Source organism: Pseudoduganella sp. jia 9 (assembly GCF_055502615.1).
Window position 1 is genome coordinate 224,652 of the sequence record NZ_JBUPWE010000006.1, and the last position, 57,671, is coordinate 282,322.

General features: G+C 63.0%; 45 protein-coding genes and 1 tRNA gene (2 of these 46 cut by a window edge). 41 read left to right on the forward strand and 5 right to left on the reverse strand.

What is annotated here, in order from left to right; genetic code table 11:
- On the forward strand, positions 1-518 hold the 3' portion of the coding sequence (locus ACY34H_RS09130) for an SDR family oxidoreductase (RefSeq protein ID WP_464977176.1). 223 nt of this gene lie to the left of the window's left edge; the window shows 518 of its 741 coding nt (coding positions 224-741); the start codon falls outside the window, past its left edge; it ends in the stop codon at positions 516-518.
- Here ACY34H_RS09130 and mgrA read toward each other — a convergent pair whose 3' ends face one another.
- From mgrA to xseA, 4 genes are all read right to left on the reverse strand, one after another.
- Positions 519-1,562, reverse strand: coding sequence for an L-glyceraldehyde 3-phosphate reductase (gene mgrA, locus ACY34H_RS09135; RefSeq protein ID WP_464977177.1), 1,044 nt, complete (start codon positions 1,560-1,562; stop codon positions 519-521).
- A gap of 67 nt (positions 1,563-1,629) precedes the next feature.
- On the reverse strand, positions 1,630-2,208 hold the full coding sequence (gene sodB, locus ACY34H_RS09140) for a superoxide dismutase [Fe] (protein WP_464977178.1): 579 nt from the start codon (positions 2,206-2,208) through the stop codon (positions 1,630-1,632).
- Between the two features lie 143 nt (positions 2,209-2,351).
- Complete coding sequence (locus tag ACY34H_RS09145) at positions 2,352-3,356, reverse strand: LacI family DNA-binding transcriptional regulator (RefSeq protein WP_464977179.1); 1,005 nt, start codon at positions 3,354-3,356, stop codon at positions 2,352-2,354.
- An 85-nt stretch (positions 3,357-3,441) separates the two neighbouring features.
- Positions 3,442-4,800 carry an exodeoxyribonuclease VII large subunit gene (gene xseA / locus ACY34H_RS09150; protein ID WP_464977180.1) on the reverse strand — a complete coding sequence of 453 codons (1,359 nt, stop codon included), beginning with the start codon at positions 4,798-4,800 and terminating at the stop codon, positions 3,442-3,444.
- 994 nt (positions 4,801-5,794) lie between these two features.
- On the opposite strand from xseA, the gene ACY34H_RS09155 reads away from it, so the two are divergent.
- The 22 genes from ACY34H_RS09155 (at position 5,795) to ACY34H_RS09260 (ending at position 35,036) form a co-directional block, all read left to right on the forward strand.
- Positions 5,795-6,400 (forward strand): MotA/TolQ/ExbB proton channel family protein, encoded by a 606-nt coding sequence (locus ACY34H_RS09155; protein ID WP_464977181.1) that lies wholly within the window; start codon positions 5,795-5,797, stop codon positions 6,398-6,400.
- 9 nt (positions 6,401-6,409) lie between these two features.
- On the forward strand, positions 6,410-6,832 hold the full coding sequence (locus tag ACY34H_RS09160) for an ExbD/TolR family protein (RefSeq protein WP_464977182.1): 423 nt from the start codon (positions 6,410-6,412) through the stop codon (positions 6,830-6,832).
- 96 nt (positions 6,833-6,928) lie between these two features.
- Positions 6,929-7,954 (forward strand): tetraacyldisaccharide 4'-kinase, encoded by a 1,026-nt coding sequence (gene lpxK / locus ACY34H_RS09165; RefSeq protein WP_464977183.1) that lies wholly within the window; start codon positions 6,929-6,931, stop codon positions 7,952-7,954.
- Positions 7,935-8,111: a Trm112 family protein gene (locus ACY34H_RS09170; protein ID WP_137316625.1), complete on the forward strand. Its 177-nt coding sequence runs from the start codon at positions 7,935-7,937 to the stop codon at positions 8,109-8,111. Before lpxK ends, ACY34H_RS09170 begins: the two co-directional genes overlap by 20 nt.
- 64 nt (positions 8,112-8,175) lie before the next feature.
- Positions 8,176-8,925, forward strand: coding sequence for a 3-deoxy-manno-octulosonate cytidylyltransferase (kdsB, locus tag ACY34H_RS09175; RefSeq protein ID WP_464977184.1), 750 nt, complete (start codon positions 8,176-8,178; stop codon positions 8,923-8,925).
- Positions 8,926-9,048: 123 nt separating this feature from the next.
- The gene (adk, locus tag ACY34H_RS09180) at positions 9,049-9,705 is read left to right on the forward strand and encodes an adenylate kinase (protein ID WP_464977185.1); all 657 of its coding nucleotides are present in this window, start codon (positions 9,049-9,051) and stop codon (positions 9,703-9,705) included.
- 206 nt (positions 9,706-9,911) lie between these two features.
- Positions 9,912-12,065: a sodium-translocating pyrophosphatase gene (locus tag ACY34H_RS09185; protein ID WP_464977186.1), complete on the forward strand. Its 2,154-nt coding sequence runs from the start codon at positions 9,912-9,914 to the stop codon at positions 12,063-12,065.
- 141 nt (positions 12,066-12,206) lie between these two features.
- A complete protein-coding gene (locus tag ACY34H_RS09190; RefSeq protein ID WP_464977187.1) occupies positions 12,207-12,800 on the forward strand; it encodes a hypothetical protein in 594 nt (197 codons plus the stop codon).
- A gap of 76 nt (positions 12,801-12,876) precedes the next feature.
- Positions 12,877-13,650: a 3-hydroxyacyl-CoA dehydrogenase gene (locus tag ACY34H_RS09195; protein WP_464977188.1), complete on the forward strand. Its 774-nt coding sequence runs from the start codon at positions 12,877-12,879 to the stop codon at positions 13,648-13,650.
- Between the two features lie 69 nt (positions 13,651-13,719).
- Entirely contained in the window at positions 13,720-15,546 is a 1,827-nt protein-coding gene (ggt, locus tag ACY34H_RS09200; RefSeq protein ID WP_464977189.1) for a gamma-glutamyltransferase, read from the forward strand.
- A gap of 133 nt (positions 15,547-15,679) precedes the next feature.
- Positions 15,680-16,849, forward strand: coding sequence for a patatin-like phospholipase family protein (locus ACY34H_RS09205; RefSeq protein ID WP_464977190.1), 1,170 nt, complete (start codon positions 15,680-15,682; stop codon positions 16,847-16,849).
- A gap of 16 nt (positions 16,850-16,865) precedes the next feature.
- Positions 16,866-21,125: a hybrid sensor histidine kinase/response regulator gene (locus ACY34H_RS09210; RefSeq protein ID WP_464977191.1), complete on the forward strand. Its 4,260-nt coding sequence runs from the start codon at positions 16,866-16,868 to the stop codon at positions 21,123-21,125.
- Positions 21,126-21,196: 71 nt separating this feature from the next.
- Complete coding sequence (locus ACY34H_RS09215) at positions 21,197-21,898, forward strand: response regulator (protein WP_464977192.1); 702 nt, start codon at positions 21,197-21,199, stop codon at positions 21,896-21,898.
- Between the two features lie 104 nt (positions 21,899-22,002).
- Complete coding sequence (locus ACY34H_RS09220; RefSeq protein WP_464977193.1) at positions 22,003-23,634, forward strand: benzoate-CoA ligase family protein; 1,632 nt, start codon at positions 22,003-22,005, stop codon at positions 23,632-23,634.
- Positions 23,631-26,027: an oxidoreductase gene (locus ACY34H_RS09225; RefSeq protein ID WP_464977194.1), complete on the forward strand. Its 2,397-nt coding sequence runs from the start codon at positions 23,631-23,633 to the stop codon at positions 26,025-26,027. The genes ACY34H_RS09220 and ACY34H_RS09225 overlap by 4 nt, the downstream gene beginning before the upstream one ends.
- Before the next feature lie 56 nt (positions 26,028-26,083).
- Entirely contained in the window at positions 26,084-26,938 is an 855-nt protein-coding gene (locus ACY34H_RS09230; protein WP_464977195.1) for an enoyl-CoA hydratase family protein, read from the forward strand.
- 1 nt (position 26,939) lies between these two features.
- Positions 26,940-28,112: an acyl-CoA dehydrogenase family protein gene (locus ACY34H_RS09235; RefSeq protein WP_464977196.1), complete on the forward strand. Its 1,173-nt coding sequence runs from the start codon at positions 26,940-26,942 to the stop codon at positions 28,110-28,112.
- A gap of 2 nt (positions 28,113-28,114) precedes the next feature.
- Positions 28,115-28,507: a RidA family protein gene (locus tag ACY34H_RS09240; protein WP_464977197.1), complete on the forward strand. Its 393-nt coding sequence runs from the start codon at positions 28,115-28,117 to the stop codon at positions 28,505-28,507.
- Positions 28,508-29,136: 629 nt separating this feature from the next.
- Positions 29,137-30,282, forward strand: a complete 1,146-nt coding sequence (locus tag ACY34H_RS09245) for a glycosyltransferase family 4 protein (RefSeq protein WP_464977198.1) — start codon at positions 29,137-29,139, stop codon at positions 30,280-30,282.
- Between the two features lie 160 nt (positions 30,283-30,442).
- Entirely contained in the window at positions 30,443-31,684 is a 1,242-nt protein-coding gene (locus tag ACY34H_RS09250; RefSeq protein ID WP_464977199.1) for a glycosyltransferase family 4 protein, read from the forward strand.
- Positions 31,685-31,855: 171 nt separating this feature from the next.
- Positions 31,856-32,941, forward strand: coding sequence for a glycosyltransferase family 4 protein (locus ACY34H_RS09255; protein WP_464977200.1), 1,086 nt, complete (start codon positions 31,856-31,858; stop codon positions 32,939-32,941).
- Positions 32,942-33,056: 115 nt separating this feature from the next.
- Positions 33,057-35,036, forward strand: a complete 1,980-nt coding sequence (locus ACY34H_RS09260; protein WP_464977201.1) for a heparinase II/III family protein — start codon at positions 33,057-33,059, stop codon at positions 35,034-35,036.
- 121 nt (positions 35,037-35,157) lie between these two features.
- Here ACY34H_RS09260 and ACY34H_RS09265 read toward each other — a convergent pair.
- Positions 35,158-35,232 (reverse strand) — tRNA-Arg (locus ACY34H_RS09265).
- 99 nt (positions 35,233-35,331) lie between these two features.
- Here ACY34H_RS09265 and ACY34H_RS09270 point away from each other — a divergent pair.
- From ACY34H_RS09270 to ACY34H_RS09355, 18 genes are all read left to right on the forward strand, one after another.
- Positions 35,332-37,215, forward strand: coding sequence for an ATP-binding cassette domain-containing protein (locus ACY34H_RS09270; protein WP_464977202.1), 1,884 nt, complete (start codon positions 35,332-35,334; stop codon positions 37,213-37,215).
- A 123-nt stretch (positions 37,216-37,338) separates the two neighbouring features.
- Positions 37,339-38,082, forward strand: a complete 744-nt coding sequence (locus ACY34H_RS09275) for a CAAX prenyl protease-related protein (RefSeq protein WP_464977203.1) — start codon at positions 37,339-37,341, stop codon at positions 38,080-38,082.
- A gap of 36 nt (positions 38,083-38,118) precedes the next feature.
- Entirely contained in the window at positions 38,119-39,324 is a 1,206-nt protein-coding gene (epsL, locus tag ACY34H_RS09280) for an XrtB/PEP-CTERM-associated polysaccharide biosynthesis outer membrane protein EpsL (RefSeq protein WP_464977204.1), read from the forward strand.
- Between the two features lie 9 nt (positions 39,325-39,333).
- On the forward strand, positions 39,334-40,716 hold the full coding sequence (locus ACY34H_RS09285; RefSeq protein ID WP_464977205.1) for an undecaprenyl-phosphate glucose phosphotransferase: 1,383 nt from the start codon (positions 39,334-39,336) through the stop codon (positions 40,714-40,716).
- Positions 40,717-40,903: 187 nt separating this feature from the next.
- Complete coding sequence (locus ACY34H_RS09290; RefSeq protein WP_464977206.1) at positions 40,904-41,851, forward strand: EpsD family peptidyl-prolyl cis-trans isomerase; 948 nt, start codon at positions 40,904-40,906, stop codon at positions 41,849-41,851.
- 52 nt (positions 41,852-41,903) lie between these two features.
- Positions 41,904-42,695 (forward strand): polysaccharide export protein EpsE, encoded by a 792-nt coding sequence (epsE, locus tag ACY34H_RS09295; RefSeq protein WP_464977207.1) that lies wholly within the window; start codon positions 41,904-41,906, stop codon positions 42,693-42,695.
- A gap of 31 nt (positions 42,696-42,726) precedes the next feature.
- Positions 42,727-44,133 carry a chain length determinant protein EpsF gene (gene epsF, locus ACY34H_RS09300; RefSeq protein WP_464977208.1) on the forward strand — a complete coding sequence of 469 codons (1,407 nt, stop codon included), beginning with the start codon at positions 42,727-42,729 and terminating at the stop codon, positions 44,131-44,133.
- A 13-nt stretch (positions 44,134-44,146) separates the two neighbouring features.
- On the forward strand, positions 44,147-45,019 hold the full coding sequence (gene epsG, locus ACY34H_RS09305) for a chain length determinant protein tyrosine kinase EpsG (RefSeq protein ID WP_464977209.1): 873 nt from the start codon (positions 44,147-44,149) through the stop codon (positions 45,017-45,019).
- A complete protein-coding gene (gene xrtB / locus ACY34H_RS09310; RefSeq protein WP_464977210.1) occupies positions 45,019-45,924 on the forward strand; it encodes an exosortase B in 906 nt (301 codons plus the stop codon). The genes epsG and xrtB overlap by 1 nt, the downstream gene beginning before the upstream one ends.
- The gene (epsI, locus tag ACY34H_RS09315; protein ID WP_464977211.1) at positions 45,924-46,607 is read left to right on the forward strand and encodes an exosortase-associated protein EpsI, B-type; all 684 of its coding nucleotides are present in this window, start codon (positions 45,924-45,926) and stop codon (positions 46,605-46,607) included. The genes xrtB and epsI overlap by 1 nt, the downstream gene beginning before the upstream one ends.
- A 16-nt stretch (positions 46,608-46,623) precedes the next feature.
- Entirely contained in the window at positions 46,624-48,237 is a 1,614-nt protein-coding gene (locus ACY34H_RS09320) for a hypothetical protein (RefSeq protein ID WP_464977212.1), read from the forward strand.
- Positions 48,234-49,502 (forward strand): lipopolysaccharide biosynthesis protein, encoded by a 1,269-nt coding sequence (locus ACY34H_RS09325; RefSeq protein WP_464977213.1) that lies wholly within the window; start codon positions 48,234-48,236, stop codon positions 49,500-49,502. The genes ACY34H_RS09320 and ACY34H_RS09325 overlap by 4 nt, the downstream gene beginning before the upstream one ends.
- A 41-nt stretch (positions 49,503-49,543) precedes the next feature.
- Positions 49,544-50,221: a glycosyltransferase family 32 protein gene (locus tag ACY34H_RS09330; protein ID WP_464977214.1), complete on the forward strand. Its 678-nt coding sequence runs from the start codon at positions 49,544-49,546 to the stop codon at positions 50,219-50,221.
- A gap of 705 nt (positions 50,222-50,926) precedes the next feature.
- Entirely contained in the window at positions 50,927-53,110 is a 2,184-nt protein-coding gene (locus ACY34H_RS09335) for a heparinase II/III domain-containing protein (protein WP_464977215.1), read from the forward strand.
- Positions 53,111-53,218: 108 nt separating this feature from the next.
- The gene (locus tag ACY34H_RS09340; RefSeq protein ID WP_464977216.1) at positions 53,219-54,460 is read left to right on the forward strand and encodes a glycosyltransferase; all 1,242 of its coding nucleotides are present in this window, start codon (positions 53,219-53,221) and stop codon (positions 54,458-54,460) included.
- Positions 54,457-55,143: an acyltransferase gene (locus ACY34H_RS09345; RefSeq protein WP_464977217.1), complete on the forward strand. Its 687-nt coding sequence runs from the start codon at positions 54,457-54,459 to the stop codon at positions 55,141-55,143. Before ACY34H_RS09340 ends, ACY34H_RS09345 begins: the two co-directional genes overlap by 4 nt.
- A 360-nt stretch (positions 55,144-55,503) precedes the next feature.
- A complete protein-coding gene (gene asnB, locus ACY34H_RS09350; RefSeq protein WP_464977218.1) occupies positions 55,504-57,369 on the forward strand; it encodes an asparagine synthase (glutamine-hydrolyzing) in 1,866 nt (621 codons plus the stop codon).
- Positions 57,370-57,621: 252 nt separating this feature from the next.
- Positions 57,622-57,671, forward strand: the beginning of a protein-coding gene (locus ACY34H_RS09355; protein WP_464977219.1) for a nucleotide sugar dehydrogenase. Its footprint extends 1,261 nt past the window's final position; 50 of the gene's 1,311 nt are visible here — the first part of the coding sequence; the start codon lies at positions 57,622-57,624; the stop codon falls past the right edge of the window.

A 57,671-nucleotide genomic window follows, 5' to 3' on the forward strand; every position in this document is an offset into this window, starting at 1 on the left:
ACGCGGCGGTCGAGCATTTCGGGCACGTCGATGTGCTGGTCAACAATGCCGGCATCCTGCCGCCGGCGTTGCCGCACCTGGGCGACACCGACGATGCCACATTCGACCGCCTGTTCGCCGTCAACGTGAAGGGCACGTTCAACGCGCTGCGCGAAGCGGCCACGCGGTTGCGGCATGGCGGGCGCATCATCAATTTTTCGACCAGCGTGATCGGGCTGGCGCTGCCCGGCTACGCAATCTACGCTGCCACCAAGGCGGCCGTGGAAACGATGACCAACATCCTGGCCAAGGAGTTGCGCGGCAAGGAGATCAGCGTGAACGCGATCGCGCCCGGGCCGACCGCCACCGACCTGTTCCTGACCGGCAAAACCGATGAGCAGGTCGACCGGCTGGCGAAGATGGCGCCGCTGGAGCGGCTGGGCAGGCCCGAGGATATCGCCGAAGCGGTGGCCTTCCTGGCGCGGCCGGGCGGCTGGGTCAACGGGCAGACGCTGCGCGCCAACGGCGGCATCGTGTAGTCAGGCCTTGCTGCCCGACGATCCGGCCCACAGGTTGATGCCCCCTTCCTGGGCCAGCGCATCGATGGCGCGCAGTTCGTCATCGGAGAATGCCGTCTGGTCCAGCGCGGCGATGTTCTCGCGAATCTGTGCGCTGTTCGATGCGCCGATCAGCGTGGATGTGATGCGCGGATCGCGCAGCACCCAGGCCAGCGCCATCTGCGCCAGCGACTGGCCGCGTGCCCTGGCGATGTCGTTCAGGCCGCGCACCCGCCGCAGGTTGTCCTCCGACAGGTGGGACGCCAGCAGCGAGCCGCCGCCCGGGCGGTTCACGCGCGCATCCTGCGGGACGCCGTTCAGGTACTTGTCGGTCAGGATGCCCTGTGCCAGCGCGGTGAAGGTGATGCAGCCGATGCCCTGCCGGCCCAGCGTGTCCAGCAGGCCTTCGGTTTCAATCCACCGGTTCAGCATGTTGTACGAGGGCTGGTGGATCAGGCACGGCACTTTCCACTCGGCCAGCAGGCGCTGCGCTTCGGCGGTTTTCTCCGCGGAATAGGACGAGACGCCGACATACAGTGCCTTGCCCTGCTGTACCGCGTGCGCCAGCGCGCCCATGGTTTCTTCCAGCGGCGTATCCGGGTCGAAGCGGTGCGAATAAAAGATGTCCACATAGTCCAGGCCCATGCGCCTCAGACTCTGGTCCAGGCTGGCCAGCACGTACTTGCGCGAGCCGCCGCCCTGGCCGTACGGGCCCGGCCACATGTCCCAGCCAGCCTTGGTGGAGATGATCAGTTCGTCGCGGTAAGGCTGGAAATCGTCGCGGAACAGGCGGCCAAAATTGGTTTCGGCGCTGCCATAGGGCGGGCCATAGTTGTTGGCCAGGTCAAAGTGCGTGATGCCGTGGTCGAACGCGGTGCGCAGCATGTCGCGCTGTGTCGCGGTGCTGGTGGTGTCGCCGAAGTTGTGCCACAGGCCCAGCGACAGCACCGGCAACTTCAGGCCGCTGCGGCCGCACGTGCGGTATTGCATCGTTTCATAGCGGTGGCGGGAAGCGGTATAACTCATGCGTCTCTCCTCAATGAAAAAAGCCCGCCGCGCGGCGAGCTTTTCAGGAACCGGATTACCTGGTGATTCAGGCGAAGTTCTGGTTCACGAATTCCCAGTTGACCAGGTTCCACCACGATTCCACGAATTTCGGGCGGGCGTTGCGGTAGTCGATGTAGTACGCGTGTTCCCACACGTCCACGGTCAGCAGCGGCTTGTTGTCGGTGGTCAGCGGGGTGGCGGCGTTGGACGTGTTGACGATGTCCACCGAGCCGTCGGCCTTCTTCACCAGCCAGGTCCAGCCGGAACCGAAGTTGCCGACGGCCGATTTGCTGAACTCTTCCTTGAACTTGTCGAACGAACCCCACTTGGCGTTGATCGCTTCAGCCACCGGGCCGGTCGGCGCGCCGCCGGCGTTCGGTGCCATGCAGTGCCAGAAGAACGTGTGGTTCCACACCTGGGCGGAGTTGTTGAACACGCCGCCGGAGGATTTCTTGATGATCTCTTCCAGGGACAGGTTCTCGAACTCGGTGCCCTTGATCAGGTTGTTCAGGTTCGTGACGTAAGCCTGGTGGTGCTTGCCGTAGTGGTATTCCAGCGTTTCAGCCGAGATGTGCGGTTGCAGTGCGTCTTTTGCGTACGGCAGTGGCGGCAGGGTATGTTCCATGTGCATTTCCTTATGAAGGGACTAAAGAATCAACGTTTTCAAAACGCCCATCATTGTAATGCGTTGCCCGCGCCCCTGCCGAAATCCCCCGTAAATAGTGAGGCTACAGAAAAGCACATAGCCGCGCTTGATAGCCGCGCCTATTACTGCCGGGGCAGCGTGGTTTCCCGCACCACCAGCTCGACCGGCGGCACCCGCGTGGGCACGCGGTCGCCGCTGATCAGGCGCAGCAGCGCGGTGATCGCGGTCAGCCCGATGTCGTACAGCGGCTGGCGTACCGTGGTCAGCGGCGGCGTGGTGAAGGCGGAGCCGGGCAAGTCGTCGAAGCCGACCAGCGACACGTCTTCCGGCACGCGCACGCCCTTGCGGTACAGGGCCAGGCGCACCCCGTAGGCGCTCTGGTCGTTGGCGGCGAAGACGGCGGAAAACTCCTGGCGCGTCTCGAACAGGTGATTGATCGCGATGAGGCCGCTGTTTTCATGGAAGTTGCCCTCGACGACGAGTGCCGGGTCGACCGCGATGCCGGCCCCTTCGAGCGCCTTGCGGTAGCCGCGCAGGCGGCTCGATGCGTCGGCATGGCTGGGCGGACCGGAGACAAAGGCGATGCGCCGGTGGCCCAGTTCGATCAGGTGCTGCACGCCCAGGTAGGCGCCGTGCTCATTGTCCATCGTGAAGCCCAGCGCGTTGGGGGCATCGAGTGCGCGGCCGGTGACCACGATCGGGCGCTGGGTGGCGAAATGCAGCAATTCCTCGTCCGGCAGGTTGCCGGAGAGCAGGATGATGCCATCGACCTTGCGCGCCAGCAGCAGCCGGATCCGGTCCGCTTCCTCCAGCGCGCTCCAGTGGCCGGTGACGATCACGGATGCATAGCCGGTACCTTTCAGGCCATCGTCGACGCCGTGCAGCGTTTCGTCGAAGAACGGCGATGAAATATCCTGCACGATGATGCCGATCGTGTGCGTGCGGCCTTTCTTGAGGCCTTGCGCCATCAGGTTCGGCGCGAAATTGGTGCGCGCAATCGCCTTCATCACGGCTTGCCGCTTGTCGTCGGAAACGCGCGCGGTGCCGTTCAGGATGCGCGACACGGTCGAGGGCGAGACGCCTGCCTCGCGGGCGACGTCGAGCAGGGTCGAGGGCCCGGTTGCCACTGCTGGCGCTGTTGGCGCGGTTGGTTTACTCAATTGTTATCCCGTGGGTGTACCGACGGGCAAGATTAACATATAAAAACTGCCATTACAGCGTTGGCTGTACCCCGGACACGGTGAGGTCGGCGCTGCCTTCGGCCAGCCGCACGGTCAGTTTGCGGCGCGGCTGCAATTGGCTCGGGGAGCGCAGGATCGCTCCCTTGCTGTCGGTAATGATGGCGTAGCCCCGCTCCAGCGTACGTTGCGGATTCAGCAGTTCGAGTTGCGCCGCCAGCGCGCCCAGTGCTTCCCGTTCGCGCTGCACGCGCCCCGCCACGTTGACGGTGCAGCGGTGCTGCAACGCCGCCAGGTGGGCGCGCGCGGCGCGGGTGTCGGGCCGCTGCGCGCCCAGCCGGCCAGCCAGGCGCTCCAATGCATGCCGCGCGCCGTTCAGCGGTGCGCGATTGGCGTGCATCATGGCCGTGGACAGCGCCAGCAGGGCCAGGCGCTGCTGGCGGATCCTCGCCGTGGGACTGAGCAGGCGGCGGCTCTGGTGGTCGAGGGCCTGCCCGGCATCGTCCAGCGTGCGGCGCATGGCGCGGCGCAGGTCGGCCGCATCGGCGCGCAACGACGCCAGCCAGTCGCCGCGCGGCGTGGCAGCCAGTTCGGCGGCGGCGGTGGGCGTGGCGGCGCGCAGGTCGGCGGCGAAATCGGCGATCGTGAAATCGGTCTCGTGGCCCACGCCGGAAATCACCGGCATCGCGCATTCGGCGATCGCGTACGCCACCGCTTCGTCATTGAAGCACCACAGGTCCTCGATGCTGCCGCCGCCGCGGCAGACGATCAGCACGTCGCACTCGGCGCGCGCCGACGCGGTGCGGATCGCCTGCGCGATCTGCTCGGCGGCGAACTGGCCCTGTACCAGGGTGGGGTACAGCACGACGTTGACATGCGGCGCGCGGCGGCGCAGGGCAATCAGCACGTCGCGCAGCGCCGCCGCCTGCGGGCTGGTGACGATGCCGATGGTGCGGGCGAACAGGGGCAGGGCGCGCTTGCGGTCCTCGTCGAACAGGCCGGCCGCCGACAGCTTTTCCTTCAGGCGCATGAATGCTTCGAACAGCGCGCCGACGCCGGCGCGGCGGATCGCTTCCACATTGATCTGGTAATCGCCGCGCGGCCCGTACAGCGTGACCAGGGCGCGCACCTCGACCTTGTCGCCTTCGCGCGGCACGAAGCCGGCATATTGGGCACGGCCGCGGAACATCACGGCGCGCACCTGGGCGGCGTCATCCTTCAATGTGAAATACCAGTGACCGGAACTGGCACGTGTGAAATTCGAGATTTCCCCAGCGATCCAGGTCAGTGGAAAAGACCGCTCGAGCAGGCGCGATACGGCCTGGTTCAGGGCGCTGACGGTGATCACGGCGCTCTGGCCGGGGGCGGAATCGGGGCGGTCGAAGGTCGGCATCGGAAAGACTGTCCACAGAGTCATCAAGCGGTCATGCTTATGTCATATCTCGCCTAAAACAGCAAGGTGTATTTCCAAGCTACTGATTTTTAAAGAGAAAAACGCATGCTACATTCGTGAGCAGTGTAAGAAAATTCTTACAAATCAAGGACTTCACTGAAGCGCGGCATTCTTACGCACAAAGATATCCACAGAAATTGTGGGGAACGTGGACAAGCTGGAGCCGTGCTGCTGGAAATTTCCGCACAACAAGTTTATCGTTGCGAATCAGGGACTTGGCGAGTAGATATCACGCTTCCCCACAATTTTATCCACAGAAACTGTGCAGAAGCAGTGCACGTCCGAAGCCGGCATGCGGGAAGGCGCCGGCGTTGCGACATGGCGCGCAGACTGCCTGTTTTTTGTGCTTGAAGAGTTTTTCCTTATAAATCAAGGACATTCATCGGTCCCCCGGCCTTTGCGCACAATATTGTCCACAGTTTTTGTGCAGAAGGAGGCTGGCCGTCGCCAGGGAGCCAGCGGCCCCGCGCTTCCCCAGCGCTGCATACTTATTGAGCAGTCTTATTTTAACCTTATAAATCAAATACTTGTTTGCCAACGCGCCGCCTTGCCAACAATCTTATCAACAGTTACTGTGCAGAAGCCACTGGCCCGCAAAGGGCACGGTGAATGATGCTGCCCAATTCCTGTGCATGTCGATATTATCCTGAAGTATCAATGACTTGCAAAACGTCAGGGTCCGTTGCCAACAATTTTATCCACAGAAATTGTTGAGAATAAACCTGTGACAGGCTGGCTGTGTGCTGCCCAAAAAACAGGCTTTGAATAAATTTTGTTTAAGATCAAGGTGTTACGTCAATGATCGGGTATTGCACACAATCTTTTCCACAGAAATTGTGCAGAACATGCCAATTGACCGCTGCGCTTGTCCACACTTGCCGCCGGCACGGCAACACGCTACATTGCGCGTCTGCGCTATCTCAAGGAGTAAGTTTTGCTCGCCATCTTCCAAGCTGCCGGCTGGCCGATCTGGCTGCTGCTGATTGCATCCATCGTGGCCACCGCCTTGATCATCGAACGCCTGATGACGCTGCGGCGCGCGCGGATCCTTCCGCCGAACCTGCTCGACGAAGTGGTGCGGGTCTACCGCAGTGGCAATATCACGCCCGAGATCACCGGCAAGCTGGAAAGCAGTTCCCCGCTCGGCGCGGTACTGTCGGCCGCGCTGCGCAATGTCAATGCGCCACGCGAAGTGATGAAGGAATCGATCGAGGAGGCGGGCAACGGCGTGGCCCATACGCTGGAGCGCTTCCTGACCACCCTGGGCACGATCGCCACGCTGGCGCCGCTGATGGGGCTGTTCGGTACCGTGGTCGGCATGATCGAGATCTTCGGCGCGCAAAATCCCGCCGGCACCAATCCGGCGCAACTGGCGCACGGCATCTCGGTGGCGCTGTACAACACCGGTTTCGGCCTGGCGATCGCCATGCCCACGCTGGTGTTCTACCGTCACTTCCGCGCCCTGGTGGACGGTTTCGTGATCCAGATGGAGCAGCAGGCCGTGCGCTTCGTCGACATCGTCCATAACGAGCGAAAGTAAGGGCGGCGCATGAATTTCCGCAAGGGCCGGCGCCGGGAAGACCCGGAGATCAACCTGATCCCGTTCATCGACGTGCTGCTGGTGATCCTGATCTTCCTGATGGTGACGACCACCTACAGCAAGTTCACCGAACTGCAGATCACGCTGCCCACGGCGGACGCCCAGAAGGCCGTCGAGCAGCCGAACCAGATCGACGTGACCGTGGACGCCAAAGGCAACTACACGATCAACGGCGAGCCGGTTTCGTTCCGCGACGTGGCCGGGCTGGCCTCGGTGCTGAAGGCTGCCGCCAGGCCGGGCAGCGACCCGGTGGTGGTGGTCAATGCCGACCAGTTCGCTATGCACCAGATGGTGGTCAACGTGATGGAGGCGGCGCGGCTGGCCGGCTTCGGCAAGCTGACGTTCGCGGCGCAGACGGGCAGCGCAAAGTAAGCCGCCGCCCCGCCGACCGCCAAGCCGCCGTCCCGCCCTTTTCTCGTACTTTTCACATACTTTCTCGCCCTTTTCCGCACACTCCAGCATGCGCCGATGACCCTCGAATCCACGCTCACCCGCGCCTGGCTGGAACGTGGCCCGCTGGCCTGCGCGCTGTATCCCGTATCGCTGCTGTTCCGCGCGCTGGCCGGCCTGCGCGGCCTGCTGTACCGCGCCGGCGTGCTGAAGTCGAGCCGCTTGCCGGTGCCGGTGATTGTGGTCGGCAATATCTTCATCGGCGGCACCGGCAAGACACCGCTGACGATCTGGCTGGTCGAACAGTTGCGGGCGCACGGCCTGCGGCCGGGCGTGGTGTCGCGCGGCTTCGGCGGCAAGGGCGACGGGCCGCGTGCGGTCACGGCGCTGTCGACGCCGGCGCAGGCGGGCGATGAACCGGTCCTGATCGCCAGCCGGGCCGGGTGCCCGGTGTTCGTCTGCCGCGACCGCGCCGCGGCGGGCCGGGCGCTGCTGGCCGCGCATCCGGAAGTGGACGTGATCGTCGCCGACGACGGGCTGCAGCACTATGCCCTGCGGCGCGACGTGGAAGTGGTGCTGTTCGACGGCCGCGGCGTGGGCAACGGCTGGACGCTGCCGGCCGGGCCGCTGCGCGAACCGCCTTCGCGCCGGCGCGACGTCACCGTCGTCAATGCGCCGGTGCTGACGCCGCAACTGGCGGCCAGCGTGGGCGGCATGCCGTTCCGGATGACCCTTGCCGGCACCGTTGCCGAACGGCTGGCTGATCGCCGCGAGCGCGTGCCGCTGGGCGAGATGAGCGGCAAGGGCCGGCTGGCCGCGGCGGCCGGCATCGGCAATCCGCAGCGCTTTTTCCGCATGCTGGCCGATGCCGGCCTGGCGTTCGAGGAATTGCCGCTGCCCGATCATCACGATTTCCTCGACCGCCCCTTTGCGCGCGTGACGGCGGAGGCGATCTTGATGACCGAGAAGGATGCAGTAAAATGCGCGCATATCGAAGAACTGAGGACCGATCCGCGGCTGTGGGTCGTTCCCGTCAGCGCGCAGCTCGATGCCGCGCTGATCGCACACATTGTGGAGAAATGCCGTGGACGCACGTTTGCTTGACATCCTGGTTTGCCCCGTTTGCAAGGGCCCGCTCGAATACGACAAGAAAGCCCAGGAAATGATCTGCCGCGGCGACCGCCTGGCCTATCCGGTCCGCGACGGGATTCCGATCATGTGGGCCGACGAAGCCCGCACGCTGCAGGATACTGCAGACTAGATTCGCGCCCCCTGATGCCGATGCGCGCCGCCATGATGCGCGCCTACTATCCATAAGAGACACCGTGACCTTTACCGTCATCATTCCCGCGCGGCTGGCATCGACCCGGCTGCCGAACAAGCCGCTGGCCGACCTGGCCGGCAAGCCGATGGTCGTGCGCGTGGCCGAGCGTGCCGCCCTGTGCGGCGCCGGCCGCATCGTCGTCGCCACCGACCACCGGTCGATCCTGGAGGCCTGCGCCGCGCACGGCATCGAAGCGCTGATGACGCGCGACGATCATCCGTCCGGTACCGACCGCATCGCCGAAGTGGCGCGTGCGCTCGGCCTGCCGCCGGAGGCGGTGGTGGTCAACCTGCAGGGCGACGAGCCGCTGATCGACCCGGCATTGCTCGCTGCCTGCGCGGCGCGCATCGATGCCGGCGTAGTGATGGCCACCTGCGCGCATCCGCTTCACGATGCAGCCGATGCCTTCAATCCCAACGTGGTGAAAGTAGTGCTGGACAAGGCCGGCCGCGCGCTGTACTTCAGCCGCGCCACGATACCGTGGGCGCGCGATGCGTTCGCGCAGTCGAAGGATGTCCTTCCCGGCGGTTATGTCCCGCTGCGCCACATCGGCCTGTACGCCTACCGCAACGATTTCCTGCAGGCCTATCCGCAGCTGGAAGTGTCGCCGCTCGAGACCATCGAAGCGCTCGAACAGTTGCGCGTGCTGTGGCACGGCCATCCTATCGCCGTGCACGTCACCGACGCGGCACCGGCGCCCGGCGTCGACACTCCCGAAGACCTGGAACGGGTGCGCGCTCATTTCGGTTGAGCGTTTGGCGTTTTTGCACGTCGAACGGCCTCCCGAAGTGGCGTTCGGCCGGCGTTTTGTGGTAAGTTTCGTCACTAACTGCCTACCTACCATCAAATTATTAAAATCGTTTTAGGAATTTTCATGCGTCTCATTCTGTTAGGACCACCCGGCGCCGGCAAGGGCACCCAGGCCAACTTCATCAAGGAAAAGTACGGCATTCCCCAGATTTCGACCGGTGACATGCTGCGGGCCGCCATCAAGGCCGGTACCGAGATGGGGCTGGCAGCCAAGAAAGTGATGGATGCCGGACAACTGGTGTCCGACGACATCATCATCGGCCTGGTCAAGGATCGCCTGAAGGAAGCGGACTGCGCCAATGGCTACCTGTTCGACGGCTTCCCGCGCACGATCGCGCAGGCCGACGCCATGAAGGATGCCGGCGTGAAGATCGACTACGTGCTGGAAATCGACGTACCGGACGAACAGATCATCGAACGCATGGATGGCCGCCGCTGCCATCCCGGCTCCGGCCGCGTGTACCACGTCAAGTTCAACCCGCCCAAGGTGGATGGCCAGGACGACATCACCGGCGAGCCGCTGGTGCAGCGCGACGACGACAGGGCCGAAACCGTGAAGAAGCGCCTGGACGTCTACCACAACCAGACCGAAGTGCTGCTCGGCTATTACAACGAGTGGGCCAAATCGGGCGCCACGGAAGCTCCGAAATACCGCAAGATCGAAGGTGTCGGAGCCGTCGATCAGATCCGCGACCGCGCGTTCGCCGCGCTGGCGGAATAAGGAAACACGAAAACGGACCGGCACGGTCCGTTTTTTTTTGCCGGCCCCCTTTTGGCCGCACCGAATCAGATTCCACAAGATTCCGTTCGCATCGTTTCGTTTGCATCGTTTCGTTAAGCGCCCGCGCAGGCTCCAGGCCGTGCCGCGCGGCGTGATGAAGTCCGATTTGCTCCATTCGACAACGCTGGTTCACAAAGGGGGGACATATGGCAGCAGGTCTGTGGTTTGCGGTGGCATGCGGCGTCATCGCGGTGATTTACGGGCTGTACTCGCGCAGCTGGATCCTGGCGCAGGACGCCGGTAACGCGCGCATGGGGGAAATCGCGGCGGCGATCCAGCAGGGCGCCAGTGCCTATCTCGCGCGACAGTACCGCACCATCGCCATCGTCGGCATCATTCTCCTGGTTGTCATCTTCCTGCTGCTCGGCGTGCAGACCGCGCTGGGCTTCCTGATCGGCGCTGTGCTGTCCGGCGCCTGCGGCTTCATCGGCATGAACGTGTCGGTGCGGGCCAACGTGCGCACGGCGCAGGCGGCAACGGTCGGCCTGAACGAAGCGCTGAACGTGGCGTTCAAGGGCGGCGCGATCACCGGCCTGCTGGTGGTCGGCCTGGGACTGCTGGGTGTCACGCTGTTCTACGGCATGCTGACGGCGTTCGCCAGCAGCGCGTATCCGGCCCCGAACCTGACGCATCACGACGTGATCAAGCCGCTGATCGGGCTGGCGTTCGGCGCTTCGCTGATCTCGATCTTCGCCCGCCTCGGTGGCGGCATCTTCACCAAGGGCGCGGACGTCGGCGCCGACCTGGTCGGCAAGGTGGAGGCCGGCATTCCCGAGGATGATCCGCGCAACCCCGCCGTGATCGCCGACAACGTCGGCGACAACGTGGGCGACTGCGCCGGCATGGCGGCCGACCTGTTCGAGACCTACGTGGTGACCCTGATCGCGACGATGCTGCTGGGCGCGCTGATGATCGCCGATGCGCCGCAGGACGCCATCCTCTACCCGCTGCTGCTGGGCGGCGTGTCGATCCTGGCGTCGATCGTCGGCTGCCTGTTCGTCAAGGCCAAGCCCGGCAAGAAGATCATGTCGGCGCTGTACACCGGGCTGTGGTGGGCGGCGATCCTGTCGCTGATCGGCTTCGCCATCGTGACCTGGCTGGTGTGGGACGACTACGACATGCGCTGGCAGATGATGGGCGCGACGGTGGTGGGCATCGTGCTGACCGGGCTGATGGTGTACATCACCGAGTTCTACACGGGCACCGACTTCAAGCCGGTGCGTCACATCGCCGAAGCGTCGACGACCGGCCACGGCACCAACATCATCGCCGGGCTGGGCGTGTCGATGAAATCCACCGCGTATCCAGTGCTGGCGGTGTGCGTGGCGATCCTGGTTTCCTTCGAGCTGGCCGGGCTGTACGGCATCGCCATCGCGGCCACGTCGATGCTGTCGATGGCCGGCATCATCGTGGCACTCGATGCCTACGGGCCGGTCACGGACAACGCCGGCGGCATCGCCGAGATGGCCGGCATGCCCGAATCGGTGCGGGCGATCACCGATCCGCTGGACGCGGTGGGCAATACCACCAAGGCCGTCACCAAGGGTTATGCGATCGGTTCCGCCGGCCTGGCGGCGCTGGTGCTGTTCGCCGACTATACCCATGCGCTGGAGTCGCGCGGCATCGACATCCGCTTCGACCTGTCGAACCCGATGGTGATCGTGGGCCTGTTCATCGGCGGCCTGATTCCCTACCTGTTCGCCGCGATGGCAATGGAAGCGGTGGGGCGCGCGGCGGGCGCGGTGGTGGTCGAGGTGCGGCGCCAGTTCCGCGACATCAAGGGCATCATGGACGGCACCGGCAAGCCGGAATACGACAAGGCGGTGGACATGCTGACGGCATCGGCGATCCGCGAAATGATCGTGCCGTCGCTGCTGCCGGTGATCGTGCCGATCCTGGTCGGCATGCTGCTGGGCCCTGCGGCGCTGGGCGGAATGCTGATGGGAACCATCATCACCGGCCTGTTCGTGGCGATCTCGATGACGACCGGCGGCGGCGCCTGGGACAATGCCAAGAAATACATCGAGGACGGCAACTACGGCGGCAAGGGCTCGGACGCGCACAAGGCCGCCGTGACCGGCGATACCGTCGGCGACCCGTACAAGGACACGGCCGGACCCGCCGTCAATCCACTCATCAAGATCATCAACATCGTCGCGCTGCTGCTGGTGCCGCTGCTGCCGGCGACGGGCTGGCTGGCCGTCACGCCCGAGCCGGTGCAGGCCCGCGTCAAGGCGCAGCACAACGTGGCCACCGGCGTGCCGCAGGCATTGCCGGCGGAGCCGGCCGCGCGGCGCTGAGCGGCAAGGCTGCGCTGCCGATCCCGGCGGCGCAGCAGTGTGGCAGGGGCCGGCCGGCGCGGCGTATCATGGGTACGCGCTTTCGCCGTGGAGGCCGCCATGCCACCGTTCCATCCTGCATTCCGTCTACCCGCATTCAGCTTGTCCGCGCTGAATTTGCCAGCGTTCAGCGCGCCTGCACGCGCCTTGCCTGCGCTTGCGGGCATTCCTGCCGCCATCCTTGCCGCCATGTTGTTGCCGGTGCCCGCCTGCGCGCAACAGGACGCCGCCGCCGAGCGCGCGGCCTATGCCCGGCTGCCTGTCTGCAGGCTCGGTGCCGATGGCCGCAGCCTCGAGATCGAGCCCTGCCGCACGGCCCCGGCGCAGCGGCCGATGCCGCGACGGCCGGTACCGCGACAGGACTACGGCGGCAGCCACATCGGCATTCCCGATACCACGCCGGAACCCCGGCCAGTGCTGCCGTCCGCAACGCTGGAGCCGCGCACGCCGTATCCTGCCGCGCCGGTACCGCCCGCCGTCAATCCTTCGCCCGCCGTCAATCCATCGCCCTACACCAGTCCGGCACCAGGCGCGTTCGCCACGCCGACGCCGACCCGGCCAACGCCCGCTACCTGTGTCGGCGGCGTGTGCCGCGATGCCGCCGGCACCACGTTCCAGCAGGGCGGCACCGGCGTCACCCGCAGCCCGGCGGGCCGGCATTGCACGACCGTGGGAGGCTTTGTCCGTTGCATGTGATTGACGCTACAATGCCGTCAGTTGACGCTTACGTAAACGTCAACGTACATTCAATCACGTAAGCCAGGGAGACGGCATGCAGATCAGGGACAACGTATTCATCATCACGGGCGGCGCGTCCGGGCTGGGCGCCGCCACGGCACGCACGCTGGCCGAAGCGGGCGGCAAGGTCGTGCTGGCGGACTTGCAGGTGGAGGCCGGCGAACGGCTGGCGCTCGAGCTGGGCGGCCGGTTCGTGCGCTGTGATGTGACGCAGGAGGCGGATGGCCTGGCGGTGGTGGCCGCCGCCCAGGCGCTGGGCACCCGGGAGGGCGGGGCGCTGCGCGGCATCGTCAATTGCGCGGGCGTGGCACCCGCGGCGAAAACGGTCGGCAAGGACGGCCCGCACCCGCTCGATGCCTTCACCCGCACGATCGGCATCAACCTGATCGGCACGTTCAACATGTGCCGGCTGGCGGCCGATGCGATGAGCCGGCTCGAACCGCTGGAGCATGGCGAACGCGGCGTCATTATCAACACGGCATCGATTGCCGCGTTCGATGGCCAGATGGGGCAGGCCGCCTATGCCGCGTCGAAGGCGGGGGTGGCCGGCATGACGCTGCCGATGGCGCGCGACCTGTCGCGCAGCGGCATCCGGGTGATGACGATCGCCCCCGGCATTTTCGAAACGCCGATGTTGCTGGGCATGCCGGACGAGGTGCAGCAGGCGCTCGGCAAGATGGTGCCGTTCCCGCCGCGGCTGGGCAAGCCGGCCGAGTATGCGCACCTGGCCAGGGCGATTATCGAGAACGTGATGCTGAACGGGGAGACGATCCGCCTCGATGGTGCGATACGGATGCAGCCGAAATAGAGTAGCATTCGTGCATTATTCAACGCAACGCGCGACACGTTCGCGCGTTTTGCATTTCAGGGAGAACCGATGACCCGACTTTATTCATGGTCTCTGGGCATACCGCTGGCCGCGGCACTGGCGTGCCCCGCCGCCGCGCTGGCGCAGGCGCAAGCGCAGACGCAAGTGCAGGCCCCGGCCACCTTGCAGCGCGCCCCGGAAATCGCCACCGGCTATGCCGAGAAGCAGGGCGTCTTCGCGCAGCGCTACATGGTGGCGGCGGCGAATCCGCTGGCCACCGAAGCGGGCTACCGGATGCTGAAGGCGGGTGGCAGCGCGATCGACGCGGCGATCGCCACGCAGATGGTGCTGACGCTGGTGGAGCCGCAGTCGTCCGGCATCGGCGGCGGCGCGTTCCTGATGCTCTACGACGGCAAGAAAGTGCATTCCTACGACGGCCGTGAAACCGCGCCGATGGCGGCGAGCGAAAGGCTGTTCCTGGACAGGGATGGCAGGCCGATGTCGCGCGAGCAGGGCATCGTCGGTGGCCGCTCGACCGGCGCACCCGGCGTGGTGCGCATGCTGGCCATGGTGCACGCGAAGCACGGCAAGCTGGCCTGGGCGACACTGTTCGAACCGGCGATCGAACTGGCCGAGCGGGGATTCCAGGTCAGTCCGCGCCTGAACGCGCTGCTGACGTACGACCGCAAGCGCCTGCCGCGCGACCCCGTGGCCGCGGCTTATTTCTATGACGACAAGGGCGAGCCGCGCCCGGTCGGCTACCTGCTGAAGAACCCCGCGCTGGCGCAAACGCTGCGCGAGATCGCCCGCGGCGGCGCCGATGCCTTCTATACGGGCCGCATTGCGCGCGACATCGCCGCCAAGGTGGCGAACCACCCGACCAACCCGGGCCTGCTGACAGCGCGCGATATCGCCGACTACCGGCCGAAGGAACGCGATCCGGTCTGCGCCGACTACCGCAAGTGGAAGGTGTGCGGCGCGCCGCCGCCATCGTCCGGCGGCATCGCGATCGCGCAGATGCTGGGCATCCTCGAGCGCACGGCCATCGCCGCGCATCCGCCGCTGGCCGGCAAGGTCGATGCAGAAGCCATCCACCTGTTTTCCGAAGCGGGCCGGCTGGCCTACGCGGACCGCAACCGCTACGTGGCCGACACCGACTTCGTGCCGCTGCCGGGCAAGGGCATCGCATCCATGCTCGACAAAGGCTACCTGGCGCAGCGCGCGGCGCTGATCGGCGAAAAGTCGATGGGCAGCGCGCCGGCCGGCACGCCGCAGGGGATGCAGGTGGCATGGGGCACGGACACGGCACTCGACCGGCCGTCGACGTCGCACCTGGTGGCGGTGGACCAGTACGGCAATGGGCTGTCGATGACGACATCGGTGGAAGACGCGTTCGGTTCGCGCCAGATGGTGGCGGGCTTCATGCTGAACAACCAGCTGACCGACTTCTCGTTCGATGCCGCCGATGACAATGGCCCGATCGCCAACCGCGTGCAGCCGGGCAAGCGCCCGCGCAGTGCGATGTCGCCCACGCTGGTGTTCGAGCGCACGGCGGACGGCGGGCCGGGCAAGCTGGTACTGGCCACCGGTTCGCCGGGTGGCTCGTCGATCATCAACTACGTCATGAAGGTGCTGGTGGGCACGCTGGACTGGAACCTGGATGTACAGCAGGCGATCAGCCTGCCCAATTTCGGCAGCCGCAACGGGCCGACCGAACTGGAAGCGGGGCGTATCGGCGCCGACGTGATCGCGCAGCTGAGAGCAAAAGGCCATGAAGTGCGCGAGTTCGAGCAGAACTCCGGGCTGCAGGGCATCGGGCGCATGCGGCAGGGCGGACGCGACGTGTGGTTTGGCGGCGCCGATCCGCGGCGCGAAGGCATCGTGCGCGGCGACTGATTGCCGCGCGCCGGCCATGCCGGCACCTGTCCCGCACACATTCCACCCCGCACCAGTCCCGGGCCGGCACCGCCGGCGCCTGCCCAAAGGCGCTTCCTGCCGTGTTACCCTTGCGAGATGGGAATGGACATCAATGGGCATGAAAAAGAAGACCGGCCTGATCCTGACAGGCGGGGGGGCACGGGCCGCTTACCAGGTCGGGGTACTGCAGGCGATCGCGGAAATCCTGTGGGATGAGGGCTGGGCGCCGGCGCGCAGCCCGTTCCAGATCATTTGCGGTACTTCGGCCGGCGCCATCAATGCCACGGCGCTGGCCTGCCGTGCCGACAATTTCGGCGAGAGCGTGGCCAAGCTGATGGACGTGTGGTCGCACATTACCGTCGAGCAGGTGTACCGCGCCGATTCGCTGGGCGTGCTGCGCTCCGGCGCGCGCTGGCTGTCGCTGCTGTCGTTCGGCTGGCTGTTGCGCAAATGGCGCGCGGCGCCGCCGGCCTCGCTGCTCGACAATACGCCGCTCGTCAGCCTGCTGCACCGCATGCTGGACCTGCCGCGCCTCGATGGCGTGCTGCAGGAAGGGCTGCTGCATGCGCTGGCCGTCACCGCATCGTCGTACACCGGCGGGCAGCACATCACGTTCTACCAGACCGCCGCCGAGATCGCGCCGTGGATCCGCATGCAGCGCACCGCGCTGCAGGACCAGATCGGCGTCGAGCACCTGCTTGCATCGTCGGCGATTCCCTTCATTTTTCCAGCCACCCCGCTGTACGTGGGTGGGCAGCGCGAATATTGCGGCGACGGATCGATGCGCCAGCTTGCGCCGATCTCGCCGGCCATCCACCTGGGCGCGGCGAAAGTGCTGGTGGTCGGCGCCGGACGGCTGACAGAGACGGCGCGCAACGGCGGCGCCAACGCGCGCTATCCGAGTCTGGCGCAGATCGCCGGCCATGCGATGTCGTCGATCTTCCTCGACGGCCTGGCGATGGATATCGAACGGCTGAACCGCATCAACAACACGCTGTCGATGCTGCCCGCCGAACTGCTGGAGAAAACGCCGCTGCGACCCGTCGACCTGCTGGTGATCGCGCCTTCCGAGCGGCTCGACGACATCGCTTCGCGCCACGTCGGCAGCCTGCCGGCGCCGATCCGCGCGATGCTGTCCGGGATCGGCGCGACCGAGGCGCGCGGCGCCGCGCTGGCGTCCTACCTGCTGTTCGAGTCCAGCTACACCAATGAGCTGATCCGCCTGGGCCAGCGCGATACCCACGCCCGGCGCGCCGACGTGCTGGCTTTCTTCGGCCATTGAGGGCGCCACGATGAGCATGAGCGCGCGCCTTCTTCTGCTGTGCCTGCTTTTGCTGGCCGGCCTGGCTGCCGCCGCGCCACCGCGCTCGCTGCGTTTCGAACAGCTGAGCGTGCAGGATGGCCTGCCGCAGGAATCGGTGCTGGCGATCGCGCAGGACCGCCAGGGCTTCATCTGGTTCGGCACGCAGGGCGGGCTTGCGCGCTATGACGGCTACCGCATCGTGACCTACCAGCACGCGCTGGCCGATCCGCACAGCCTGTCGCAGAACTGGGTGCGTGTGCTGCACGTCGATCCGGCCGGGCGCCTGTGGGTGGGCACCGACAATGGCCTGGACCTGTTCGATCCGCTGACGCAGCGCTTCACGCACTACCGGCCGGTGGAACCGGAGCAGCGCGGCAACGGCAACCGGCACATACGCGCCATCGTCGACGATGGCGCCGGCGGCCTGTGGATCGGCACCTCGGACGGCCTGCAGCGCCTCGATCCGGCGACCGGGCGCTTCACGATCCATCATCATGCGGCGGACGATGCCGGCAGCCTGTCGCATGACCAGGTCAATGCGCTGGCGCGCGATGCCGCCGGCCGCCTGTGGATCGGCACTTCGGCCGGCGTCGACCTGCTGGCGCCGGGAATCACCGGCATGACGCGCTTCACCGTCACGGGCCCGGATGGCACGCGTCCCGTTGCGGTGCAGTCGCTGCTGGCCGACCGCGATGGCACGCTGTGGGTGGGCACGCACGCCGGTATCGAGCACTGGCGCCTGGCGGCGCCGGCCGTGGCGCCGCGGCGCGAGCGGCTGCCCGACAGTGCGGGCCTGCCGGCCGGCACCGTGATGAACCTGTACCAGGATGTCGACGGCACCGTGTGGGTGGGCATGCGCAACGATGGCCTGTTCCGCTGGCATCCGGAGGCACGCCAGTTCCTCGGCTACCGGCATGAGCTGGGCGATGCGCACAGCCTGGCGGACGATTATGTGTCGGCGCTGTTCCGCGACCGCGTGGGCACGTTCTGGGTGGGCACCTGGTTCAACGGCGTCAGCCGGGTGGACCTGTCCAGCGGCGGCTTTGCCCGCCTGGTGAAGAATCCCGACCAGCCGGGAACGCTGAGCGACTACCGGGTGCGCACCATCGCCGATGCCGGCGGCGGCAAGCTATGGGTCGGCAACGACCATGGCCTGAGCCTGTACGACCCGGTCGGCGGCACGGCCCGGCTATACACCCTGCCGCAGGCCGGCAACGGCCGCGGCGACGCGAACGTGACGGGATTGTGGCGCACGCCCGGCGGCACGCTGTGGGTGGGCAGCCGCGCCGGCGTGCGCACGTTCGATCCGCGCGAAGGCCGCTTCGGACCGCTGCTGCTCTCGCGCGGCAATCCCGAACTCGACACGGTGCGCTACGTGTTCGGCGACCGCGCCGGCATGATCTGGGTCTCCAGCAAGGCGGGGCTGTACCGGATCGATCCGGCTGGCGGCGCCATGCGCGCGTTCCGGCATGATCCGGACAACCCCGCCAGCCTGGCCGACGACACCGTCCGTCCGGTGCTGGAGGACAGTCGCGGCAACCTGTGGGTGGGCACGTTCAACGGCCTGGGTCTGCTGGACCGCAGCACCGGGCGCTTTCGCCATTTCCGCCACGATCCGCGCGATCCCGGCAGCCTGTCGCACAACGAAGTGCACTACCTGCACGAGGATGCGCAGGGTACGCTGTGGGTCGGTACCGCGTCGGGCCTGAACCGGATGCGGCACACCGCCGGCGGCGTTTCGTTCCGCCGCTACACGCGGCAGGATGGCCTGGCCGACGATGCGATCGCGGCGATCCTTCCGGATCGCCAGGGCAGGCTGTGGCTGTCGACCAACAGCGGGCTGTCCAGCCTCGATCCGGCCACCGGCCGGGTGCGCAATTACTCCGGCGCCGACGGCACGATCGAGGGCGCCTACTTCGACGGCGCCGCATTCGCCGCGCCGGACGGTACGCTGTACTTCGGCGGCTTCAACGGCATCACGGCGTTCGACCCGGCCGCGGTTCGCCCGAACGGCATCGCGCCGGTCGTTGCGATCACCGACTTCCAGATCTTCAACCAGTCGGTGCGCCCCGGTGCCGCGCGGCCCGACGGCGACGTGATCCTGCAGCGTGCCATCGAGGCGACCCGCGCGCTGACGCTCGATCACGAAGACTCGGTCTTCTCGCTCGAATTCGCCGCGCTGCATTTCGCCTGGCCGCAGAACAACCGCTTCGCCTACCAGCTCGAAGGCTTCGACCGCGACTGGGTCAGCACCGGCGCCGGCAAGCGCTTCGCCACCTACACCAACCTCGATCCGGGCCGCTACATGTTCCGCGTGAAGGCGGCCAACAAGGATGGCGTGTGGGGCGAACCGACCGCGCTGGCGATCACGATCCTGCCGCCGGTGTGGAAGACCTGGTGGTTCCGTTCGCTGGCGCTGCTGGTGCTGCTGGGCGGCGGCTTCGGCCTGTACCGCGCGCGGATGCGCGTGCTGCGCGGCCAGCGTCTGCGGCTGGAACAGCAGGTGAGCCTGCGCACGGCGGAGGTGGAAATGAAGAACCGCCTGCTGATCGAGCAAAAGCGCGAACTCGAACAGCGTGACGAACGCCTGCGCCATGCCGCGCAGCGCGCCGAGGACGCCACGCGGCAAAAGTCCGAATTCCTCGCCAACATGAGCCACGAGATGCGCACCCCGCTGGCTGGCGTGATCGGCATGCTGGGCTTCGCGCTGCGCGACCGTGCGCTGCAGCCGGTCACCCGCGAGCAGATCGAGCGCGGGCAGGCCAATGCACAGTCGCTGCTGTCGATCATCAACGACCTGCTGGACTTTTCCAAGATCGAAGCGGGCAAGCTGACGGTGGAGAAGATCGATTTCGCGCTGGCCGCCACCGTGGAGAACGTGGCCAGCCTGTTCGAGGAACAGGCCGCCGCCCAGGGCGTGGATTTCCGCATCGATTACGCGCGCGACCTGCCGCACTTCGTGGTCGGCGATCCGACCCGGCTGCGCCAGGTGCTGGTCAACCTGGTCGGCAATGCCTTCAAGTTCACGCAGCGCGGCCACGTCACGCTGCGGGTGGCGCGCGCCGGCGGCAGTGCAGGGGAGGGCAGCGCAGCGGGCAGCAATGCAGCAGGCAGCAATGCAGCGGGCAGCAGTTCAGCGGGTTGCGCGCTGATCCGCTTCACGGTCGAGGATACCGGCATCGGCATCCCGCCCGCCGAGCTGCCGCGCCTGTTCGAGAAGTTCGAGCAGGCCGACGCCACCACGACGCGGCGCTACGGCGGCACCGGCCTGGGCCTGGCGATCTGCCGCCAGCTGGTGGACCTGATGGACGGCGAGATCGGCGCGCACAGCACGCCCGGTGCCGGCAGCGTGTTCTGCTTCACGGTGCCGCTGTGCGAGGGCGTACCGCCGCCGCTGGCGCCGCAGGTGGCGCGCACGCCGCACACGCACCGCCTGAAGGTATTGTGCGCGGAAGACTTCCCGACCAACCAGATCATCATCCGCGTGATGCTGGAGGACATGGGGCACGGCGTCGACATCGTCGGCAACGGCGCACTGGCGGTGGCCGCGTGCGCGCAGACGCGCTATGACCTGGTCCTGATGGATGGCCGCATGCCGGAACTGGACGGCCCCACGGCCACGCGGGCGATTCGCGCCGGCGGGCCGGCCGGCGCTCCGGTGTGCGACCGCGACCTGATGATCGTGGCGCTGACGGCCAACGCCAGCGAAGAAGACCGCAGCCGCTACCTGGCCGCCGGCATGGACGACTTCCTGACCAAGCCCGTCAACGAAGATGCGCTGCACCTGCAGCTGGCCCGTGCCATCGAGCGCCAGCTGGCGCGCGGCGTGGTGCTCGACCCGCTGCCGGTGCTGCCTTCCCGCCAGGCGGCGCCGCGCCCCAGCGTGGCGGAACTTGATGCGATGTTCGGTGTCGATACCGGCCAGCCGGCGGCAGGGCTGCCGGCTGACGCAGCCAGCGCGGCCAGCGCGCTGCGCCTGCGGCTGCGCGATGCCTTCATGGCCGACCTGCCGCGCAAGCTGGACGAGCTGGACGCGGCCCTGGCCGCCGCCGATGCCGATGCGGCCGGCCGGCTGTTCCACGGCATGAAGGGCAGTGCCGCCTACCTGCAGGAGACGGAACTGCAGGCGCTGTGCGCCGAGCTGGAACGCGCCGCCGACCGCGCGCTGTGGCCGGCGATCCGGCTCAAGCTGCCGCGCCTGCACGCCATGCTGGGACGGATGCTGGCCCCGGCCGAGGGCGGACGCACCGCATGACCGGCGTTTCCCGTGCGCGCTGCCAGTCGTTATAATCGCCACCCGCCGGCATGGAGCGAAGAGGGAGAGTCATGAAAGTACTGGTAGTCGACGACGACGTCGTGTCGCGGATGATGCTGATGCACCTGATCGACAGCTGCGGCAGCTACGACATCGCCGAAGCCGAAGATGGCGCCGACGCATGGCGGCAGCTGGAGGCCGGCCTGCGCCCGGCGGCCTGTTTCTGCGACATGCGCATGCCGCGCATGTCCGGCCTGGAACTGCTGCAGAGGGTACGCGGCGATGCCGGCCTGGCCGCGTTGCCATTCGTGCTGGTGTCCTCCGCCAACGATCACGAAACGGTGGAGCAGGCTGCCCGGGCCGGTGCCACCGGCTACATCGTCAAGCCGTTCGAGCCGGCGCAGGTGCGCGCGCAGCTCGATGCGCTGGCCGCACCGCCGCAAGCCACGCTACCGGCTGCGCTTGAAGCCGAAGAACCGGCGGCCACGCGGGCGCGGCTCGGCATCGACGCCGGGCGCCTGGCTGCCTACCTGGCGGGCCTTGAGACGCAACTGCTGGCCGCGGCGGCGGAACTGGAAACGCTGCTGCTGCGTGGCGAGCGCGAAGAGGCCGCGGCGCGGCTGGAGCGCCTGCGCGGCGGCTGCGCCACGCTTGGGCTGACTGGCGCGGCCGGGGCCCTGGCAGCGCTGCCCGCGAACACGGCCGCGCTGGCGCCGATGCTTGCCGCGGTGCGCGACGCCGTGCGCCGCCAGGCCCGGCGGCTGAGCGCGTGAAGCCGGCGCCGGCCGCCTCGCCGCGCGGTTCCACGGCTGCTTGTGCCATGGTGCGTTTGGGCCTAAAGTAAGTGGGCAGTCCACCCTTCCACGACAAGGCGATCATGGACCACTCCACGCAAGGCACCGCCAGCGCGCACGCCGATCCGTTCGCGCGGGATCACCTGCCACCCGCCGAACTCTGGCCCGAACTCGTGTTCGACCTGCCGGAGCTGCATTACCGATCCCGTATCAACTGCGTTGCCGAGTTGCTGGACCGCCACGTGGCCGCCGGCGATGGCGCACGCATGGCGCTGGCCAGTGAAACCGAACGCTGGACGTACGCGCAACTGCAGGAGCGCGTCGACCGCATCGCCAATGTCCTGCGCGGGCCGATGGGCCTCGTGCCGGGCAACCGTGTGCTGCTGCGCGGCACCAATACGCCCTTGATGGCTGCCGCCATTCTCGCGGTGCTGAAGGCCGGCCTGGTCGCCGTGCCGACGATGCCATTGCTGCGTACCCGCGAGCTGGCGGCGATCGCGGCGAAGGCGCGCGTGAACGCGGTATTGTGCGCCGCGGCGCTGCGCGCCGACCTGGACGCGGTGCCGGACCTGCCGCCCGTCGTGTATTTCGGCGCAGTGGAGGCATCGCAGGAAGCGCTGGAAACGCTGGAAACGCTGATGGCGCAGGCCCCGGCTACGTTTGCCGCCTGCGATACGGCGGCCGACGACGTCTGCCTGATCGGCTTTACCTCCGGTACCACGGGCGTTCCGAAGGGGACCATGCATTTCCATCGCGACGTGCTGGCGATCTGCGACTGTTTCCCGCGCCATACGCTGCGCACGCAGCCATCGGACGTGTTCATCGGCACGCCGCCGCTGGCGTTCACCTTCGGCCTGGGCGGCCTGCTGCTGTTTCCGCTGCGGGTGGGCGCAAGTGCCGTGCTGCTGGAACGGCTGACGCCGGAAACGCTGCTGGCGGCGATCGAACGCCACCACGCCACCGTGTGTTTCACGGCACCGACCATGTACCGGCAGATGGCGGCGCTGGCGCCCGGCCATGACCTGTCGAGCCTGCGCGAGACCGTGTCGGCGGGCGAGGCGCTGCCGGCGGCCACGCGCGAGGCCTGGCAACGGGCGACGGGGCTGGCCATGATCGACGGCATCGGCTCGACGGAGATGCTGCATATCTTCATCTCCGCCGCGGGGAGCGAGGTGCGCCCGGGCGCCACCGGCAAGCCGGTACCCGGCTACCGCGCCTGCGTGCTCGATGCGCAGGGCAACCCCGTGGGGCCCGGCGTGGTGGGGCGGCTCGCCGTGAAAGGGCCGACCGGCTGCCGCTACCTGGCCGATGCGCGGCAGAACGATTACGTGTGCAACGGCTGGAACCTCACCGGTGACGCCTATGAGATGGATGCCGACGGCTACTTCCACTACCGTGCACGCACCGACGACATGATCGTCTCGGCCGGCTACAACATCGCCGGCCCGGAAGTGGAGGACGCGCTGCTGCGCCATCCGGCCGTGGCCGAGTGCGGCGTCGTCGGCAGGGCCGACGACGCGCGCGGCCAGGTCGTGGAGGCGCATGTGGTGCTGCGGCCCGGGCATGACGCCACGGCCGCGCTGGAAACCGCACTGCAGGACTTCGTCAAGGCCCAGATTGCGCCCTACAAGTACCCGCGCCGCGTGGTGTTCGCCACGTCGCTGCCGCGCACCGAGACCGGCAAGCTGCAGCGCTTCCGGCTGCGCCAGCCATGAACGTTCTGTGCATCGGCGGCGGCCCGGCCGGCCTGTATGCCGCATTGCTGCTGAAGAAGGCGGATCCGGCGCGGCGCGTCGTCGTCGTCGAGCGCAACCGGCCGCACGACACGTTCGGCTGGGGTGTCGTGTTTTCCGACCAGACGCTGGACAAGCTGCTGGCCGCCGACGAGCCTTCGGCGCGCGACATCCTTGCCGCGTTCAATCATTGGGACGACATCGAGGTCTTCTTCAAAGGGGAGCGCATGCGTTCCGGCGGCCATGGCTTTGCCGGCATCGGCCGCAAGCGCCTGCTCGGTATCCTGCAGCGGCGCTGCGAGGCCCTCGGCGTGGAGCTGGTATTCGAGACGGACGCGGCCGACGAGCAGGCACTGGCGGCGCGCTACGGTGCCGGCCTGGTGATCGGCGCCGACGGCCTGAACAGCCGCATCCGCTCGCGCCATGCGGACAGCTTCGCACCGCAGGTGGAAGCGCCGGCCGGACAACATGCCGAACAACAGTCCGAACAACAGTCCGAACAACAGCCCGAACAACAGGCCGAATCGCGGCGGTGCCGCTTCGTGTGGCTGGGTACGACGAAGAACTTCGATGCGTTCACGTTCGACTTCCGCGAGACCGAGCACGGCTGGTTCCAGGCCCACATCTACCAGTTCGAAGCCGGCATGTCGACGTTCATCGTGGAGGCGCCGGAAAGCGCATGGCGCGCCGCCGGCCTGGAACACATGACGCAGCAGGAATCGATCGCGTTCTGCGAGCGCCTGTTCGCCGAACGGCTGGAAGGCCATCCGCTGATGTCGAACGCGGCGCACCTGCGCGGTTCGGGCATGTGGCTGCGTTTTCCACGCATCGCGTGCGAGCGCTGGGTGCACTGGAATGACCGCTTGCCATGCGTACCGGTCGTGCTGGCCGGCGATGCGGCGCACTCGGCGCATTTTTCGATCGGTTCCGGCACCAGGCTGGCGCTGGAGGACGCGATCGCGCTGGCCCGCTGCATCGACGGGCATGGCGATCTGCGGCAGGCCCTGGCCGCCTACGAAGCGGAGCGCTCGGTCGAGGTGCTGAAGCTGCAGAGCGCGGCGCGCAATTCGATGGAGTGGTTCGAGAACGTGCAGCGCTACGCCGCGCTGGACGCGCCGCAGTTCGCCTATGCGATGCTGGCGCGCAGCCAGCGCCTGTCCCATGAAAACCTGCGCATGCGCGACCGCGGCTACGTGGCTGGCTACGAGCGCTGGTTTGCACTGCGCGCCTTTGCACAAGCCGGAGTGAAGCCGCCGGACGATTGCGCGATACCGCCGATGTTCACGCCGTTCCGGGTGCGCGGCCTGGTGCTGAAGAACCGCATCGTGGTCTCGCCGATGGCGCAGTACAGCGCCGTCGACGGGCTGGTCGGCGACTGGCACCTGCTGCACCTGGGCGCGCGCGCGGTCGGCGGGGCGGCCCTGGTCATGGCGGAGATGACGTGCGTCTCGGCCGACGCGCGCATCACGCCGTGCTGCCCTGGCCTGTACGAGCCAGGGCACACCGCGGCGTGGCGCCGCATCGTCGATACGGTGCATGCGACGAGCGATGCGAAGATCGGCATCCAGCTCGGCCATGCGGGCGCCAAGGGCTCCACGCGCGCCATGTGGGACGGTATCGACCAGCCGCTGGACGATGGCAACTGGCCGCTGGTATCGGCATCGCCGCAGCAATACCTGGAAGGCGTTTCGCAAGTGGCACGCGAAGCGGGTGCCGCCGACATGGACCGCATCGAGGCCGACTTCGTGCGTGCCACGCAGGCGGCGCACGAGGCGGGCTTCGACTGGCTGGAACTGCATGGCGCGCATGGCTACCTGCTGTCATCGTTCATGTCGCCGCTGACGAACCGGCGCGGCGACATGTATGGCGGCAGCCTTGAAAACCGCTGCCGGTTCCCGCTGCGCGTGTTCGCGGCGATGCGTGCCGCCTGGCCGGCGCACAAGCCGATGAGCGTGCGCATCTCGGCGCACGACTGGGTCGATGGCGGCATCACGCCGGATGACGCGGTGCGCATCGCCCGGCTGTTCAAGGATGCCGGGGCGGACATGATCGACTGCTCGTCCGGCCAGGTCAGCAAGCGCGAGCGGCCCGTGTTCGGACGCATGTACCAGGCGCCGTTCGCGGATCGCGTGCGCAACGAGGCAGGCATCGCCACGATCGCCGTGGGCGCGATCTATGAAGCCGACCACGCCAACGGCATCATTGCCGCCGGCCGCGCCGACCTGTGCGCGGTGGGCCGGCCGCACCTTGCCAACCCGGCATGGACGCTGGCGGAGGCGGCGCGCATCGGCTACCGCGCCATGCCGTGGCCGCGGCAATACCTGGCCGGCAAGGGGCAACTGGAGCGCAACCTGGAACGGCAGCGGCAGGAATGACGGCGCAAGCCAGTACGGATGACAGGGCACCCGGATGCCCGCAAGGAGAGAAAAACATGAAATACCTGCAGGGGCAGCCGCATGCGCTGCCGGGCCACCGCGCGCTGTTGGCCGGCCACGTGGCACGCCACTTCCTGTTCGCGGTGGAGGAAGGCGTGGCCACGGTCACGCTGAACCGGCCGGAACGCAAGAACCCGCTGACATTCGAATCGTATGCCGAATTGCGCGACCTGTTCCGCGCGCTGGCCCATGCCGATGACGTGAAGGCCGTGGTGATCGCCGGCGCCGGCGCCGATTTCTGCTCGGGCGGCGACGTGCACGAGATCATCGGCCCGCTGACGCAGCTCGACATGCCCGGCCTGCTGGCATTCACCCGGCTCACGGGCGACGTGGTCAAGGCGATGCGCGCCTGCCCGCAACCGGTCATCGCGGCGATCGACGGCGTCTGCGCCGGTGCCGGCGCGATGCTGGCGCTGGCTTCCGACATGCGTTACGGCACGGAGCGCAGCAGGACCGCCTTCCTGTTCACGCGAGTGGGCCTGGCCGGTTGCGACATGGGTGCCTGCGCGCTGTTGCCGCGGGTGATCGGGCAGGGTCGCGCGGCCGAGCTGTTGTACACGGGTCGTTCGATGTCCGGCGTGGAAGGCGAGCGCTGGGGTTTCTTCAACGCGCTGCACGCGCCGGAGGCGCTGGCCGATGCCGCGCATGCGATTGCCCTTGGCCTGGCGCGCGGCCCGACGTTTGCGCACGGCATGACGAAGAAGATGCTGCAGCAGGAATGGAACATGGGCATCGACGAAGCGATCGAGGCGGAGGCGCAGGCGCAGGCCATCTGCATGGCGACCAACGATTTCCACCGGGCCTACCACGCGTTCGTGGCGAAGCAGAGGCCCGCTTTCGAAGGAGATTGACATGGCGGACAAGGCATACCTGGACTGGCCGTTCCTCGAACCGCGCCACCGCGCACTGGAAGGGGAGCTGGATGCATGGGCGGCCGCGCACCTGGGCGGCGCCCATTCCGCCGACGTGGATGCCGCATGCCGCGCACTGGTGCGGCACCTGGGCGACGCGGGCTGGCTGCGGTACGCTGTCGGCGGTACGCAATATGGCGGCATGGGCGAGGCTCTCGACACGCGTGCGCTGTGCCTGATCCGCGAGACGCTGGCGCGGCATGACGGCCTGGCCGACTTCGCGTTCGCGATGCAGGGGCTCGGCTCGGGCGCGATCAGCCTGTTCGGCAGTGCAGGACAAAAAGAGGCATATCTGCCGCGCGTGGCGCGGGGCGCTGCAATCGCGGCGTTCGCGCTGTCCGAACCGCAAGCCGGATCGGATGTGGCGGCAATGGCCTGCGCGGCGGTGCGCGAGGGCGGGCATTTCGTGCTCGATGGCGAGAAGACATGGATCTCGAACGGCGGCATTGCCGATTTCTATCTCGTGTTCGCGCGTACCGGCGAAGCGCCCGGCGCGCGCGGCATCAGTGCATTCATCGTCGATGCCGATGCGCCGGGCCTGTCGATCGCCGAACGGATCGATGTCATTGCGCCGCACCCGCTGGCGCGGCTGCGCTTCGATGGGTGCCGGATTCCGGCAGGCAGCCTGGTCGGCGAGGCGGGGCAGGGTTTCAAGGTGGCGATGGCCACGCTCGATGTGTTCCGTACCTCGGTTGCCGCCGCCGCGCTGGGTTTTGCCCGGCGCGCACTGGACGAGGCACTGGCGCGTGCCGCGTCGCGCCCGATGTTCGGCCGCGTGCTGGCCGACTTCCAGCTGACGCAGGCGAAGCTGGCGCAGATGGCGACCGGTATCGATGCCGCGGCGCTGCTGACTTACCGCGCCGCGTGGCTGCGCGACAGCGGCCAGCGTGTGACGAAGGAAGCCGCCATGGCGAAGATGACCGCGACCGAGACGGCGCAGCAGGTCATCGATGCGGCGGTACAGCTGTTTGGCGGGCAGGGCGTGGTCAGCGGCGAAATGGTGGAGCGGCTGTACCGGGAGATCCGCGCGTTGCGCATCTACGAGGGCGCGACCGAGGTGCAGCAGCTGATCATTGCACGCGAACTGCTGCGTGCTTCGTCCATGGAGCGTTGACGATGGAAATATTGCAGCCGCCCGGCTGGCCACGGCCGAAGGGATACTCGAATGGCATTGCCGCCAGTGGCCGGATGGTGTGTGTCAGCGGCATGGTGGGCTGGAATGCCGAGGGGATATTCGACAGCGACGACTTTTCCGCCCAGGTGCGCCAGGCGCTGCAGAACATCGTCCTGGTGCTGGCCGAAGGGGGAGCAAGACCGGAGCACATCGTGCGGATGACATGGTTCGTGGTGGACCGGGACGAATACCTGTCGGCCCAGCGTGCCATCGGCGCCGCGTATCGGGATGTGATCGGGCCTCACTATCCGGCGATGTCGGCCGTGGTGGTGGCCGGCCTGATGGAAGCGCGTGCACGGGTGGAAATCGAGGCGACGGCGGTGGTGCCGGGATAGCGGGTTACGACAATGGCAATCGACGTCGTGGCGATCGGTGCCGGTGGCGAGGGGCGGCCATGACGCGCACGCAAGCGGGGCGGGCCGCTGCTGATGTTATACTTAAGCCACTAACGGAAATATTCACTCCGTGCCTGGATCCTCTGACCAGGCAGATTCCGCAGCAGGCATGCATGGCATCGACGTATTTCGGGCTCGCCGTGTTCGGTCGTGGTGTTGTTCATTCCATGCTGTCGCCGTGCATCCGGCGAAGTCTTCACAACATCATGACAGCCGGTCCCGCCAATTGCTTTCCGGGCATTGCAGGCCGCTCGCTGTGCGATATAGGCAATCCAGTCCGCCTTTGGAATGCATTCGCAACTCGCGTGAGCCGAGGGGCGGGCCACAGTCGGGCCACGCGACATCCCGGCGATGGATCGTCATCATTTTGTTGCAATAAATGTATAGAATGTCCGTGCATTTATTGCTCTCTGGCGCCGCGTAGCCGGTGGGTGGCGTTTGGCCAGCTCATCAATACGATATTGACATTAGTCTTGTCTAGTTTACAATGCGCTGCTAAAAATTCTTGTTTTCTCGGGTAGCCGGACGCCCTGGGAACGCCTTCGAAAAGGCATATTGCCGGGATGCAAATGGATAAAAAAATTTCAGTGATGGTGCTGGGGCTGCGTGGTTTTCCGCAAGTCCAGGGCGGCGTCGAGACCCACGCGGAACATCTGTACTCCGAACTGATCGAGATGGGATGCGATGTGGAAGTCGTGGTACGCGACAGCTACCAACCGCGCGATAACCCTGCGGTCTGGAAAGGCATTTCCTTCACGCGACTGTGGGCTCCCCGAAAGAAGAGTCTCGAAGCGATCGTGCACACACTGATCGGCGTGCTGTATGCCGCAGTACGCCGGCCCGATATCCTGCACATCCATGCTATCGGGCCGGCGCTGCTGACGCCGGTCGCGCGCATGCTGGGTCTGCGTGTCGTGGTAACGCATCATGGCCCGGACTATGACCGCCAGAAATGGGGACGTTCCGCGAAAACCATCCTTCGTCTTGGTGAACGCTTCGGCATGCGCTTTGCAAACCGCCGGATCGTCATTTCCAACGTGATTCGTTCGCTGGTCATGGAAAAATACAGCCGCGACAGCACGTTGATTCCGAATGGCGTGACGATGCCCGAGATGCCCAGGACGACAGGCACGCTGAACTCGTTTGGCTTGCAGCCAGGCAAATACGTACTGCTGGTGAGCCGCCTGGTCCCGGAAAAGCGCCACCTCGATCTCATCAAGGCATTTGCACGGGCCGGCCTGGATGGCTGGAAACTGGCCCTGGTCGGAGCTTCCGATCACCCGGACGACTATACCCGCTCGGTACTGGAGTCCGCGGCGAAGACGCCCAATGTGGTCTGCACGGGTTTCCAGTCCGGACTGGCGCTGCGCGAACTTTATGCCCATGCGGGGATTTTCGTCCTGCCTTCGTCCCATGAGGGGCTGCCGATCGCCCTGCTTGAAGCGTTGAGTTATGGATTGCCGGTCATTGCCAGCGATATCCCGGCCAATCTCGAAGTGCAAAACCCTGGTATCGATTTTTATCCTACCGGCGATGTGGAGAAACTGGCTCTCCAGTTGCGTGCCAAAGCCATCGCGCCGCGCGATGCGACAACGATTGCTGCAATACAGCAGCATGTTGCCGAGTCTTATCGATGGACTACCATTGCGCGCGAAACGCTGGATGTCTATTCGGAAGTCCTGACATTCCCGAAAGCACTGTCGTACAAAGCGTAAGTGATTTCATAGTATTGCAATGATGAGTTTCGTCCAGGATGTGACAACGCATCCTGGATGAATAAAGACACGAGAATTCGAAAATGCGCATCGATTTGCGCTCGTAGAGGAAGCTGATTTTGAAGAATATGCTGTTGCAGCTGGCAGGGACGGAATCGTGATGAACAAGCCTGACTCATCGCGCCGTCTGCTTTCGATTAATAACTATTATTATCGCCGCGGTGGAGCGGAAGTTGTTTTTCTCGAGCATAATCGTCTTTTCAAGGATGTTGATTGGGAAGTCATTCCCTTCGCCATGCGTCATGCGAAGAATTTCAAGTCGGAATGGGAAGACTATTTCGTCGACGAGATCGAATTTGGAAATTCCTATTCGCTCCCTGAAAAAATGGCAATGGCGCAAAAAGTCATCTTCTCCCTGGAGGCCAGGAAGAAGATCGGTGCCCTGGTAGACAAGGCGCGTCCCCATGTGGCTCATGCGCACAATGTCTATCATCATATTTCGCCGTCGATCTTCGGGGCATTGAAGCAGAAAGGGGTTCCTACCGTCCTCACGCTGCATGATCTGAAGATTGCCTGTCCTTCCTACAAGATGCTGACGCATGACGGCATCTGCGAGCGCTGCAAGGGCGGCAAGGTCTGGAACGTGCTTTCCAATCGCTGCGTGAAGGGTTCAACCGTGATCAGTGCCATTGCGCTGGCTGAAACGGTGGTCAATCGGGCTCTCGGCAGTTATACGAAGAATGTCGATCGCTTTGTCGTGCCCAGTAAGTTCTTTATCGAGAAGTTCGTCGAATGGGGTTACGAAAGGGAGCGCTTCTTCTATATTCCCAACTTCGTGGATACCGCCGCACTCGTGCCAGGCGGCGATCCGGGCGAGGCATTCACGTTTGCAGGCCGGCTGGGGCCCGACAAGGGATTGGGTACCTTCATCCGCGCCGCGGCAATGGCCGGCGTGAAGGCGCGCATCATTGGTACCGGTCCGGAGGAAGAGAATCTCAAGGCACTCGCCCATTCGCTGAATGCCGATGTCGAATTCCTGGGCTACCAGAGTGGCGAGGCACTCTTCAATGCGATCAGGACTTCCCGCGCTACCGTATTGCCATCCGAATTGTATGAAAACGCACCCATGAGCGTCATGGAATCGTATGCGCTGGAGCGGCCCGCGATTGGCGCACAAATTGGCGGTATCCCCGAACTGATGCGGCGCGGTGAAACCGGTGAGTTATTCCAGAGCGGGAACGTGGAGGACCTGGCCAGGGTCTTGCGCGAGTACTCCGGGAAAAGCACCGCCCAAATTGCCGCCATGGGAAAAGCGGCGCGCGCCTGGATGGAAAAGGATTTCACCGATATTCGTTATCGCGAACGAATGCTCGACCTTTACGCAGGGATGGGAGTGCGCTAAGGCAATCGTTGCTCTGCGTGGTGACGATTTTCCCGAGGGGCCTGCACGGCATTCCACGGCCAACAGAACCTGTTGTCGGGTTCCCCGGGCATCGGCGTCATTGTCGCCGGCAGGGCGAGTATGAAAGCACATCATTGCAGATAAGTTACACTATGGCATTTTTCTGTTGAAATGATGCGCGAACAAACGATCCTGTTGCTCGGGCCATCCAGGGCTGCCGTCAGTGGCGTCAGCACGCATCTGAACCAGCTGTTTTCCTCGTCGCTTGCCAAGGAAGTCAGGCTGGTTCATTTCCAGGTCGGCAGCGAGGGGCGCAAGGAAGGCAAGGCCGGGAAGCTGTGGCGACTGCTGGCGAGCCCGCTGCAACTGATGGGGGCCATCTGCCGGGTGCGGCCGCAGATCGTCCATATCAACACTTCGATGGATGCCAAGGCATATTGGCGCGATCTCGGCTACCTGCTGGTGGCCAAGCTGCTGCGCAGGCGCGTGGTGTACCAGGTGCACGGCGGCGCGCTGCCCCAGGATTTTTTCGCCGATAAACCCTGGCTGACGGCATTGCTGCATCGCGTGCTGCGCCTGCCGGATCTCGTCGTGCTGCTGGCCCAGCAGGAGTTGCAGGCTTACCATGCCTTCGATCCGCAGTTGCCGCTCAGCGTGATTCCCAATGCGATCGAGCTGCCGCCTGATCCGGCGTACAAGATGGCTGCGACGGCCGGGCCATTATCGCTTGCCTATGTAGGCAGGCTCTCCGCCGAGAAAGGCCTGTTTGAACTGGTCGAAGCGGTCGCCGAAGTGGTCCGTGCCGGGCGCTCGCTGACGGTCACGGTCGCCGGGGGCGGCCCGGACGAGGCGGCGTTGCGCGAACGGGTGACCCGGCTCGGACTCGATGGTCACGTCAACTTCGTCGGCCCCGTATTCGGCGAGCAGAAGACGGCCCTGCTGAATAAAGCCGACGTGTTCGGCTTTCCCACGCGCCGTGAAGGCCTGCCATACGCATTGCTTGAAAGCATGGCCGCACGAACCCCGGTCGTGATCTGTCCCGTCGGCGCGATTCCGGACGTGATGCAGGACGGCGTGCATGGAATTTTCGTGCCGCCCGGCGACGTCGGCGCCCTGCGCGACGCGATCTTGCGGCTCGACCAGGATCGGGCACTGCTGCGGAGCATGGGCAACGCCTGCCGGGAACGCGTCCAGGCGCATTATTCACTGAACCGGCTCAGCGCCGATTTCCAGGCGGTGTACGCCCGGTTGCGCTGAGCCGATTGCCACCACACCAGGATCGACTCGTCATGTGCGGTACCGCTGCCTTCATCATCGTTGCCGGAACGCCCGGGGGCCACGGCGCAGGTCGTCGCCGATCGCGGGCCGTGACATGAGTACCCTTGCATGGAAACTGAACCGGCTGCGCGTGATGGGCGTGGCCGAAGTATCGCATCGGGTTGCCACGGCAATCGGCCAGCGGCTACAGGCGGCTGGATGGGGGCTGGCCGATTCGCCGCCGCCGCCATCGCTCGAGCGATTCGGCAAAGGGTGGGTGCCACTGCTGCCCGCGGATCCCGCGCCATGGATCGCCGCGGCCGAGCGCGTACTCGCCGGCAGGTTCGACGTGTTTGCCGAGCAGGCCGTCCCGCTCGGCTTCCCGCCGGTATGGAACCGCGATCCGCGCACCGGCAGGCAGGCACCCCTGTCGTTTGGCAAGCTGCTCGACTACCGTGACGAAGCGGTCGTCGGGGATATCAAGTGTCTTTGGGAACCGAACCGCCATGGCAGCCTGAGCGACCTTGCGATGGCGTACGCGATCAGCGGGAATGTCCGCTATGCCAACGGGATACGGACCCTGCTTGATTCGTGGTTCGCGCAATGCCCTTATCCGCTTGGCGCCAACTGGAGCAGTGCGCTGGAAGCGGCCATCCGGTTGATCAGCTGGCATTACACCTGGCACCTGCTGGGCGGGGCTGAATCGGTGCTGTTCGAGGGTGAGGAGGGGCGCCGCTTCCGCGACCGCTGGCTCGCGAGCGTCTACCAGCATTGCCATTTCGTTGCGGGGCATCTTTCGCGCCATTCATCGGCCAATAATCACCTGTTCGGAGAACTGACAGGCTTGCACGTGGCGGCATTGACGTGGCCATGCTGGCCGGAAAGCGAACGCTGGGCCCGTCAAGGCCGGGAGGAACTGGAAGCCGAGGCCTTGCGCCAGAACTATGCCGACGGCGTGAATTGCGAACAGGCCATTTATTATCAGTTTTCGGTGGCGGACGAAATGCTGCTCAATATGATGGTTGCCTCCGCCAACGGGCGGCCATTGCCGCCGTCATTCCTGGGGCGGCTGGAAAAGATGATGGAATTCGTCGCGGCAATGAGCAACGTGGCCGGCGAAGTGCCGATGGTCGGAGATGCCGACGATGCGTTGCTGGCTTGCTGGGACCGCGAAGCAGGGTTCAATCCTTACCGCTCGCTGCTGGCGACCGGCGCGGTGATCTTCCAGCGAGCCGATTTCAAGCGCAAGGCGGGCCGCTTCGATGCGAAGAGTGCCTGGCTGCTCGGCCCCGAAGGCAGGGCGGCCTGGGAGCGGCTCGATGCGGTGCAGGCGCCGGCGGAGCAGTCCCGGCAATTCCCGGATGGTGGCTACACCATATTCGGGCGGGCCCTTGGGCAGCCCGATGAAGTGCGCGTAGTCGCCGATGCCGGCCCGCTCGGCTACCTGGGCATTGCCGCGCACGGCCATGCGGACGCGTTATCGTTCACCTTGTCCATCGGCGGTGCAATGCTGCTGGTCGATCCCGGGACGTATGCCTATCATACGCACAAGAAATGGCGGGATTACTTCCGCGGCACGAGTGCCCACAACACGGTGCGCGTCGATGGGCTGGATCAATCGGAATCCGGCGGCAATTTCCTGTGGCTGCGCAAGGCGCGGGCGCACTGCGATGCATGGCAGCCCGGCCCCGAGCGCGACTACTGGGCGGGCAGCCACGACGGCTATACCCGGCTGGCGGATCCCGTCATCCACCGTCGCAGCCTGGACTTCGACAAGCTGTCGGCGACCCTGACGGTCGAAGATGTGCTCGAATGCCAGGGCGAGCATGACGTGGAGTGGTTCTGGCATGTCGACCCACGCTGGGAATTGCGCATCACCGCCGGCGGCGTCGAATGCCGGCACGGTTCGCAACTGATCCGTATTGCCATGCAGCTGGCCAGCCCTCCATCACTGCTGCGCGCCAGCGAAGACCCGCCGGGCGGCTGGATCGCCTGGCGGTTCGAGGAAAAAGTACCGACCAATACCCTGGTCTGGCGTGAACGGATACGGGGTACGGTACGGCGGAAAACGGTCTTCGCGCTGTCGGCCGGCTGACCTGGAAGATCAATTTTCGTCAGGGATCGGTGCGGTGAACTGGCGGAAACATCGAGCGCCGCGCGGACAGCGGCTTGCAGGGCGGAACGGGGACTGAATGAGGCAGGCTGAAATGAGGGAGTGGTCCCCCCGACTGGAATCGAACCAGTATCCCACGCTTAGGAGGCATGTGCACTATCCATTGTGCTACGGGGAGACGCAAAGCGACCGCAATTATAGCTGACGTGCCGTCGAAAGTTCAAAACTTCGCCATGGCGCCGGGTACAATGCCGTTTTTCGCATCAATTTCCCAGTCATGGCAGTCATAACACTCACTTCCGCGCAATTGGCGTTCGGCCATCATGCGCTTCTCGACCATGCCGAATTTTCCCTGGAAAGTGGCGAGCGCGTCGGCCTTATCGGCCGCAACGGTACCGGCAAGTCGTCGCTGCTGAAAATCATTTCCGGCCGCCAGAAGCTCGATGACGGGCTTCTCGTCATGCAGCAAGGGCTGCGCATTGCCTATGTCGAGCAGGAGCCGGTGTTCGATCCCGAGATGAATGTATTCGACGCCGTGGCGTCCGGGCTGGGAGAGCTCCCGGCACTGCTCAAGGAGTACGACATCCTGACGGGGCAGTTCGGCCAGGGCGACGACGATGCCTTGATGGAGCGGATGCATGACATCCAGAGCAAGCTCGACGCTGCTGACGGCTGGAGCATCAACAACCGCGTCGAGCAGACGCTGGAGCGCCTGAACCTGGGGCCGGACGCCTTGTTGAAGACCCTGTCGGGCGGCATGCAGAAGCGCGTTGCGCTGGCGCGTGCGCTGGTTGCCGGCCCCGATGTGCTGCTGCTGGACGAGCCGACCAACCACCTGGATTTCACATCGATCCGATGGCTCGAAGGCTTGCTGCGCGATTTCCGCGGAAGCGTGCTGTTCATTACCCACGACCGCTCCTTCCTCGACAATGTCGCCACGCGAATTGTCGAACTGGATCGGGGACGATTGACGTCCTACCCGGGCAATTTCACCACGTACCAGGTGCGCAAGGCTGAACAACTGGCCATCGAAGAGATCGAGAACGCCAAGTTCGACAAGGTTCTGGCGCAGGAAGAAATCTGGATACGCAAGGGTGTGCAGGCACGTCGTACCCGTGACGAGGGGCGTGTCAGGCGGCTGGAACGGTTGCGTGAAGAGCGTGCCGTGCGGCGGGACCAGCAGGGCCAGGTCAAGCTGGAAGTGTCGTCCGGGGAGCGTTCCGGCAAGATCGTGGCGGACCTGGAAGGCGTGTCCAAGCGGTTCGGCGAGAAGGTCATCGTGCGCGACTTCAGCGCCACGATCCTGAGGGGAGACAAGGTGGGATTGATTGGCGCGAATGGCGCCGGCAAGACCACGCTGCTGAAGCTTATCCTGGGCGAGATTGCGCCGGATAGTGGTGTGCTCAAGCAGGGCACGAAGTTACAGGTCGCCTATTTCGATCAGATGCGTGCTCAACTGAATGAAGAGGCCAGCCTGGCCGACACGATCGCACCGGGCAGCGACTGGGTCGAGGTCAACGGGCAGAAGAAGCACGTGATGAGCTACCTGAGCGATTTCCTGTTTGCGCCGGAGCGGGCGCGCTCGCCGGTGCGCACATTGTCCGGTGGCGAGCGCAACCGGTTGCTGCTGGCCCGGCTGTTCGCCAAACCCGCCAATGTGCTGGTACTGGACGAGCCGACCAACGATCTCGATATCGATACGCTCGAGCTTCTCGAGGAGTTGCTGGAGGATTATGCCGGCACGGTATTCCTGGTCAGCCATGACCGTACGTTCATCGACAATGTGGTAACCCAGGTAATTGTTGCGGAAGGTGACGGCAACTGGCGCGAATACATTGGCGGCTACAGCGATTGGGAGCGGGTGCGCGCGGCGCCGGCTGCGGCAAGCACGGCGGCAGCGAAGAAAGTCGAACCAAAGGCGCAGCGTGCCGAAGGCGAGAAGCAGAAGAAACTCAGCTACAAGGAACAGCGCGAGCTGGAACAGTTGCCCCAGCTGATCGCCGAGCTCGAACGCGAGCAGGCTGAACTGGTGCTGGCGCTGGGCGATCCGGAGCTTTACCGCCAGCCCGCCGAGGCGCAGCGCCTGAATGCGCGGATGGCCGAGATTGACGAAGCCCTGATGGCGGCCCTGGAACGGTGGGAGGAAATCGAGTCACGGTAGGGTTGACTTGTCAAACATTATATTTGTGTTACACACAACAAATATGCTCAACGATGACGAGTTTGTTGTAAAATCTGCAAATTGAGCCGTTGCCGCATGTGGGTGCGGCAAGCGGAGTAGAGGATGGCGGATGATATGACAGCTCAGCATAAAAATGCACCCACAAATGATCCTGTCGACGCGCTTCGCGATGCCGACGTAAATTTCTTTCAGCGCCCGTCCAGCGCCCGTATCCTGCCCTTCGCCACGTACATGATATTCGTGGCGGTTGCCGATGGATTGGGCCGATTCGGATGGACGCCCGCCGATCTTCGCTGGTTGTACCCCGTTAAGATTGCTGCTGTGCTAGCAGTGTTGCTGGCATACTGGCGGGTTTATGCCGAGCTTGCCAAGCCTGCGATCGGATGGCGCGCAATCTGCGAGGCGATTGTCGCCGGTGTCGTCGTCCTGGTGCTCTGGATAAACCTGAATGCCGACTGGATGCAGGTCGGCAGCGTGGCCGGTTTCGACCCGACCAGCGGCGGATCAATCGACTGGACGCTGGTGGCGCTTCGGATTGCCGGCGCAGCGCTGGTGGTGCCCCTGATGGAAGAGCTGTTCTGGCGGTCTTTCCTCATGCGGTGGATAGACAGCCGACGCTTCATGGACCTGCAACCGGCGCGGGTCGGTTTGCAATCCTTCGTGATTACGGCAGTGTTATTCGGATTCGAGCATAACCTGTGGCTGGCGGGGATTGTTGCAGGCGTGGCGTATGGGTATCTCTACATGCGCAGCGGAAATCTATGGTCTCCCATTATCGCCCATGCCGTCACCAACGCTCTGCTGGGCGTCTGGGTGGTCTCGACCGCGGCGTGGACTTACTGGTAATATTGCATGCATTATAACGAAATGATGAGTACGACCATGCTGACCGAATCCCGGCCCGCGCTGCGATGTGCGCCCTTAGTGCTGGCAGCTCTGCTGTATTGCAATGGCGCCTCTGCGGCAATTAGCGACACGATCCATCCGCTTGTCTCCATCGGGTACACCTATGATGACAATCTGTTTCGCGTTCCCGATGACTTCGTCGGTATGGAGCAGCGCTCCGATCGCATGACCCAACTGCAGGCCGGCATCCTGTTTGACCGGCAGATCGGCCGTCAACGCCTCTCGGGCCGGGCCAAGGTGTTGAGGGTGACGTTCGATCGTTTCGATCAGCTCGACTACAACGGCAAGGATGCCGGTGCCGACCTGGCGTGGCAGCTGGGCAATCACCTGAGTGGCACGATCGGCGGCGCCTATGTGGAAACGCTGACACCGTTTTCGGATTTCCACTCCGATGAGCGCAATGTGCGTACGCAGCGCACGGGATATGCGAACGGCGCATGGCGCTTCCATCCCAGCTGGCAGGTGCGCGCGGGCGTTACGCGCAACCAGTTTGAATATGAGCTGGCTTCGCAGCGCATCAACAACCGTACCGAACGCCTGGCCGAGGTGGGCTTCGATTATCTGGCGAAGAGCGGCAGCAGGGTGGGCCTGGTTGCCCGTCAGTGGAAGGGCGCCTACGACAACCCGCGTGTGTTTGCAGGCATCAGGCTCGATGACGACTACACGCAGAACGAATTGAAGGTCAACGTGAACTGGCTGGCCAGCGCGGTGACGCAAGTAAGCATCCTGGCCGGTTACGCCCGGCGCGAACACGATCTGAACTCCATCAACGACACCGGCGGAGCCAATGGCCGCATCTCGGTCAAGTGGGCGCCGTTGAGCAAGGTGCGTTTTGGTGCCGATGTGTGGCGCGAATTCACCGCTGTGGAAAGCACTACCATCACAAGCAGCCTGAATACGGGCGCAGGGTTGAGTGCTACCTGGGATCTTTCGGCGCATATGCAAGCCACGGCAGGCATGACGCGCGCACGGCGGGATTTCGAGCGCTCCAGCGTCGTTCAGCTCCCGGGGGCCGCACGCGACCACAAGCGTACCGCCTCCATGGGCCTGACCTGGGTTCCACGCAGCAATATGCAGCTGGGCCTCACTGCGTTCCATGACGAGCGTATCGGCAACGTGGTTGCCCGAACGAGCGACTATCGCGCCACGGGCGTGTCGTTCAATGCCAGTGTACAGTTTTGAAGAAGTCCGATGACCATTAACGATATTCCACTGATTTCATTCTTTCAACGCGTCCTGGATCCGCTGATTGTCATGGGGACGCTGTATGTAGCGTCGATCCTTTTCGGCGAGCCGTTTACCGGCTACTCGCTGGTGTTGATGATACTGGCGTTTTTCATTTCGTCAGCGGTGTACCAGCATATCGACCCGTACCGCACGTGGCGCAGCGGCCGCATGCTTGCCTACGGCCGGGATGTCATCGGCGGCTGGATCGTGACAGCCCTGATCCTTGTCACGCTCGGTTCGGTTACCGGTCTGGCCTATCATTACGAACAAGCAGTGGTCCTGACGTGGTTCGTGGCAACGCCGTTCGCATTGCTGGTGAGTCACCTCGCCGTGCGCAAGGTGGGGACCGATCCATCTCAGGCCAGCGAGGTGCGCTCGGTGCTGATCGTGGGTGCCAACGATGTCGGTATCAAATTCGCACGCACGACCGAACGCTACCCGAATCTGTTCATGCAGGTGCGAGGCTTCTTTGACGACCGCACCGCGGACCGCCATCCGGCCGACTTGCAGCATCCGATCCTGGGCAAGATGTGCGATGTTGCCGCGTTTGTGCGCGAGAACAACATCAAGATGATCTTCATCAGCCAGCCGATTTCGGCGCAGCCCCGCATCCGCAAACTTCTCGACGACCTGCAAGATACAACAGCGTCGGTCTACTTCCTGCCGGATATTTATGTCTTCGACCTGATGCAGGCTCGCTTCGACAATGTCGGCGGCATGCCCGTGATCGCGATCTGCGAAACCCCGTTCACAGGGTTCAATACGCTGGTCAAGCGGGCCAGCGATATCGTTCTGGCGTTGGTCATCCAGATCATGTTGCTGCCTATCATGCTGGTGATTGCCGCGGCGGTGAAATTCAGCTCGCCAGGGCCCATCATTTTCCGCCAGCGCCGTTATGGTCTGTACGGTGAGCAGATTTACGTGTACAAGTTCCGTTCGATGACGGTCACCGAGGATGGCGGCAACGTCGTGCAAGCGAAGAAGAACGATCAGCGCATTACCAAGGTCGGAGCATTCCTGCGCAAGACTTCGCTCGATGAGTTGCCGCAATTCATCAATGTGTTACAGGGGCGCATGAGCATCGTCGGGCCACGCCCCCATGCTGTCGCGCATAATGAGCAGTACCGCAAGCTGATCAAGGGCTATATGCTGCGCCATAAGGCCAAGCCAGGGATCACGGGTTGGGCGCAGGTCAATGGCTTCAGGGGCGAAACGGAAACCCTGGACAAAATGGAAGCGCGGATCCGTTACGACCTGGACTACCTGCGCAACTGGTCACTGTGGCTCGACCTTTACATCATTGTCAAGACGATCAAGGTAGTGCTGGCGAGAGAAAACGCTCACTGACGTTTTTTTGTTTCTTTAAGCGAATTTTCAGTCGAGCCAGCATCTGGCCTATTACAATACTGATATTGTAATTTTGCTACCGCGTGGTGCACGGCGGCAGCCCAACACTGTCAAGTTGTCCTGTGGGTGATCTTTCATGAAGTCATCGTCCCAGCAGCGCTCACAAACCGGAGAATGTATTTTGAGAATGAACCTGAAAGCCCGTACCCCAGTCCTGTGCACCGCAATGATCCTGGCTGCCGCGTTGGCTGCGTGCGGCGACAAGGCAGAGAAAAAGCCGGGTCAGGCGCTGGCCAGCGTGAACGGTCAAGAAATCACCGTTCTTCAGTTGAATGAAGAGCTGCAGCGCTCCAACGTGCCTGCGGCGCAGCAGGAAGTTGCGCGCAAGCGCCTGCTCGAAGCGCTGATCGATCGCGAGCTGCTGGAAGAAGAGGCGGCAAAGGAAAAACTGGACCGCGACCCGAAAGTGATGCAGGCGATCGAGCGCGCCAAGTCGCAGATCGTGGCGCAGGCTTACCTTCAGAAGCGCATTGGGACGCCGGCACGGCCGAGCCGCGCCGACGTGGAAGCCTACTACAACCAGAACCCGCAACTGTTCGCCAACCGCAAGGTCTTCGAGATGCGCCAGCTCGTGCTGGCAACGGCTGACGTGACCGCTCCGGTAAAGGCCGCGATCGATTCGTCGAAATCGATCGAGGAAGTCGCAGTCTTCCTGGATCAGCAGAAAGTGCGTTACAGCCGCGGCCAGTTGGCGCGCAGCAGCACGGACCTGCCGGCGGAACTGACGACGCGTCTGATTGCGATGCCGAAAGGTCAGCTGTTCATCGTGCGCGAAGGCGAGCGCAGCGTGTTGATGTCGATTGCTGACGTGAAAGATGCGCCGGTCACGGTCGACCAGGCGGCCCCGCAGATCGAGCAGTTCCTGTTCAACAAGAAGAACAAGGAGACGGCCGAAGCTGAAGTGAAACGCCTGCGCGCGTCTGCCAAGATCGAATACATGAACAAGTCCGACATACCGGCAGCCCCGAAAGCACCGGACGCGGCAGCCAACGCTGGTTCGTCTGCCAGTGGCACGAACGCAGGCGAAACTGCGCCGGCGCCACTGAGCGACAAAGCCATCAGTGGATTGAAATGAGGCTGTAATCGAGCCAAGGCAGAATATCGACACATAAAGTAGAGGAAGAACCATGACAAAGCGTATTCTTTTCTGGCTGGCCGCATTGATGCTGTCAGCAATTTCCGGACTGGCTGGAGCGGCCGAGACCGTGCTTGGCCCGGGTGACGTGGTCAGGGTGTCCGTGTATGGCAGCCCGGACCTGAACATTGAAACGCGCATCAGCGACAATGGCGCGATTTCATTCCCGCTGGTCGGCCAGGTGGACATCGGCAACCTTCCGGTTCTCCAGGCAGAAAAGAAGCTTGCTTCGTTGCTGGAAAGTGGCGGCTATGTGCGCAAAGCGCAGGTCAACATTATTGTGACGGTCCCTGCCAATACGCTCGTTTCCGTGCTTGGCAATGTGAATCGCCCGGGGCGCTATGCGCTGGACGGCCGCCGTACGTTGATGGATCTGCTGGCCCTGGCCGGCGGCATTTCCGCCGATGGCGGCGATACGGTCAGCCTGATTCGCAAGACTGGCGACGCGGCGACTAAGCAGACGGTCGACATCATCGATATGGTGCGCACCGGCCAGTTGACGCAAGATGCTGTGTTGCAAGCTAACGACATCCTGTACGTGGAACGTGCACCGCGCTTTTATATCTACGGCGAAGTGCAGCGGCCGGGAGCTTTCCGGCTCGAACGCTCGATGACCGTGCTGCAGGCCTTGTCGGTGGGCGGTGGTCTCACTCCGCGCGGTACACAGCGGGGTATTGTGATCAAGCGTCGCGATGCGGAAGGCAAACAGCAAATGGTCGATGCCAAGCACGATGATCTGGTACAGGTCGACGACGTACTATATGTAAAAGAAAGCTGGTTCTGACCCCCAGCCCCTATCTGTTTAGAGAGTAATCATGAATTTTTCCCAGTTTCTATTGATCCTGCGTGCGCGGCGCTGGATTCTGATCGCCACACTACTGTTGACAGTGGGTGCGACGGTCATCGTGAGCATGCTGCTGCCAAAGACCTATAAAGGTACTGCCTCTGTATTGTTGAACTACAAGGGCATCGATCCGGTCACTGGCATGGCAATGCCAGGGCAACTTTTGCCCGGCTATATGGCCACGCAAATCGACATCCTCGGCAGCAAGAATGTTGCCAAGCGCGTCGTCGAGCGGTTGAAACTGGCGGAAAATGCCGCCGTTGTGCAGCAATTCAATGACGCTACCGGCGGCGTGGGCAATGTGCGCGACTGGCTGGCTGATCTGTTGCTGGCCAAGCTCGATATCGTGCCGTCGAAAGAAAGCAGCGTCATCAACGTCAGTTTCTCCGGCTCGGATCCCCAGTTTGTTGCGGTGGTTGCCAATGCATTTGCAGAGGAATACCAGCACGCGACGGTGCAGTTGAAGGTCGATCCGATGAAGAAGGCGACTGGTTACTTCAATGAACAGACGAAGCAACTGCGCGACAGCGTGGAACTCGCACAAAGCCGGCTGTCCAAGTATCAACAGGAACACGGCATTGTCAGCGTCGATAACCGGCTCGACATCGAGTCGCAGCGCCTGAACGACTTGTCCGCCCAGGTCGTGGCCGCGCAAGCACAGTTGATGGAAGCTAATTCGCGCAGGGGCATGGCGCAGGGGCAGGCCGGCGATGCGCCGGATGTCGCCAGCAGCCCGATCGTGCAGAACATGCGGCTGAGCCTGGCAACAGCGCAGAGCAAGCTCGCTGAAATCGAACAGCGCCTTGGCCGCAACCACCCGCAGTACGTGAGCGCCCGCGCTGAAGCGGAGCGCCTGCGCGTCGAGCTGAATGCGCAAACGCGCTCGACTACTGCGTCGGTCGGCAACAACGCCAGCATTCTTTCTCAGCGGGAAGCCGCGCTGCGTGCGGCGCTGGCCGAGCAAAAGGCCAAGGTGCTGGAACTGAATCGGACGCGCGACGAGATGAATGTGCTGCAGAAAGACGTGGAGAGTGCACAACGCGCTTTCGACATTACCTCGCAACGACTGGCCCAGACGCGGATCGAAGGACAGGCCGAGCAGTCTGATGTCGCGCTGTTGAATCCTGCCGTACCGCCAACCAAGCCGGCAGGCCCCAAGGTCGTACTGAACACGGCACTGGCATTGTTCCTCGGTACGTTGCTGGGTACGGGCTTCATGATGCTGGCCGAGATGCTGGATCGTCGTGTCCGTGGCGAAAGCGACCTGCAGGATCTGCTGCAAATTCCGGTACTGGGAACCGTCGAATGGAATGCACCGGTACGTCCGCGCATCAGCCCGTTCAAGCTTTTCCTGCCCCGTAGCCCGCGTCTGAACTAGGATGGATGACCCGATGAATCCTGCACTGCAACAAATCAATCCGCCAGTGGCGGCAAAGGCGGACTCGAGCATTGGCGGCGTGCTGCTCGAATCCGGCAAGATCACCCCGGAGAACGCCGAGCGCGTGCTTCGCATGCAAAAGGAGCTTGGCATCCGGTTCGGCGAAGCCGCCCAGCGTCTCGGCCTGGTAAGCGAATCGGACATCCAGCATGCGCTGGCACGCCAGTTCAACTATCCGTACCTGCCACAGGGTGAAGGTAATTTTTCCGACAAACTGGTCGCCGCATACCAGCCTTTCAGTCCTCAGGTAGAGCGTTTGCGTGCCATCCGCAGCCAGCTGATGCTGCGCTGGATGGCGCGCGGCCACAAGTCGCTGGTGATTGCCAGCGCCAACCCGGGCGAGGGTGCCAGCCTGTTTGCCGCCAACCTGGCAGTCGTGTTCTCGCAACTGGGCGAGCATACGGTTCTGGTCGACGCCAACCTGCGCAGCCCGAGCCAGCAGCATGTATTCAAGCTGAGCGGTCGCCAGGGCCTGTCGGACATGCTGGCAGGGCGTGCGGATCTGGGCGCGATCGAAAAGGTGTCGTCGTTCGTCGATCTGTCCGTACTGAGCTCGGGCACGGTTCCGCCGAATCCGCAGGAACTGCTGTCGCGCGGCGAATTCCGCAGCCTGCGCGGCGAACTGGAAAGCCGCTATGACGTGGTGCTGTACGACGCCGCCGCGCTGTCCGTTGGTTCCGACGCGCTCGCGCTGGCTTCCCAGATCGGCGGCGTGCTTCTGGTGGCGCGACGCAACCATACGTCGGTTGCCGCCCTCAATGCTGCTACTACGCAGATCATGCAAACCGGGGCCGAGGTGATCGGTTCCGTTCTGGTGGATTTCTAATGACACGTGCGGCCCAAACGACGCCGGTTACCACACTGGCTACGCAACGCAAGGATCTGATTGACTGGTTGCCGATCTTGCTTGGCTTCCTGGCTTTGTTCGTGCCGACGTTCTATGACCTGTTCAATTCGGTCTGGACATCGGAAGACCAGGCACACGGGCCGATCATCCTGTTCCTGTCCATATGGCTGATTTACCGCCGGCTGCCGGACCTGAAAGCCGTCACTCCGCGGCCGGCACCGGTTGTGGGCTGGACACTCCTTGTTATCGGCCTGCTCCTGTATACGGTGGGCCGTTCGCAGCAGATCCTGGCGGCCGAAATCGGTTCGTTCGTCTGGATTATCGCTTCGATCGTACTGATCAAGCTGGGCATGCCCGCCGTGCGCGTCATCTGGTTCGCATTCTTCTTCATGCTCTTCATGATCCCACTGCCGAGCTCGGTGGTGCAGACGTTGACGATGCCAATGAAGATGGCGGTGTCGTATTCCACCGAGCATATCCTCTTCTGGCTTGGCTATCCGATCGCGCGTTCCGGTGTGATCCTGCAGATCGGCCAGTACCAGCTGCTGGTTGCCGATGCCTGTGCCGGCCTGCAAACCCTGTTGGCGCTCGAGTCGCTCGGCCTGTTCTATCTGAACGTGGTGCGTCATACGTCGGCGTTCCGCAATATCAGCCTGGCGATCCTGATCGTCCCGATTTCGTTCACTGCAAACGTCTTGCGCGTTCTTGCACTGACGCTGATCACCTACTATTTCGGTGACGCGGCAGGGCAGGGCTTCCTGCATGGATTTGCCGGCATGGTGCTGTTTGTCAGCGCCCTTGTATTAATCATTAGTCTGGATTCACTGCTGCAATGGATTGTGCGCCGACGCACGATCCGTGGTGGCGCGGTAAAGGAAGCATGATGAGAACTTCACTGAAAAGTGGCGTACTGATGGGCGCGCTGATGTTTGCGACGGTCGGCCTGACAGCATTCGCGACACCGACGATCCGGGTTGCCGAACTGCGGCCGCCCATCGACCTCGAAACCGCGATACCGAAGCAATTCGGCCAGTGGGAAGAGGACAAGAGCCAGATTGCCGCGGTGGTCAATCCCACCACGCTTGCAGAGCTGAACAAGATTTATGCGCAGACGTTGTCGCGTACTTACGTCAGCCGCGACGGCCAGCGCATGATGCTCTCGATCGCTTATGGTACTGACCAGCGCGATAACCTTTCGGTGCACTTCCCGGAAGGATGCTATGGCGGACAAGGCTTTGCCGTCAGCCCGACCATACGCGGCACGCTCGACACGATTGCAGGGCCGATCCCGAGCGCGAGGCTCGTTGCTTCCCAATACAACCGCAATGAGCCCATCACTTATTGGGTCGTGGTCGGTGAACGTGCCGTCTATGACGCCTGGCAATTAAAGAAGGCCAAGCTTGCCTATGCAATGAAGCGGCAGATCCCGGATGCGACACTGATGCGTGTCTCCAACGTCACTCCCGACAATGAAGGCGGTTTCAAATTGCAGCAGCAGTTCATGAACGAAATGTTCGCGGCGATGACCCCAGATCACCGCCGGCATTTCTCGGGTACCGGGCAGTAATCAGAACGGAGCAAGAATGAGTAGTTTTACGCTGGGCCGCTCTGCAAGAGACAGTCTTCATCACGCGGGTGCTGCCGGGCGCCGCGTTGTAGCATCGATGCCGGCGCCGACCGTCATCCTGTTGATCCTTGCGCTTGCAGGGTTGACAGTCTTCCTTGGTATGGTTGTCGCGCTGGGGGTGCTGCAATGGACCTTCCTGATCGCAGGCCTGATCATGGTCGTACCGTTCTTCCTGCTCACGAGCAGCAAGAACATGCTGCCGATGCTATTTGTGGCGGTCTACGTAATCCAGGGGCTTGGGCAGTACTTCCTGCATATGCGCATGCTCTTGTGGATGGCGACTGGCATGGGAGCCCTGCTGTTCGGGCGCGCCATTCTGGAACTGTTCTTTTCTAATTCCCGTCAACTGCAACCGCAGCCCGGCGCTGGCCGAGTCATTGCTGCCACTTCGCTGTACCTGACGTGCTTCTTCTTCAGCCTGTCGCTGGGTAGTGCCACGCCAATGCAGATTGTTTCCGCGGTACGCTTCTGCCTGCCGATGTTCGGCGTCCTGTTTGCGATGTACTGGTTCCCGTGGAGCCTGCGCCGAATCGAAGTCATATGGTGGATGATCGTTGCCATCATGGTGATACAGCTGCCGTTCGTGGTGTACCAGCACTTTTTCATGATGGCGACACTCGGTTGGGATGGCGTCGTTGGCACCATGGGCAGTAACCTCAGCCCCATTCTCGTCATATTCTCCTTGGGCGCCACCCTGTTCGTGCTGGCGCGCTGGTCGCATGGGCTTGCCACTGGCCGGCATGCAATCTTCGCCGGCATTATCTTCATGGCTATCGTGCTCCTTGGCGAGGTCAAGGCCGTCGTGTTCTGGATTCCGCTCGGCGTGCTGATCGTGCTGCGTCGCCGCGTGCTGCGCAATTTCATGGCGTTTGCCACCTACTGTATTTTCATTTTCCTGTTCGTCGCGTCTACCTTTACCGTTTACCAGGCACTGTATTGGGGTGAAAAACATTCGCAGGGCGATTCGGTGGTCGAGAAATTCGACAGCACCAGTGGGTATATTCTCGATGCGGATGGCGTTAATTACCGCACCGGCGAAGTAAGCCGTATGGCATCGATGGCACTCTGGTATAACGATCCGATTCCCACCGCTGTCGAGCGCCTGGTTGGTTACGGTCCTGGAGCAAGTGCCAACAACAAGGGTACCGGGCAAGGCATCATCGCGCGCCGTTATGGCACGCTTCAGCTCAACGCTTCCGTTGTATCGTATCTGTTGTGGGATACCGGCATCATCGGTGCGCTTGCTTATGGAAGCATGCTTCTCATGATGGTCATCACAGGCTGGAAGCTGACCTGCAAGCAGAATGCGCCGCCACGCGTCAAGGCACTTGCTGACACGAATCTGGCGGTCCTGGTCTTGTTGACGACGACGGTCGTGTACAACCGCACCTTGATGGACGAGCCCACTACCCAGCTGTTGTTCTTCTTCTGTGCCGGTTGCATCGTGCAATTGACCCGTTTCCACCTTGCCGAGTCGCCATCTGCAGCCGATGCAGCGAAAAGTGTCTCCAATCCAGCAGGCGGTCGCGCTCTGCATATCAAGCCAGTTCCAGGAACGTTGCGACCATGAAGTTGAAGGACGGAGTACTAGGCAATCTCGTCAAGAATAGTTCAATGATGTTCGTACTTAACCTCGCAGGCGTTGGGGTTAGTGTACTAACGATACCGATTACGTTGAAAGCCATCGGGGTCGACGCTTACGGTCATTTGGTGCTCATCCAGGCGATTGCCGCCAGTGTATATACCCTTTGCACGTTTCAATATTGGCAGGGAATGCTGGTGGCTCTGCCAGGGCATCATGTCGAGCCGGATTTGTTGCGCCAGAAAGTCTGGCGCAGTCTGCGCTACGAACTGATTGGTTTGTCGGCAGTGCTGCTCGGCTGTATCGTGCTGGCCACGTTGAAGCTTCCCCAAACCGCCGAGTTCAATTTCACCGACATGGTGCTGTTGGCATTGAGCGTCATATTCCCGGTAATGGGCACCCAGACGGCTTACTTCCGCCTGATCAATCGTTACTCGATGTTGATGCTGGCCGGGCTGATCACCAATGTTGCGAAATTGCTGCTGTTGCACCTCGCCGCATCGCACCAGCCCACTGTCCAGACGATCGTGTTGGCCTACGGTTTACCCGAAATACTGCGTTGCGCAATCTTGTTCAGTTATATCGTGCTTGCGCGGCAGGGAATCTCGGGCACGCTCGATGGCAGCCAGATTCCGCCGAAACGTCTTCGTGATGCCGGCCGCTGGAGTACCTTGCAGGCGATCGCCGATTTACCTGTTGCACAGATCGATCGCGTCATTATAGGTTTTACATTGCCAGGTGCGGCCTTGGGTGTGTTTTCAATCCTGAAAAGGATCTACATGCTGGTGAATCTTGCCACCGCGCCGTTCTATTCGACGTCGATTCCTGAATTCGCTGCGCACGCCAACAAGGGAGATTATGCCGCGTCATTCCAGCTGTGGCGCCGGACCATGGTGCTGCTGTTTGGCGCAACCTTTGGCACTGCGATTATCTGTTTCCTGTCTCGCTCGCTCTGGATGCCGCTGATTTACCCTGGCCTGGCGGATTATCCCGGTGAGTTGATGGTGGTATTGATGACCGCGGTTGCCGCTGGTACTTTCATCACGACTCACTCGTTTTACTGGGGGCTGGGCAAGTTGCGGCAGACTGCGATTATCACGGTTGTCACCAATATCATCTATCTGGTATTGCTTGCCATATTCACCTTCGCGTTTGGCCTGATCGGCACCGTCAGCGCATTCCTCGTGCACGTTCTGCTGGTTGCCGGTATCAAGATTGTTCTTTTAAAGCGCTTCGCGCGCGCTCACTTATGATTCCCAAAGTAATCCACTATGTATGGTTTGGAAAGGGCGAGATGAACGCTCTCCATCGCCGCTGTATCGATACCTGGCGCAGGATCGCGCCTGACTTCGAACTGCGGCTGTGGAATGAAGACAATTCCGATATCGACAACGACTACTGCAGGGCAGCCATCAAGGCTCGTAAATGGGCGTTCGTGTCGGATTGGGTCAGGTTCGACGTACTGCACAAGGAGGGGGGCATCTACCTGGATACCGACATGGAACTGGTGCGTCCTCTCGATCCTCTACTGGATAGCCGGCATGCGGTGGTAGGCTGGGAAAGCCGTCGCTCGATCGGCACCGCGTTCCTGCTGGCGCCGCCGCAGCACCAATTGATGGATGTTTGCCGGCAGTTGATCCTGCAAGATCTCCAGCCTCGCAAGGCTTTTGCAACGTCTCCCGATATTCTGCGGCACGCGGTAAGCAAAGTGGCGCCTGACAGCTATACCTTGCTGCCGCGAGAAGTGTTCTTTCCTTTTAATCCCTACGAACGCGATGATCCGAATAACGCGGGTCAGTTCATGTTTAACGATGTCAAGCCGGAAACCATCGGCATTCATCATTTCCGGCTCGAAGCGTCGTGGAGTGATACCCGAACGCAGCGCCTGTTAAGGCGTGCACTCGGAAAGCTGAAAATTGCTCCAGCATGGGGAACCATATTCAACGCGTGGCCGACCCCTTCGCTAAAGTAATCACCGCCTGCAGAAGGCAGCCGCGAACCCATTGCATCGATGCCGGGTTCGTATGATGCTGGTCCGGTGCAACGCCGGATGGGGCGGTTTGCGCTCATCGTGCACGCCGCGTGCTTCAAGGGGGCCGGTCTTCCCGGCACGCGTACGCGCCTTACTGGACGGCAGTGCGTGGAGCGGCCGTCCCCCACCGAATTTGCGATTTGCCATATGCATTACTTTGGCACTTGCGCCTGCACAGATCGGGCGACTCGGCCGATCCTGGCGTTACTCTCTGATGTTTCACGCTGCGCAAGCATGCGGATGCCCTGCTGGCAATCCGGTTGTGTTGAGGCAGGCCGGGCTGCCATGATCGCGGGCGATCTTCATCCGTATCGAGATGGCAAGGCGGGGGAATTGGCGCGACGCATCTTTTCCGAGTCCGCATAGAATACTCGAAGACTCCGCTGAAGTTGGACGCAAAATGTATGGTATTTTTGTATATTTTGCATGGTAGCCATATAATGTTTCGTCAACTTCGCAAATTTATCGTATTTTATTCTGCTTGCGTTGTCGTCGGGCAACGTCTGCAATGCATTATTTGTGTATAGTGCTGGTATTCCCAAAAAAATCTATGCCGCGTTCAAGACGGCTGGTACACCTTTCTTTTTGGAGTAACTAATGCATTGCAAGAAATTCACTTTACTGGCTGCGGCGTGCGCGGTGTTCATGAGCATCGCCCCCGCGAGTCGTGCTGACTGGGTCATTCCAACGCAGGCGGGCGCGGTAAATCCTTATCCTGATGTGTTGCAGTCGATGCCGCAGAATCCGCCAGGGTTCAAGTGGTCGCGCTACCCCTCGTGGCCGAGGGCGCAGGGGTACTTCATCGAGGTGAAAAAAGGCAATACTGTCGTTGCCACGCAGACCACCACGCGTAATATGTGGCTGCCAGCGTATGCATTCTCTACCGGTATCTATACCTGGCGTGTGCGCCCAACGCACAACAACGATTGGTCCACTCCGCGCAGCTTCATTATCGATGCGAATTCGCGCACTTTCATCGTCCCGGAAGTGCCGGCGCTACGCAGCACGGTCCTGAGCCGTGGCAGGTCACGCATTCTGCCAAGTAACTTTACGCCGGCAAGTGGTTGGAGTACTGAAGTTCGTGCCCAGCGGCAGGCCGCTCTGGACAGGCTGGTTACCAGTGTCAGGACAACGATGAGCGTGCCGGCGGTTTCCGACGCGGGATGGACCTTGCGAGGAATACCGCAGACTGCGGCGCAGTCCGCGCAGTTCTCCGAGATTTCGCGCGTCGTGGGCGTCATCACCAATCAGATGGAAAACGCCAGCTTTGCTTACAGGCTCACCAACGACGCTGCTATCCTCACCGAAGCTATCAAGCGTGGCGACGAACTGACGACGCTCGATCCGAACGGGGCTACCGGCTATGAAACGCAGGACCAGGTGTCGCGCCAGGTTGCGATGGTGCTGGCCAAGGGCCTGGATCTGCTCTGGAACCAGCTGGACGCTCCACGCCGTGCGCGCTGGCTGGCCAGCATTCGTGCCCGGATGATTCCTCTGCACCTCGACCTGTCCAGCAACGACGGACGCATGGATCAATTTCCATTTGATTCCCATGGACAGGAGGCGCTTGGTTTCCTGGCGCTGACATCCACGCTGGTGGTGGGCGAGATCCCTGAAGCGGATCAATGGTTCGATTTTTCACTGCGCACATATGCCCACTCGATTTTCGCATGGAGTGGCCCGGAAGGCGGCTTTGGAAACGGTAGCGCCTATGCCCAGTTCCTGGTGGATAACACCACGCGTATATGGCCGCATTTGAAGCAGGCAACCGGGTTGAACTTGTACGAAAAACCATGGTCACGCGGGTTCGCGAACTATCTGATGCACTTCCTGCCTCCTGGCGCTCCTGGCCATGTTTTTGGCGACGCGCATGAGTCCCCGCTCTATCCCGCGCAACTCAAGGAGTTCGTCTCGCGCGTGAAGACACCTCAAGCCGCCTGGTTTGCCGCCAATCTCGGCGGGACTGAGTCGCCCTTGTCGGTATTGTCGGGTGAGACACCAGTTCCGAGCTCGACTGTCAGCCCGGTGGCACCGCCCAACGCGGCTGTGTATCCGAGTATTGGCTGGGTTGCCATGCATAGCGACATCAAGAACAAGAATCGCACATCGGTCTATTTCAAATCGAGCCCGTATGGTTCCTACAATCATAGTCACGGCGACCAGAATAGTCTGGTGATCGACAGTGGCGGCAAGCGCTTGCTGATCGAATCCGGTTATCAGGACTATTTCGCTTCGCCGTTGGCCTATTCGTGGTATCGGACGACGAAAGCACACAATTCCATCACGTTCGATGGCGGAATGGGGCAGTTGATCAATGATGGTACGAACAACCTTACCCGTAACGGAAAAATCACTGCGTTTTCGACGACCGCCGCCCTTGACTTCGCCGAAGGGGATGCCGTTCCTGCATACGGTGGCCTGCTGACCGGTTTCACGCGAAAGGTATGGTATCTGCGAAACCAGGATGCTGTTGTTGTCAGGGATCTGGTCACCTCTGCGACCGACCGGTCGTTCGAGTGGAATATGCATGGTGCCGGACCGATGGTCGCGGAAAACTCGACCAGCGTGAAAATCACGAATGGAACCCAGACCTTGTGCCTGCGCTCGTTGACTACCGATGGAAGTACCGCATTCCAGACCCGGACCGGGGCGGCTCCGAAAGCCGGCACTGTCGAGACCCATGGCGCGTTCGTGCGGTCTGCCAACAAAAAAGCCGAGTTCATTGTATTGCTTGACGTGGGCTGCAAACGTCCGGCAACGTCATTGACCACGACCTCGACAGGACGTACGTTGAAAGTTGGTTCGCAGTCAATTTTGTTGCCTCGTTAAATCCTCCGAGCCGAGCTCGACATCCGCCATAAAGGGTGAGCACATGATATAGTGCTCACCCTTTTGTTTTTTTCGCAACGCCAGCGGATGTACGCAGATAGAGCAAACATGAATACCTCTTACAGGATCTTGCAGTTCGTACCCGAATCGTTACCAACTCATCGACCAGATGTCGTCACGCTGTTCGGCAAATACCTGCCGCGCCACGGCGTTGTTTGCGACGTCGTCGGCACGAACGCTGGCAGCGCTCCTGTCGAGCAAGGCTTTGCCAGCACGACCGTGAGCAAATGGCACGCCAGCCGTAGCCGTCGCGAATGGTCTTATATGTCGCTTGCAATACGCAAGCTGGCAGGGGCGGATCGTGCCACCACCGATCTCATCCAGGTGCGCGACATGGTGACCATCGGCCTGGTAGGACTTGTGTTTGCAAAGCTGAAGCGCATCCCGTTTGCATACTGGGTGTCTTACCCGATGAGTGAAGGGCGCATCATGCGCGCCCGGACAGAATTGGCACGGCGCCGTTCCCTGTACCGGACGATCGTGTTGTGGAAAGGCCTTGTGGAGCGGGCTTTGCTGTACAAGGTAATTCTGCGGAACGCGACCCATGTCTTCGTGCAAAGCGATGCGATGCGCGATTTCATGGTCGGTCAGGGTATTCCTGCAGAGCGCCAGACGGCCGTGCCGATGGGCGTCGACACCGAGCTATTGAACCGCAGCCCGGTAGTGCCGCGCCGGCCGGCTGGCTGGGAGAACGTGCCGCTGATCGCCTACCTGGGGTCGCTGGACCGGGAGCGTGAACTCGTGCGCCTCATCGATGCGCTGATGATCGTCAGGCGCACGTTGCCCGACGCCCGGCTGATACTGGTTGGCGCGGCCGCAACGCGCACCGATGAGGACGAGTTGCATGCGCACATACAGGCCAATGGGCTTGAGGATGCCGTCCATATCACTGGCTGGCTGGATTCATCTGCAGCATGGCAATACATGGCAGGTGCGGACCTGGCCGTTTCCTTTGTCCCGCGCGGCCCCCTCTATGATGTCAGTTCGCCTACCAAATTGCTGGAGTATCTGGCGCTCGGCATCCCGGCTATCGGCAATGATATTCCGGATCAGTCGTATGTACTCAACTCCAGCGGGGCGGGCTGGCATGTTGATGGAGCGCCTGACAGCATGGCCAGGGCCGTACTCGAGATCCTGGGGAACCCTGGTGCAGCCAGGGAGCGGGCCGCCGCGGGCCCCAGGTGGATTGGTCGCGAGCGCAGCTATGCCGTGCTCACGGAGCGGCTGGCCGCGACTTATCGAAGCATGATGAGAGGTTCGGTCGCCACGTTGCAGGGAGAAGCCAAATGAACCTGGCGCGTCTGCTACGCGATCATCTGAACCGTGTTCGAAAGAAGCGCTTCGACCAACGGCTGCGTGAACTCGGTGTAAAGCTCGGCGAGGATATTCGCTGGAACGATCCACGAACCACCGATATCGACGTCACGCGTCCATCGCTGGTCAGCATCGGTTCCCGAACGACAGTTAATGGCGGCGTCACAATTCTCACGCATGATTTCGTCACAAACGTATTCCTGAATATGTATGGCGAACTGGTGAATTCTTCCGGCCGTGTGACAATCGGCGAGAACGTTTATCTGGCGCGCAATTGCACCATCCTCAAGGGCGTGACGATTGGCGACAATGCGATCGTCGCTTTTGGTGCCGTGGTTACAAAAGATGTGCCCGCTGGCGGGATCGTGGCCGGTAATCCGGCGCGCCTCGTTGGCAATGTCGAGGATTACTACAGGAAGCGCCAGGAAGCCTGCGTGGCAGAGGCATTCGAGTATGCGCACAGTATCGTCGAACGCTTCGGGCGGCGGCCGGTTGTCGAGGATTTCTGGGAAGAATTCCCGTTATTCCTCGATGGCGATGAACTCGACCCGCGCCTGCCCATCGAGCGGCAGTTGGGGAAGGCTTATCCGCGCTACCGTCAGCAGCACAAGGCACGGTTTGCCGGCTTTGAAGCCTTTCTCAAGGCCGCTGGCCTTTGATGCTCGTGCGCGCATGGTCGAAGCGTCATGTCTGCGGTAAAATTAGCAGGATGACATTGCACGATTGATACGAAGTATGATCGTCCATCTATTGGCTGGTCTTTCCAGGGCGGCGGTCAAAGGCGTGGTTCGCATCGACAGGATCGTTTTTCCTGCCGTGGTCATGCGGGGTGGAAGTAGCATGTCGGGGCAGGGTAGGCAGGGCACACTGAGGCGGTTCAGCAAGTTTCTGCGGTCGGTTGTCAGCCCGGCAGCAGCAACTGGCCGGGGATGGTCCCTGCACCGGTTCGGGACCAATTTCCAGGCGGTAGATGCCCGGATGTGCGAAACCTACTGAAACGAGAACAGGAGTAACTAGTAATGTGCGGAATTGCAGGCTTCATCATTCCTGCTGCCACGCCTGAGCCACAGGTTCTCCTAGAAGCAATGGGGCAGGCGCTCGTGCACCGCGGACCGGATGGCGCCGGAACGTTGATGCTGTCGACGGCCGACGAACAGCACAGGATCGGCCTGCTGCACCGCCGGCTGTCGATCATCGATCTGGCAACCGGCGACCAGCCGATGGGCAATGCCGACGGCACGGTCCAGCTGATCTTCAACGGCGAGATCTACAACTTTCAGTCGCTGCGCGAGGAGCTCATCGGGCTGGGGTATCGGTTTGCCTCCCGCTCCGATACGGAGACGATCATCCATGCCTATACGGAATGGGGTGACGACTGCGTGCATCGTCTGCGTGGCATGTTCGCGTTCGCGTTGTGGGACGCCCCGCGCCAGCGCCTGCTGATGGCGCGCGACCGGTTCGGCAAGAAGCCGATGTTCCTGTATCAGGATGGCGGGACGTTGCTGTTCGGTTCGGAAATCAAGGCACTGCTGACTTATCCCGGCGTGGCGCGCTCGGTCGACAAGACAGCCGTCTGGGACTATTTCGCCTACCGCTATGTGCCAGGCCCGGCGACATTGTTCGAAGGTGTGCGCAAGCTGATGCCCGGCTGTACGGCAGTATGGGAAAACGGCAGGTTCTCTGAGCAGAGATATTTCACGCCGGCGGACAGCAAACCCAGGGTCGAGCGCCCTGAACCGGCTGATCCGGTTGGCGGCTTCCTGCAGAAGCTGGACGAATCGGTGCGCATCCGCATGATCTCCGACGTGCCGTTCGGTGCATTTCTGTCCGGCGGGATCGATTCCTCCGCCGTGGTGGCCCTGATGGCGCGCCATTCCGAGCAGCCGGTAAAAACGTTCTCGGTAGGTTTCAAGGAAGGCGGCTTTTCCGAACTGCGCTATGCGGCCGATATCGCCCGCCAGTTCGGAACCGATCATCATGAGCTCGAAGTCTCCGTCGATCAGGTCATCGAACTGTTACCCGATCTGGTTCGTTTCCGCGATGCACCCGTGGCTGAGCCGTCCGATATTCCGATCTATCTGCTGGCCAAGGCGGCGCGGAAAAGCGTGAAGATGGTCTTGACCGGCGAAGGTTCGGATGAAATCCTCGGCGGCTACCCCAAGCATGTGTACGAGCGTTTTGCCAGGCCGTACCAGTACCTGCCGGCCTGGCTGCGCAGAGGTGTTGTCGAGCCGGGCATCGGCGCGTTGCCCTATGCGTTTCGCCGTGCGAAAACGGCCGTGGTCAATCTAGGCCTGAGTAATTTCGAGGAGCGCATGCCACGCTGGTTCGGCATGATGTCCGATGCCGAGCGAACCCAGCTGGTCGAGCTGGCCGCGCCCACGCGGCCGCTCGCGGACCTGGGCTGCGGCAGCGCCGACAATAGCGTGCTGCGCCGCATTCTGTGCTTCGACCAGCGCAGCTGGTTGCCGGATAATCTGCTTGAACGGGGCGATCGCATGACAATGGCCGCTTCGCTGGAAGCGCGAATGCCTTTCATGGACCATGAGTTGGCGCAATTCGTCTCGCAACTACCGGATCATTATCGTGTACGCGGCCGCGTTACGAAATGGATCTTGCGCGAAGCAATGACAAGGCTCTTGCCGCAGCATATCCTGCAGCGTCCAAAAGTCGGCTTCCGGGTGCCTGTCAATGAATGGTTCCGGACGTCGATGAAGGACTACCTGTACGAGCACCTTGCAGGCGAGTCTTCGCTCACGCGCCGGTATTATCGCCCGGGAGCGCTGATGCGGGTTTTGGCTGATCATTCCGAAGGCCGGCAGAACCATGAAAAGCTTTTGTGGAGCCTGCTCACCCTGGAACTCTGGCACAGGGAGTATCTCTAATCTGACCACCGCACTGGCAATGCAGATGCAAGCCCGCACTGCGTCTGAGTGACATTGTGAGATGACGGCTTTATCTTCGTTACAATATGGAATTGGGGACCGGCCGAAGTGCTGATTGCCTTGCCATTCAAGAAGATGTCTGTCGCATCCTTGTACTGCGAACGCATACAAAGACCGGCTGGTGGCAATCGATATCCCCACTGTCGGCCAGTAATGCTGCGAAAACGCACGATCGAGAATTAAGGAACATAAATGAAAATCAGTATCTTTGGCCTGGGTTACGTGGGGGCGGTGGCTGCCGG

Coding starts and splice junctions, on each gene's coding strand:
- mgrA (WP_464977177.1), bottom strand. CDS start 1,562: ATGAGTTATACCGCTTCCCGCCACCGCTATGAAACGATGCAATACCGC.
- sodB (WP_464977178.1), bottom strand. CDS start 2,208: ATGGAACATACCCTGCCGCCACTGCCGTACGCAAAAGACGCACTGCAA.
- xseA (WP_464977180.1), bottom strand. CDS start 4,800: ATGCCGACCTTCGACCGCCCCGATTCCGCCCCCGGCCAGAGCGCCGTG.
- ACY34H_RS09160 (WP_464977182.1), top strand. CDS start 6,410: ATGAATTTCCGCAAGGGCCGGCGCCGGGAAGACCCGGAGATCAACCTG.
- lpxK (WP_464977183.1), top strand. CDS start 6,929: ATGACCCTCGAATCCACGCTCACCCGCGCCTGGCTGGAACGTGGCCCG.
- adk (WP_464977185.1), top strand. CDS start 9,049: ATGCGTCTCATTCTGTTAGGACCACCCGGCGCCGGCAAGGGCACCCAG.
- ACY34H_RS09185 (WP_464977186.1), top strand. CDS start 9,912: ATGGCAGCAGGTCTGTGGTTTGCGGTGGCATGCGGCGTCATCGCGGTG.
- ACY34H_RS09195 (WP_464977188.1), top strand. CDS start 12,877: ATGCAGATCAGGGACAACGTATTCATCATCACGGGCGGCGCGTCCGGG.
- ggt (WP_464977189.1), top strand. CDS start 13,720: ATGACCCGACTTTATTCATGGTCTCTGGGCATACCGCTGGCCGCGGCA.
- ACY34H_RS09205 (WP_464977190.1), top strand. CDS start 15,680: ATGGGCATGAAAAAGAAGACCGGCCTGATCCTGACAGGCGGGGGGGCA.
- ACY34H_RS09210 (WP_464977191.1), top strand. CDS start 16,866: ATGAGCGCGCGCCTTCTTCTGCTGTGCCTGCTTTTGCTGGCCGGCCTG.
- ACY34H_RS09215 (WP_464977192.1), top strand. CDS start 21,197: ATGAAAGTACTGGTAGTCGACGACGACGTCGTGTCGCGGATGATGCTG.
- ACY34H_RS09220 (WP_464977193.1), top strand. CDS start 22,003: ATGGACCACTCCACGCAAGGCACCGCCAGCGCGCACGCCGATCCGTTC.
- ACY34H_RS09225 (WP_464977194.1), top strand. CDS start 23,631: ATGAACGTTCTGTGCATCGGCGGCGGCCCGGCCGGCCTGTATGCCGCA.
- ACY34H_RS09230 (WP_464977195.1), top strand. CDS start 26,084: ATGAAATACCTGCAGGGGCAGCCGCATGCGCTGCCGGGCCACCGCGCG.
- ACY34H_RS09235 (WP_464977196.1), top strand. CDS start 26,940: ATGGCGGACAAGGCATACCTGGACTGGCCGTTCCTCGAACCGCGCCAC.
- ACY34H_RS09240 (WP_464977197.1), top strand. CDS start 28,115: ATGGAAATATTGCAGCCGCCCGGCTGGCCACGGCCGAAGGGATACTCG.
- ACY34H_RS09245 (WP_464977198.1), top strand. CDS start 29,137: ATGGATAAAAAAATTTCAGTGATGGTGCTGGGGCTGCGTGGTTTTCCG.
- ACY34H_RS09250 (WP_464977199.1), top strand. CDS start 30,443: ATGAACAAGCCTGACTCATCGCGCCGTCTGCTTTCGATTAATAACTAT.
- ACY34H_RS09255 (WP_464977200.1), top strand. CDS start 31,856: ATGATGCGCGAACAAACGATCCTGTTGCTCGGGCCATCCAGGGCTGCC.
- ACY34H_RS09260 (WP_464977201.1), top strand. CDS start 33,057: ATGAGTACCCTTGCATGGAAACTGAACCGGCTGCGCGTGATGGGCGTG.
- ACY34H_RS09270 (WP_464977202.1), top strand. CDS start 35,332: ATGGCAGTCATAACACTCACTTCCGCGCAATTGGCGTTCGGCCATCAT.
- ACY34H_RS09275 (WP_464977203.1), top strand. CDS start 37,339: ATGGCGGATGATATGACAGCTCAGCATAAAAATGCACCCACAAATGAT.
- epsL (WP_464977204.1), top strand. CDS start 38,119: ATGCTGACCGAATCCCGGCCCGCGCTGCGATGTGCGCCCTTAGTGCTG.
- ACY34H_RS09285 (WP_464977205.1), top strand. CDS start 39,334: ATGACCATTAACGATATTCCACTGATTTCATTCTTTCAACGCGTCCTG.
- ACY34H_RS09290 (WP_464977206.1), top strand. CDS start 40,904: ATGAACCTGAAAGCCCGTACCCCAGTCCTGTGCACCGCAATGATCCTG.
- epsE (WP_464977207.1), top strand. CDS start 41,904: ATGACAAAGCGTATTCTTTTCTGGCTGGCCGCATTGATGCTGTCAGCA.
- epsF (WP_464977208.1), top strand. CDS start 42,727: ATGAATTTTTCCCAGTTTCTATTGATCCTGCGTGCGCGGCGCTGGATT.
- epsG (WP_464977209.1), top strand. CDS start 44,147: ATGAATCCTGCACTGCAACAAATCAATCCGCCAGTGGCGGCAAAGGCG.
- xrtB (WP_464977210.1), top strand. CDS start 45,019: ATGACACGTGCGGCCCAAACGACGCCGGTTACCACACTGGCTACGCAA.
- epsI (WP_464977211.1), top strand. CDS start 45,924: ATGAGAACTTCACTGAAAAGTGGCGTACTGATGGGCGCGCTGATGTTT.
- ACY34H_RS09320 (WP_464977212.1), top strand. CDS start 46,624: ATGAGTAGTTTTACGCTGGGCCGCTCTGCAAGAGACAGTCTTCATCAC.
- ACY34H_RS09325 (WP_464977213.1), top strand. CDS start 48,234: ATGAAGTTGAAGGACGGAGTACTAGGCAATCTCGTCAAGAATAGTTCA.
- ACY34H_RS09330 (WP_464977214.1), top strand. CDS start 49,544: ATGAACGCTCTCCATCGCCGCTGTATCGATACCTGGCGCAGGATCGCG.
- ACY34H_RS09335 (WP_464977215.1), top strand. CDS start 50,927: ATGAGCATCGCCCCCGCGAGTCGTGCTGACTGGGTCATTCCAACGCAG.
- ACY34H_RS09340 (WP_464977216.1), top strand. CDS start 53,219: ATGAATACCTCTTACAGGATCTTGCAGTTCGTACCCGAATCGTTACCA.
- ACY34H_RS09345 (WP_464977217.1), top strand. CDS start 54,457: ATGAACCTGGCGCGTCTGCTACGCGATCATCTGAACCGTGTTCGAAAG.
- asnB (WP_464977218.1), top strand. CDS start 55,504: ATGTGCGGAATTGCAGGCTTCATCATTCCTGCTGCCACGCCTGAGCCA.